Origin of the sequence: Pantoea sp. 9140, from assembly GCF_000745295.1 — a bacterium.
Classification (GTDB): Bacteria; Pseudomonadota; Gammaproteobacteria; order Enterobacterales; family Enterobacteriaceae; genus Pantoea; species Pantoea vagans.
Window position 1 is genome coordinate 1,713,996 of the sequence record NZ_JQNO01000001.1, and the last position, 57,671, is coordinate 1,771,666.

At 54.9% G+C, this 57,671-nt stretch carries 49 protein-coding genes and 1 pseudogene (2 of these 50 cut by a window edge); 24 read left to right on the top strand and 26 right to left on the bottom strand.

All coding sequences use genetic code 11. The features are described from left to right. Both FA92_RS08145 and FA92_RS08150 read left to right on the top strand, forming a co-directional pair. Positions 1-570 carry the 3' portion of a sorbosone dehydrogenase family protein gene (locus tag FA92_RS08145; RefSeq protein ID WP_033783080.1) on the top strand. The gene continues 732 nt to the left of window position 1, outside the view, so 570 of the gene's 1,302 nt are visible here — the last part of the coding sequence; its start codon lies off the left edge, out of view; it ends in the stop codon at positions 568-570. Between the two features lie 632 nt (positions 571-1,202). Then, positions 1,203-1,835, top strand: coding sequence for a DapH/DapD/GlmU-related protein (locus tag FA92_RS08150; protein WP_033783082.1), 633 nt, complete (start codon positions 1,203-1,205; stop codon positions 1,833-1,835). Between the two features lie 44 nt (positions 1,836-1,879). Here the strand turns inward: FA92_RS08150 and FA92_RS08155 are convergent, their stop codons facing one another. Together FA92_RS08155 and FA92_RS08160 are read right to left on the bottom strand one after the other, a co-directional pair. After that, entirely contained in the window at positions 1,880-2,146 is a 267-nt protein-coding gene (locus tag FA92_RS08155; RefSeq protein WP_033783084.1) for a hypothetical protein, read from the bottom strand. Between the two features lie 225 nt (positions 2,147-2,371). Then, positions 2,372-3,519: pseudogene (locus FA92_RS08160) on the bottom strand (MFS transporter). 189 nt (positions 3,520-3,708) lie between these two features. Here FA92_RS08160 and FA92_RS08165 point away from each other — a divergent pair. Beyond that, positions 3,709-4,164 (top strand): helix-turn-helix domain-containing protein, encoded by a 456-nt coding sequence (locus FA92_RS08165; RefSeq protein ID WP_033783086.1) that lies wholly within the window; start codon positions 3,709-3,711, stop codon positions 4,162-4,164. Positions 4,165-4,400: 236 nt separating this feature from the next. Continuing rightward, entirely contained in the window at positions 4,401-5,831 is a 1,431-nt protein-coding gene (locus FA92_RS08170) for a cytosine permease (protein ID WP_033783088.1), read from the top strand. Between the two features lie 111 nt (positions 5,832-5,942). On the opposite strand, the gene FA92_RS08175 is transcribed toward FA92_RS08170, so the two are convergent. Together FA92_RS08175 and FA92_RS08180 are read right to left on the bottom strand one after the other, a co-directional pair. After that, positions 5,943-7,265: an MFS transporter gene (locus tag FA92_RS08175; RefSeq protein ID WP_033783090.1), complete on the bottom strand. Its 1,323-nt coding sequence runs from the start codon at positions 7,263-7,265 to the stop codon at positions 5,943-5,945. 190 nt (positions 7,266-7,455) lie between these two features. Then, the gene (locus FA92_RS08180) at positions 7,456-8,460 is read right to left on the bottom strand and encodes a GT-D fold domain-containing glycosyltransferase (protein WP_033783092.1); all 1,005 of its coding nucleotides are present in this window, start codon (positions 8,458-8,460) and stop codon (positions 7,456-7,458) included. A gap of 665 nt (positions 8,461-9,125) precedes the next feature. Between FA92_RS08180 and FA92_RS08185 the strand changes: the two genes are divergently transcribed. Next, the gene (locus FA92_RS08185; RefSeq protein ID WP_033783093.1) at positions 9,126-11,483 is read left to right on the top strand and encodes a membrane-bound PQQ-dependent dehydrogenase, glucose/quinate/shikimate family; all 2,358 of its coding nucleotides are present in this window, start codon (positions 9,126-9,128) and stop codon (positions 11,481-11,483) included. A gap of 255 nt (positions 11,484-11,738) precedes the next feature. Here the strand turns inward: FA92_RS08185 and FA92_RS08190 are convergent, their stop codons facing one another. Further along, entirely contained in the window at positions 11,739-12,770 is a 1,032-nt protein-coding gene (locus FA92_RS08190) for an NADP-dependent oxidoreductase (RefSeq protein ID WP_033783094.1), read from the bottom strand. Between the two features lie 231 nt (positions 12,771-13,001). On the opposite strand from FA92_RS08190, the gene FA92_RS22550 reads away from it, so the two are divergent. Both FA92_RS22550 and FA92_RS08200 read left to right on the top strand, forming a co-directional pair. Beyond that, positions 13,002-13,400: a VOC family protein gene (locus FA92_RS22550; RefSeq protein WP_072008957.1), complete on the top strand. Its 399-nt coding sequence runs from the start codon at positions 13,002-13,004 to the stop codon at positions 13,398-13,400. After that, a complete protein-coding gene (locus FA92_RS08200) occupies positions 13,382-14,050 on the top strand; it encodes a glutamate racemase (protein ID WP_234366540.1) in 669 nt (222 codons plus the stop codon). Before FA92_RS22550 ends, FA92_RS08200 begins: the two co-directional genes overlap by 19 nt. Here the strand turns inward: FA92_RS08200 and FA92_RS08205 are convergent. Continuing rightward, a complete protein-coding gene (locus tag FA92_RS08205; protein WP_033783096.1) occupies positions 14,043-14,792 on the bottom strand; it encodes a DeoR/GlpR family DNA-binding transcription regulator in 750 nt (249 codons plus the stop codon). The two genes, FA92_RS08200 and FA92_RS08205, sit on opposite strands and share 8 nt — an antisense overlap. An 83-nt stretch (positions 14,793-14,875) precedes the next feature. On the opposite strand from FA92_RS08205, the gene FA92_RS08210 reads away from it, so the two are divergent. Beyond that, positions 14,876-15,460 carry an NUDIX domain-containing protein gene (locus FA92_RS08210; protein ID WP_033783097.1) on the top strand — a complete coding sequence of 195 codons (585 nt, stop codon included), beginning with the start codon at positions 14,876-14,878 and terminating at the stop codon, positions 15,458-15,460. 42 nt (positions 15,461-15,502) lie between these two features. Here FA92_RS08210 and FA92_RS08215 read toward each other — a convergent pair whose 3' ends face one another. Both FA92_RS08215 and FA92_RS08220 read right to left on the bottom strand, forming a co-directional pair. Further along, positions 15,503-16,603, bottom strand: a complete 1,101-nt coding sequence (locus tag FA92_RS08215; RefSeq protein WP_013357863.1) for an NADH:flavin oxidoreductase/NADH oxidase — start codon at positions 16,601-16,603, stop codon at positions 15,503-15,505. Between the two features lie 180 nt (positions 16,604-16,783). Beyond that, the gene (locus FA92_RS08220) at positions 16,784-17,533 is read right to left on the bottom strand and encodes an SDR family oxidoreductase (protein ID WP_033783098.1); all 750 of its coding nucleotides are present in this window, start codon (positions 17,531-17,533) and stop codon (positions 16,784-16,786) included. Positions 17,534-17,685: 152 nt separating this feature from the next. Here FA92_RS08220 and FA92_RS08225 point away from each other — a divergent pair, with 152 nt between their 5' ends. Further along, entirely contained in the window at positions 17,686-18,609 is a 924-nt protein-coding gene (locus FA92_RS08225; RefSeq protein ID WP_033783099.1) for a LysR family transcriptional regulator, read from the top strand. A 14-nt stretch (positions 18,610-18,623) separates the two neighbouring features. On the opposite strand, the gene uraH is transcribed toward FA92_RS08225, so the two are convergent. After that, complete coding sequence (gene uraH, locus FA92_RS08230) at positions 18,624-19,046, bottom strand: hydroxyisourate hydrolase (protein ID WP_033783101.1); 423 nt, start codon at positions 19,044-19,046, stop codon at positions 18,624-18,626. Between the two features lie 369 nt (positions 19,047-19,415). On the opposite strand from uraH, the gene FA92_RS22330 reads away from it, so the two are divergent. The 9 genes from FA92_RS22330 to FA92_RS08280 all read left to right on the top strand — a co-directional run bounded on the left by FA92_RS22330 (position 19,416) and on the right by FA92_RS08280 (position 29,988). After that, positions 19,416-20,579, top strand: a complete 1,164-nt coding sequence (locus FA92_RS22330; RefSeq protein ID WP_081917123.1) for a thioredoxin domain-containing protein — start codon at positions 19,416-19,418, stop codon at positions 20,577-20,579. A 301-nt stretch (positions 20,580-20,880) separates the two neighbouring features. Further along, positions 20,881-21,396, top strand: coding sequence for an O-acetyl-ADP-ribose deacetylase (locus FA92_RS08240; RefSeq protein ID WP_033783102.1), 516 nt, complete (start codon positions 20,881-20,883; stop codon positions 21,394-21,396). Positions 21,397-22,890: 1,494 nt separating this feature from the next. Beyond that, positions 22,891-23,505, top strand: a complete 615-nt coding sequence (locus tag FA92_RS23580; protein WP_013357870.1) for a LuxR family transcriptional regulator — start codon at positions 22,891-22,893, stop codon at positions 23,503-23,505. 20 nt (positions 23,506-23,525) lie between these two features. Beyond that, positions 23,526-24,071, top strand: a complete 546-nt coding sequence (locus FA92_RS08255; RefSeq protein WP_033783104.1) for a fimbrial protein — start codon at positions 23,526-23,528, stop codon at positions 24,069-24,071. 57 nt (positions 24,072-24,128) lie between these two features. After that, positions 24,129-24,875, top strand: a complete 747-nt coding sequence (locus FA92_RS08260; RefSeq protein WP_033783105.1) for a fimbria/pilus periplasmic chaperone — start codon at positions 24,129-24,131, stop codon at positions 24,873-24,875. Next, a complete protein-coding gene (locus tag FA92_RS08265) occupies positions 24,847-27,408 on the top strand; it encodes a fimbrial outer membrane usher protein (RefSeq protein ID WP_033783106.1) in 2,562 nt (853 codons plus the stop codon). Before FA92_RS08260 ends, FA92_RS08265 begins: the two co-directional genes overlap by 29 nt. Before the next feature lie 4 nt (positions 27,409-27,412). Beyond that, positions 27,413-28,738, top strand: coding sequence for a fimbrial usher protein StbD (gene stbD, locus FA92_RS08270; RefSeq protein ID WP_033783108.1), 1,326 nt, complete (start codon positions 27,413-27,415; stop codon positions 28,736-28,738). Continuing rightward, positions 28,674-29,420 (top strand): fimbrial assembly chaperone, encoded by a 747-nt coding sequence (locus FA92_RS08275; protein ID WP_234366542.1) that lies wholly within the window; start codon positions 28,674-28,676, stop codon positions 29,418-29,420. The genes stbD and FA92_RS08275 overlap by 65 nt, the downstream gene beginning before the upstream one ends. A 232-nt stretch (positions 29,421-29,652) precedes the next feature. Further along, entirely contained in the window at positions 29,653-29,988 is a 336-nt protein-coding gene (locus tag FA92_RS08280) for a gamma-glutamylcyclotransferase family protein (RefSeq protein WP_033783112.1), read from the top strand. Between the two features lie 341 nt (positions 29,989-30,329). Here FA92_RS08280 and FA92_RS08285 read toward each other — a convergent pair whose 3' ends face one another. Both FA92_RS08285 and FA92_RS08290 read right to left on the bottom strand, forming a co-directional pair. After that, positions 30,330-32,375: an FUSC family protein gene (locus FA92_RS08285; protein ID WP_033783113.1), complete on the bottom strand. Its 2,046-nt coding sequence runs from the start codon at positions 32,373-32,375 to the stop codon at positions 30,330-30,332. A gap of 114 nt (positions 32,376-32,489) precedes the next feature. Further along, on the bottom strand, positions 32,490-33,872 hold the full coding sequence (locus tag FA92_RS08290) for a M24 family metallopeptidase (protein ID WP_033783115.1): 1,383 nt from the start codon (positions 33,870-33,872) through the stop codon (positions 32,490-32,492). A 433-nt stretch (positions 33,873-34,305) separates the two neighbouring features. Between FA92_RS08290 and FA92_RS08295 the strand changes: the two genes are divergently transcribed. Further along, on the top strand, positions 34,306-35,193 hold the full coding sequence (locus FA92_RS08295; RefSeq protein WP_033783117.1) for a benzoate transporter: 888 nt from the start codon (positions 34,306-34,308) through the stop codon (positions 35,191-35,193). Positions 35,194-35,234: 41 nt separating this feature from the next. Here FA92_RS08295 and FA92_RS08300 read toward each other — a convergent pair whose 3' ends face one another. From FA92_RS08300 to hipB, 3 genes are all read right to left on the bottom strand, one after another. Next, positions 35,235-35,441, bottom strand: coding sequence for a type II toxin-antitoxin system MqsA family antitoxin (locus FA92_RS08300; protein WP_033783119.1), 207 nt, complete (start codon positions 35,439-35,441; stop codon positions 35,235-35,237). 104 nt (positions 35,442-35,545) lie between these two features. Continuing rightward, positions 35,546-36,859 carry a type II toxin-antitoxin system HipA family toxin gene (locus tag FA92_RS08305; protein WP_033783121.1) on the bottom strand — a complete coding sequence of 438 codons (1,314 nt, stop codon included), beginning with the start codon at positions 36,857-36,859 and terminating at the stop codon, positions 35,546-35,548. Further along, a complete protein-coding gene (gene hipB, locus FA92_RS08310) occupies positions 36,859-37,107 on the bottom strand; it encodes a type II toxin-antitoxin system antitoxin HipB (protein WP_013357882.1) in 249 nt (82 codons plus the stop codon). The genes FA92_RS08305 and hipB overlap by 1 nt, the downstream gene beginning before the upstream one ends. Positions 37,108-37,286: 179 nt before the next feature. Between hipB and FA92_RS08315 the strand changes: the two genes are divergently transcribed. Next, on the top strand, positions 37,287-37,724 hold the full coding sequence (locus tag FA92_RS08315; RefSeq protein WP_033783122.1) for a GNAT family N-acetyltransferase: 438 nt from the start codon (positions 37,287-37,289) through the stop codon (positions 37,722-37,724). Positions 37,725-37,757: 33 nt separating this feature from the next. On the opposite strand, the gene FA92_RS08320 is transcribed toward FA92_RS08315, so the two are convergent. The 4 genes from FA92_RS08320 to FA92_RS08335 all read right to left on the bottom strand — a co-directional run bounded on the left by FA92_RS08320 (position 37,758) and on the right by FA92_RS08335 (position 42,967). Beyond that, positions 37,758-38,549, bottom strand: a complete 792-nt coding sequence (locus FA92_RS08320) for an inositol monophosphatase family protein (RefSeq protein ID WP_033783123.1) — start codon at positions 38,547-38,549, stop codon at positions 37,758-37,760. 23 nt (positions 38,550-38,572) lie between these two features. Then, the gene (locus tag FA92_RS08325) at positions 38,573-39,634 is read right to left on the bottom strand and encodes an ABC transporter ATP-binding protein (RefSeq protein WP_033783124.1); all 1,062 of its coding nucleotides are present in this window, start codon (positions 39,632-39,634) and stop codon (positions 38,573-38,575) included. Then, entirely contained in the window at positions 39,631-41,856 is a 2,226-nt protein-coding gene (locus FA92_RS08330) for an iron ABC transporter permease (RefSeq protein WP_033783125.1), read from the bottom strand. Before FA92_RS08330 ends, FA92_RS08325 begins: the two co-directional genes overlap by 4 nt. A gap of 88 nt (positions 41,857-41,944) precedes the next feature. Further along, on the bottom strand, positions 41,945-42,967 hold the full coding sequence (locus FA92_RS08335) for an ABC transporter substrate-binding protein (protein ID WP_033783126.1): 1,023 nt from the start codon (positions 42,965-42,967) through the stop codon (positions 41,945-41,947). Positions 42,968-43,189: 222 nt separating this feature from the next. On the opposite strand from FA92_RS08335, the gene FA92_RS08340 reads away from it, so the two are divergent. The 3 genes from FA92_RS08340 (at position 43,190) to FA92_RS08350 (ending at position 47,290) form a co-directional block, all read left to right on the top strand. After that, a complete protein-coding gene (locus FA92_RS08340; protein ID WP_033783127.1) occupies positions 43,190-44,224 on the top strand; it encodes a LacI family DNA-binding transcriptional regulator in 1,035 nt (344 codons plus the stop codon). Positions 44,225-44,486: 262 nt separating this feature from the next. Beyond that, positions 44,487-45,380: an SDR family oxidoreductase gene (locus tag FA92_RS08345; RefSeq protein ID WP_013357890.1), complete on the top strand. Its 894-nt coding sequence runs from the start codon at positions 44,487-44,489 to the stop codon at positions 45,378-45,380. Between the two features lie 92 nt (positions 45,381-45,472). Continuing rightward, positions 45,473-47,290, top strand: coding sequence for a glycoside hydrolase family 15 protein (locus FA92_RS08350; RefSeq protein WP_033783128.1), 1,818 nt, complete (start codon positions 45,473-45,475; stop codon positions 47,288-47,290). 34 nt (positions 47,291-47,324) lie between these two features. Here FA92_RS08350 and FA92_RS08355 read toward each other — a convergent pair whose 3' ends face one another. The 5 genes from FA92_RS08355 to FA92_RS08375 form a co-directional block, all read right to left on the bottom strand. Further along, a complete protein-coding gene (locus FA92_RS08355) occupies positions 47,325-47,795 on the bottom strand; it encodes an RES family NAD+ phosphorylase (RefSeq protein ID WP_033783130.1) in 471 nt (156 codons plus the stop codon). Continuing rightward, the gene (locus FA92_RS08360; RefSeq protein ID WP_013357893.1) at positions 47,795-48,247 is read right to left on the bottom strand and encodes an antitoxin Xre/MbcA/ParS toxin-binding domain-containing protein; all 453 of its coding nucleotides are present in this window, start codon (positions 48,245-48,247) and stop codon (positions 47,795-47,797) included. The genes FA92_RS08355 and FA92_RS08360 overlap by 1 nt, the downstream gene beginning before the upstream one ends. Positions 48,248-48,335: 88 nt before the next feature. Continuing rightward, the gene (gene ampC, locus FA92_RS08365) at positions 48,336-49,490 is read right to left on the bottom strand and encodes a class C beta-lactamase (RefSeq protein WP_033783132.1); all 1,155 of its coding nucleotides are present in this window, start codon (positions 49,488-49,490) and stop codon (positions 48,336-48,338) included. A gap of 30 nt (positions 49,491-49,520) precedes the next feature. Further along, positions 49,521-49,766, bottom strand: a complete 246-nt coding sequence (locus tag FA92_RS08370; protein WP_033783134.1) for a hypothetical protein — start codon at positions 49,764-49,766, stop codon at positions 49,521-49,523. 67 nt (positions 49,767-49,833) lie between these two features. Beyond that, positions 49,834-51,015, bottom strand: a complete 1,182-nt coding sequence (locus FA92_RS08375; RefSeq protein ID WP_033783136.1) for a glycosyltransferase family 4 protein — start codon at positions 51,013-51,015, stop codon at positions 49,834-49,836. A gap of 628 nt (positions 51,016-51,643) precedes the next feature. Between FA92_RS08375 and hpxO the strand changes: the two genes are divergently transcribed. Continuing rightward, a complete protein-coding gene (gene hpxO, locus FA92_RS08380; RefSeq protein ID WP_033783138.1) occupies positions 51,644-52,801 on the top strand; it encodes an FAD-dependent urate hydroxylase HpxO in 1,158 nt (385 codons plus the stop codon). Between the two features lie 42 nt (positions 52,802-52,843). Here the strand turns inward: hpxO and dcp are convergent, their stop codons facing one another. The 3 genes in view from dcp to xdhB are tightly spaced (at most 60 nt apart) and all read right to left on the bottom strand, a layout consistent with a single transcriptional unit that may run on beyond the window. After that, positions 52,844-54,886: a peptidyl-dipeptidase Dcp gene (gene dcp / locus FA92_RS08385; protein WP_033783140.1), complete on the bottom strand. Its 2,043-nt coding sequence runs from the start codon at positions 54,884-54,886 to the stop codon at positions 52,844-52,846. 60 nt (positions 54,887-54,946) lie between these two features. Next, positions 54,947-55,723, bottom strand: a complete 777-nt coding sequence (gene xdhC / locus FA92_RS08390) for a xanthine dehydrogenase accessory protein XdhC (RefSeq protein ID WP_033783141.1) — start codon at positions 55,721-55,723, stop codon at positions 54,947-54,949. Continuing rightward, positions 55,710-57,671: the 3' portion of a xanthine dehydrogenase molybdopterin binding subunit gene (xdhB, locus tag FA92_RS08395; RefSeq protein WP_033783142.1), read on the bottom strand. 405 nt of this gene lie beyond the right edge of the window; only the last 1,962 of its 2,367 coding nucleotides appear in the window; its start codon lies beyond the right edge, outside the window; the stop codon is at positions 55,710-55,712. The genes xdhC and xdhB overlap by 14 nt, the downstream gene beginning before the upstream one ends.

Consider the following 57,671-nt stretch of genomic DNA (forward strand, 5'->3'; position numbering starts at 1 on the left):
GGTGCCAGCCGTATCTACGCCAGCGGACTGCGCAATCCGACCGGCCTGCAGTGGGAACCGCAGAGCGGCAAGCTGTGGGCTATCGTCAACGAGCGTGATGAAATCGGCTCCGATTTGGTGCCGGACTACCTGACCTCGGTACAGGATAAAGGTTTTTACGGCTGGCCCTATAGCTACTTTGGTCAGCATGTGGATACCCGTGCCGAACCGCAGCGTCCCGACCTGGTTGAGAAGGCGATCAAGCCCGATTACGCCCTGAGTTCGCATGTAGCGCCGCTGGGCCTGCTGTTCTACGGTGGTGATAATATGCCGCAGTACCGTGGCGGTGCGTTTATCAGCGAGCATGGCAGCTGGAACCGGACGCCGCTGAATGGCTACAAAGTGGTGTGGGTGAAATTTGAGAATGGCAAGCCGGTGGGGCAGCCGCAGACGGTGGTTTCGGGCTTCCTGACGGACGATGAAAAGCAGGTGCGTGGTTTGCCGGTCGGTCTCGCCAGCGATAAACAGGGCGGCGTACTGATCGCTGACGATGCAGGGAATACCGTCTGGCGTATCAGCGCCGCGAAGTAAATTCTGCGCGGATTGGGTTATCGCCGTAAAACAGGCATAAAAAAAGGATTTGGCATCGCGCCAAATCCTTTATTTTTTTGTTCGCTACCCGGCTGGTAACCGCGCTGCGAACGAGGTGCTCAGCACTCTCCACAAACAAGATTGTAAAATGTGCGGCTAAGGATTTCAAGTTTCGCCAAAATACTGTATGTTTATACATGTGTTGAGTGTTGAGCATCGCCTCATTGTCGACTGGCCGCTCCCAGGGGCACGGTTTTAAAAATCCCGGCAGGCATCAGGTGGTGCTGGCCTGTGGCTTTAACCATGAGTGCCGCTCAGCCCTCTCCACAAAGATGTGCTCAGGCACCCGGCGGGTAGAGTCAAAGCCCTGGTTGCCGAATAGCGCGCTCCTGAAAAAGGAGAAGGAAAGTGATGGAACTGACTAAGCTGATTCTGGATCTAATCCGGGTCATCTTGCAGATCATCGTTGCCCTTATGCAACTGACCGGTCACGCAGGTTAACCGGAACTTGAAACAAGGCGGAGCTAACCACTCCGCCTTTTTTCTGTGTCAATTCTCTGTCATTAAAGGCGGGTAAGGTGGTGCGGCAAAAGCACGCCGCCGGGGTGCTGCTTATCCTGACAGGGAGTAATATGTCCATTGCCGCCGTTATGCCCGCCCGATTAGCCCATACCTGGATTGATGACAGTGTACGCATGCGGGAAACCACCGTAGGTCAGCAGTGCGAGATTCTGGCGCACAGCGTGCTGGAATACAGCGAGCTGGGTGACTTCTCCTATGTGGGTGAGCACTGCTGTCTGGCCGACACCCAGGTGGGACGTTTCTGCGCCATTGCCAATCAGGTGCGGATTGGTGCGCCGAATCATCCGATGGACCGCGCTTCGCAGCATCGCTTTACCTACTGCCCGGAGTATTACCATCCCGATGCGCGGCGCGATCAGGGCTTCTTTGCTGCCCGTCGTGCCGACCGGGTGGTGATAGGCAATGATGTCTGGATCGGGCACGGCGTGATTGTGCTGCCCGGCGTGACTATTGGCGATGGTGCGGTGCTGGCCGCGGGCGCAGTCGTAACCAAAAACGTTGCGCCCTACAGCGTGGTGGGCGGTGTTCCGGCCCGGCCATTGCGGGTCCGGTTTACGCCTGCGATTGCCGCCCGCCTGCAGCGCATTGCCTGGTGGAACTGGCCACTGGAGAAACTGCTCGCGAATCTGCCCGACTTTCAGCACGGCGATATTGAAGCGTTCTGCCAGCGTCACGAAGGTTAATCATCCTTCTGGGCCATTCTCCCGCTGACTGAGGGCGCACCGGCCTATTTAAAAAAGAGCAAGCCCGCCACGCTAAGCAGTCCCAGGGTTAATACGACAAACACTTCGCCGCGGGCAAAAGCATTCTCCCGGTGCTGCTCGTCATTTCGAATATCATGAAAACGCGCCAGCGCACGCTTTTCATCAGGGGCGGTGACTTCTTCAAACTGTTTCTCGTAGCCGCTCAGTGCCAGCTGAGCCGCGCCCGCGCTGTCGCTTCTCTCCAGCGCAGTAATCTGGTGACCCTTTTTAAAAAAACAATACTCCGGCATGTGCTCCTCCTGGAACTGGGTGGCTGTGAGAAATAACCTATATGAACCGGCAGGGCGTTGTATACCACAGTCTTCAGGCAGCAGGTTCAGACGTCGCCTGGCGGAGGGCGTGCCTGTCCCGCAGGGCAACTATCACGCACTGCGTCGCGCCTCGGCCCGTGGCATCCGGGAGAGCGCCACCGGGCCATCGGTAATGAGGAAAAGGGTCAGCAGACCAGGATCATTTTATGATTGACGCGCTCTGCACCCGCAGAGAAAGGCTGAGGCGCTGACGGCTGCCCCGGCATAACAGACAGCCTGCCATCCCCAGTGAGCGTAAAGCTGAGTCGCCGCGATGGCCCCCAGCGCACTGCCCAGCGAGTAAAAGCACATGTACGCACCGACCAGACGACTGGCCGCTTCGGGGCGGGCAGTGACGAGCAGGCTCTGATTAATCACGTGCACTGTCTGAACAGCGAAATCGAGCAGGATCACCCCGAAAACCAGCAGCAGTAGCGAACTTTGAAGTGCGGCTATCGGCAGCCAGGAGAGGGTCAGCAGCACCAGGGCTAAGCCGGTGGCACGCTGGCCCCATCCCCGGTCAGCCCAGGCGCCTGCTCTGTGGCCGCCAGCGCACCGGCCAGGCCCGCCAGTCCGAACATCCCGGTCTGAGTGTGTGACAGTGACAGGGCGGTCAGCGGCAGCACCATCGACGACCAGAGCATACTGAAGGCCGCGAAAATCAGCAGCGCCAGGATGCCACATTTGCGCAGATGGGGTTCTGAACGGAATAGCCGCAAAACTGACAGTATCAGCAGCGGGTAAGCGGTGCGCTGCGTCTGGCCGGTTGAGGCGGGCAGCACTTTTACGAGTACCAGCGAGATCAGCAGTAACAGGCAGGCGGCTGTCAGAAAAACCGCCCGCCAGCCCGCCAGATCGGCAATCATCCCGGAAACAAAGCGCGCCAGCAGGATGCCGATTACGATGCCGCTGGTCACGCTGCCGACCACCCGCCCGCGCTGCGCGGGCGATGCCAGCATGGCGGCCCAGGCCACCATCAGCTGTGTGACCACCGCCATCAACCCCACCAGCAGCATCGCGCCCAGCAGCGTCATCAGATCGGGCGCGAAAGCCGCGGCGGTTAATGCCAGCACGGAAAGCAGTAGCTGGATAACCACCAGTTTTTTGCGATTCACACAGTCGCCCAGCGGCACCAGAACGATCAGCCCGATGGCGTAACCGACCTGCGTAGCCGTCACCACTGTGCCAATGGTGCCAGGGGAAACATTCAGGCTGGCGGCTATCGATTCCAGCAATGGCTGCGCCGAGTAAACATTGGCGACCGCCAGCGCAGAGATCAGTGAGAACATAAAGATCATCCGGGGCGTAAGCATCAGCGTCGCAGCGGGCGGCAAATCTGATTCAGACGGACAAGTCTTGCCAGTCGTTATGGTCATAACAGCGCCTAAGTGGTTTTTATTTGAAACCGGGTTGCAACATAATTATCAGCAGAGGTTTTTTTTTGCAACTTCTTTTCCGGCTGGCTAAGCTGGCTTCATCAGACAGGCAAAGTGAGAGAAAACATGGCTAAGCAGGAATCCCTGAGAACCAGTGAGTGTCCGGTTGCCAGAACCCTGGAATCAATTGGGGAACGCTGGTGCCTGATGATCGTGCGTGAAGCCTTTGATGACGTCCGCCGGTTCAGTGAGTTTCAGCGCAATCTGGGGCTGGCAAAAAATATCCTGGCGTCGCGCCTGAAGCAGCTGGTGGAGATGGGGGTATTTGAGATTGCGCCAGTCTCCGATGGCAGCGCCTACAACGAATATGTCCTGACTGAGAGAGGCCGTGCGCTGTTTCCGGTGGTAGTGGCTATGCGCCAGTGGGGCGAGCGCTATCTGTTTGAGAAGGGCGAGACGCACTCGGTGTTGCTGGATAATGCAGAAGGCAAGCCGCTGCCGCGCCTGGAGGTCTGTTCCTCAACGGGGCAAAAACTGGGCCCGGCAGACTGTTATCGCCAGCGGGTAGTCGCGGAAGGCTAATTGTCAGAGAATTTACGCCTCTGCACTCTCTGAATCTGGCAGGCCTGACATTCCACGCGATCCCAATCATCATTGTCAGCCTGTCGATATCATCACATTTTCCAATGACAGGCTGCCTTGTAACTTGTCGATGCGCATGACATTCTCGCTGATTGTATAGACATGTATCTTCAACCATGAATCGGGAACTTCACCTTTTCAGTTAACGCGTCTCTCACTGTTTCAGCGAGGAATCTATGTCGGTCAAAACATCTGCAGCAGACTATTCAGGCGCAGAGAAACAGCGCCTGTCAGAAACCCGTTCCATTGATTACATCCCGTTGCGCGAACGCCATGGCCATCCCTTTAGCCAGTTTACACTCTGGTTTGGAGGCAACCTGCAGATCACGGCCATTGTCACGGGTGCGCTGGCCGTGGTGCTGGGTGGCGACGTTGTATGGTCGCTAATCGGCTTACTGGTGGGTCAGATTCTGGGTGCAGCGATCATGTCTTTGCATGCTATCCAGGGACCGCGCCTGGGTTTACCGCAGATGATCACCAGCCGTATGCAGTTTGGCGTCTTTGGTGCCGTTATTCCGCTGGTACTGGTTTGCATGATGTATGTGGGGTTTTCAGCCAGCGGGACAGTGTTAGCGGGACAGGCGCTGGCTAAACTTATCCATGTCAGCAATTCAGCCGGGATGATCCTGTTCAGCATCCTCATCGTGATCATTGCGGTGCTGGGCTATCGCGTCATCCATCAGCTGGGGAAAGTAGCGAGCATTATCGGCGTTTTAGCCTTTGCTTATCTGTTCATCACGCTGTTCTCTGCGCATGACTTATCCGCCGTTTGGCAAAATCAGCACTTCACCGTGGCGAATTTCCTGCTGGCGGTCTCCCTTTCTTCATCATGGCAGATTGCCTTCTGTCCCTACGTCTCGGACTATTCGCGCTATTTGCCAGCTGATGTCTCTGCAAAGAAACTGTTCAGCGCGGTCTTTTTCGGCACCGTGCTTGGTACGCAGGCTTCAATGACGCTGGGGGTGATCGTCGCGGCTATTGCCGGTAGTGCGTTTGCAGGTAATGAGGTGGGTTACATCGTGAGCATGGGCAGCACGGCGACTATGGCGATGGTGATTTATTTCGCAATTTGCTTTGGGAAAATCACCTTTACCACGCTGAATGCGTACGGCAGTTTTATGTCACTGACGACCATCGTGTCTGGCTTTCGGCAGCAAACCACGCTGAGTCGGGGCGCACGCATTCTGTTTGTGGTGCTGATGGTGGCGCTGGCCTGCGTCATTGCTCTGCTCAGTGAACCGGCCTTCCTGAAATCCTTCACCCACTTCCTGCTCTTCCTGCTGGCTTTCTTTGTGCCCTGGAGCGCGATCAGCCTGACCGATTTCTATCTGATCACCAAAGGCAGGGTCGATGTCCCTGCGCTGTCTCAGCCGGATGGACGCTATGGACGCTGGAATCTGGCCGGTATCACCGTCTATTTCCTGGGGGTGGTGGTGCAACTGCCGTTTATTGATAATCCGCTGCACCATGGCTCGCTGACCTGGATTTTTGCCGGCAATGATGTCTCGTGGATCATCGGCTGGTTTGCGACGGCGCTGTTATGGCTATTCGCCAGCCGCTGGGATCGTCGTGGCAGACCTGAACAGTCAATCTATACCGCTATGTGAAAAGGTAAAAGCCGCCATGAAAGGCGGCTTTTGTTCCGGGTTGAATGTGTGATCGGCAGGGTGTCAGGCTAAGCCGCAATCCGTCATGCCAGGGAATCTTCCTGCCTGAGATTACGCCGCCGAAACATCCGCCGCGCCAGTCTGTGCTTCGGCCACCAGTGGCTTTTCTGGCTGCAGCAGCGTCATCGCCAGCATGCTACCGAAGGCGATGACTGCAGTGACGGTAAACATCGCGTTGTAACCGTAATATTCCGCCAGCCAGCCGCAGAGCATCGGAGAGATAATTGCCGCCAGGTTGGCTATAGCCAGCGTTATGCCGCTGTAGGTGCCGACCGACGCTTTCGGGGTGACATCAATCACTACCGACCAGTAGACATTATTCACCAGCGCATTCAGCGCATTGCCCAGCGTCATCAGTGCGATAATCCCGGCAGCCGACTGCACGTAGGGGATCGCCATAAAGCAGCAGGCGGTGCCACACAGCGTAACCGCCGCAAACAGATTGCGCGCCAGCCGCAGGTTGCCGAAGCGGGCCAGCAGGGCATCGGCAATACGGCCGCCCAGCAGCACGGTGATGCAGGCGCCACTCCAGGGGATCATCGCCACGTACCACAGCGAGTGCAGGTCATAATGGAAATTATCCTGCAGATACTTCGGCATCCAGGTCACCAGGGTAAAGGTGATGTAGAGAAATGAGAAGTAGCCCAGCGCGTTGCAGACCAGCGTGCGGCTGGTAAAGAAGCGACACCAGGGCAGGGAGACGCTGTCGCCTGCGCTGCGGCGCTGACCGCGCTGGATCAGTGTGCGTTCAGCGGCATTGGTGTGAGGGCTCTTTTCCGGGCTGTCGCTGAAGGTGCGGGCAAACAGCGCCATCGCCAGCAGGGAGAACACTCCGAGCAGGATAAACATCATGCGCCAGTCTTGGGTCAGCAGCAGCAGGCCAACCGCAATCGGGGCGGTCAGCAGCGCGCCAACCTGGGTTGAGAGCAGGCCAATGCCCAGCGCAAAGCCGCGCTCGTTGTCGGGTGCCCAGTGGGCAATCGCCTTGTTCATCAGCGCATAGGCCGGGCCTTCAGAAAAACCAAACAGGATGCGCAGGGCCGCAAAGCCCATAATGGCGGAGCCGCCAAACAGCGCCATGCCCAGTTCACCTGCCCAGGCGGTGGCGATCTCCAGCAACGACCAGAGCACACCGGCCAGCAGCCAGACTTTCTTCGTGCCGATCCGGTCGGCAAGGAAGCCGCCACACAGCGAACCAAACAGATAACCGAAGCCAAAGTAACCCAGCACCGCGCCGAGCTGGACTTTGCTGAAGTGGTACTCTGCCGCAATGGCGTTGGCCGCAAATGACAGGGCGCCGCGATCGATGTAGTTGATCAGGGCGATCAGGAACAGCAGTGAAAATATAGTGTAACGGTAACGGCTGGATGTCATCTCACGTCTCCTGATTAAGTTTCTCAGGAGAGCCAAAGCAAGATTAATGCCGGAAAAGAGGTTCATCCGGCAAAACCCGGGCTGACAGAGGCTGCGGGCTGCTGAGCCTGCGCTTAACGGGTTAACTGATCCCGCTAATTATTCGCCTGCGCATCAATGCGGTGCAGTCATTGCCTGTCGGTGGTGAACCTCAGGCGGCGTTATGATGCGTGCTGCTGACGTGGGGCAGCGGGATAACCACGACTTCCGTTTCCGCCATGGTTTTATTCTGTGGCGTTTCGCCAACGTGCTGCAAAATCTGCCGCTGATATGTCGCATCAGCGACTGTTGTCTGTTCACTCAGCAGTACGCCCGCTTCATTAACATTTTTTCCTGCCACTTTTACTTTGCTGGTGGCACTGGCCAGCATCCACTCATATTCAATGTCGACATGGCCGCTATCAATACAGCGAATTCCGCGCTGACTTAAATCATACGCCAGCACGGTTGCCGTCGGGCCTAAAGAAATTAAGACCAGGTCAAAGTTGACTGCATTCGCTAATACCGTATCGAAGAGACGATCATAAACGGAAAAAGCATTACGGTTCAGCGTCGTAATGCGTTTAATTTCACTGGCCCCCTCCAGTAAATTATTGCCTAATCCCAGACGTGTGCCACTGCCTTCAACAATTAATACCCGGCGACCCTGGTAGAGCTGTTTAAATTTATCGAATATCGTCCTGGATAATTGTTTGCTTTTATAATCGTGATAAGGGCGGGTAACGGAGGTATTGCCATACTGGTACTGATGATTCAGCAGAGCATCATAATGTTTAAAGTAAAATGATTTATGGAAGAACCAGAACAGGGCCGATCCATTTTTCATATTGCGGGTGGTGCGAAAAGCATCTGGCAGGCAAATCAGACAGTTCGGGTTGTCCTGAGGCGCCTGCTGCAGCAGCGCCTTGAGCCTTGCCGACAGTTTTGGGTCAAATGGCTGAAAGCCAATGTTTTTATACCAGGTCATCTCCAGTTCCCCGTCGCCGTAACGGGCCAGTGATAATTGCGGTTTACGTAATAGCAGATCGATAGTTTCTTCTATCGACATGACGGAATAACGTTTAACCCGTGCCTGAGCGGCAGGATAGCGAATGGCCGCATTAATAAATTTAAACGGGAAACGAAACTTACGATAAATAGCGTTAAGTGCGGACATAGTTAGCCTTGGGTTATTGCTGTCAGTGAAAAAACCGCCTGCTGGCCGGATAAATTTTTATAAGAGTGATGATATATATCACAGATAAAAGTCGGGTCGGGCTACGGAATGTCTTAAAACGTTTTATTCAGCAGGATCCCTTTCATTATTAATCTATTCCTTGCTGAAGGCAGCGCTAAAAAATAATGGCAGAGCAAAGTCAATTGCCCGAGTTAATAATCTGAAAATCATTGAAACCGCATGAGCACTGATAACCGGACGGTTTAAAACAGTAGCGCACTAAGTTTTCTGATTTTAGCATTAAGAGTTGTTGCAGAACCGGGTTAATAAACCATTATGCTTATTTGATACTCGTTATCCCTGTCTGATAACCCTTAAGCTGGCGTTCATGAAGCGCGGCCGGTCTGTTAATTATTCGCCTTTGAACAAAAGGTGCGATAACTCCCGGCCTATCGTTAATTTTTTGTGATGAATATCGCGTATTTGCCCCTTAGGAAAGTAAATAAAGCAGTCTCAGCGCCCCTGAAGTCGACATTTTTAATAAATATTTTTAATGGGTTACGCTTATACACGTTTTTACATATTTCTCACGTAAGTTAAGATCTCGTTGAATTTATGTTTCCAGTTTAACTTTCTGATGACCGCTAATGACCCGAGGATGGATCATGATAAATAAAATAACCAGTGTAATCATGGTGATATTTGCTATCGCCCTGATTTACATGGGAGGACAACTTCTGCTTGCAGGAGGCAGCGCGTTCTATGCGTTGATGGGGGTGGGCGTTCTGCTCAGCGCGATTCTGCTGATGATGAATAAACGCAGTGCACTGACGCTGTATGCGCTGCTGATGTGGATCACGCTGTTCTGGACGATCTGGGAAGTGGGCTTCGATAAGTGGCAGTGGATCCCGCGCGGCGACCTGTTTGGTGTGCTGGGTGTCTGGCTGGCTCTGCCGTGGGTGGTTCGTCCTCTCTATCAGGGACAGCGTCGCTTCCATCCTTTCCTTGGCGGCTCCGTGGTGCTGATGGTGCTGCTGGTGACTGGCCTCTGCTTCTACGATCCGCTGCCGCAACAGGGCACCATCAATACCCAACGTAACAGTTCCGCGACCGGCGGTGCTGCTGAAGAGTGGAACGCCTATGGCGGGACCACAGATGGCCAGCGCTTCTCGGCACTGAAGCAGATCACTAAAGATAACGTCAAAGATCTGGAAGTGGCCTGGACCTATCACACCGGCGATCTGCGTCAGGGTGATGATGCAACCGAGTACACCTTTGAAGCAACGCCGCTGAAAGCCAACGGCATGCTCTACCTCTGTACGCCGCACAACGAGGTTCATGCTCTTGACCCGGAAACCGGTGCGGTGAAGTGGAAAACAGCGCCGGATAAAAACCGCTCTTATCTGCAGCAGCACCAGACCTGCCGTGGCGTGAGCTACTTCGATGCCGGTCAGCAGGCGGAGCAGCAGACAGGCGCATCTCCGGCAATCTGCCGCAAACGTATCTTCAATGCCACCACCGATGCCCGCCTGCTGGCGCTGGATGCCGACACCGGCAAGCCCTGTGCTGAATTTGGTGACAACGGCGTGGTAAACCTGCGCGCCAACATGGGCGAGGTGCGTCCGCATGCGCTGATGCAGACTGCTGCACCACTGGTGGCAGGCAATCTGGTGATTGTTGGCGGTTCTGTGATGGATAACGGCTTCAACAGCGGCAACCCATCGGGTGTCATCCGTGCCTATGATGCCGTTACGGGTCGTCTGGTGTGGAACTTCGATCCGGCTAATCCGGATAACACCGCACCGGTCGCCGCAGGCGCAACCTATCCGCAGGATACCCCGGTCGCCTGGGCTACGCTGAGCGCCGACCTGAAAAACGGCCTGGTCTATGTGCCGTTTGGTAACGCCTCGCCGGATGAAATCGGCATTGAACGCGATCCTGCCAGCAATACCGAAAAATTCCGTGATGCGCTGGTGGCATTGGACTTGAAAACCGGTGCGTTCAAATGGCGTTATCAGAGTTCGAACCACGACCTGTGGGATCGCGATAACCCGTCACAGCCGTCGCTGGTAGACATCAACTATCAGGGCAAACCGCAACCGGCGGTGATCCTGCCGACCAAAACCGGCAACCTGTTTGTGCTGAACCGCCTGACCGGTGAGCCGGTTTACCCGGTAGAGCAGGTTAAGGTCTCTACCGATGGCATTAAGGGAGAGCAGTACGCGGCGACCCAGCCGGTCTCCAGCCTGAACTTCATTCCGCAGCCGCTGACTGAGAAGTCGATGTGGGGCATTACGCCGTTTGACCAGATGGCCTGCCGCACGACCTTCCGTGAACTGCGTTATGACGGTAACCCGTGGACGCCGCCAACCGAGAAAGGCTCGCTGATCTTCCCGGGCAATATCGGAGTGTTTAACTGGGGTTCCGTGGCGGTTGATCCACAGCGCCAGATGCTGATTGCGGCACCGGTGCGCCTGGCCTACAAGTACAACCTGATCAAGCGCACGCCGGAAACCGAAACTCAGCGTACCTTCACCAAAGATGGCACACCGTACTGGAATGAGAACTTCCACGGTGACTACGCTATCCACATCCAGCAGATGGCATCGGGGCTGGGTATTCCCTGCATCGCGCCACCGTGGGGACGGATGGTGGGTGTGGATCTGACCACCGGCAAAACCGAATGGCTGCGTCGCGTTGGCACCACCAAAAACCTCAAGACCAGCTTCCTGCCTGGCCGTTTCCCGCTCGGTTTCCCGATGGGGATGGTGGCGCACGGCGGACCGCTGCTGACAGCGGGTGACCTGGTGTTCCACGGCGCAACGGCAGATAACTTCTTCCGTGCTTACGACAGCACCACCGGTGAGCTGCTGTGGCAGACGGAACTGAGCGCGGGTGCACAGGCCACGCCATCAACCTTTATGGGCAAAGATGGTAAGCAGTATGTGGTGATTGCCGCAGGCGGCCATGGCTCGCTTGGCACCACGGCGGGCGACAGCGTTGTCGCGTTCCGTCTGAAGTAATTATGACCTGCTGAGCGCCGCCCTGGCGCTCAGCGTTATTACGCGCTCACCAGGCAAACTTTCCTGCGATATCACGTCTTCACTTTTTTCCTTCTGAATACATTTACTGCTAAGCGTCGCCAGCGACAGGTGTGCCTGATTTGCGGGAGAGTCTTTGGGTTACGCGCGGGCCTGAGGCCAGAGAGGTCATACTGCGGGGATAGGGATACTGCATTCAATGCAGCGTGCCACGTCAGTGACGTGGCACGCTAACCATTATGCGCCGACGTTCACCACGGTTTTACCGAAGTTTTTACCATTCAGCATATCGATAAACGCCTGTGGTGCGTTCTCTAACCCTTCAATCATGTGCTCGCGATAGTGGATTTTTTTGCTCTCTACCATAGGACGCATCGCCTCCAGGAACTCCGGATAGCGGTCACCGTAATCCTGGAAGATGATAAAGCCCTGCATACGGATACGGCGCTTCAGAATGCCCGCCATGATCAGTGAAGTTCTGTCCGGGCCTTCTGGCAGTTCGCGCTGGCTGTAAGCGGAGACCAGGCCACAGACCGGTACACGCGCGGCAGTGTTAAGCAGCGGGAATACCGCATCAAACACTTTGCCACCCACATTTTCGAAATAGATATCGATGCCATCCGGGCAGGCGTTTTTCAGCTGCTCTTCAAAGTCGGCACTGTGGTGATCGAGGCAGGCATCAAAGCCCAGCGTATCGACCGCGTAACGGCATTTCTCTTCTCCGCCCGCGACACCGACGACACGACAGCCTTTCTGCTTACCTAACTGACCTACTGTTGCGCCTACCGGACCGGTTGCCGCGGCGACGACCAGGGTTTCACCCGCTTTCGGCTGACCGATATCCATCAGGCCCATATAGGCGGTAAAGCCTGGCATGCCGAGAATGCCCAGCGCCCATGACGGATGCGGCAGATCGTTGCCCAGCTTCGCAATTTCTTTGCCATCGGAGACGGCATACTCCTGCCAGCCACTCTGTGCCAGCACCCAGTCACCGGTTTTAAAGTTGCTGTTTTTCGATTCGACGACCTGACAGACAGTGCCACCGACCATTGGCTGATCCAGCTCTGCCGGCGCGGCGTAAGATTTACCGTCGTCCATCCGGCCACGCATGTAGGGATCGAGTGAGAGGTAGATAGTCTTCAGCAGCACTTCGCCTTCTTTGATTTCCGGGATGGGCTGCGCCACATGGCGGAAATTCTCTTTGGTCGGCTCACCGTGAGGGCGTGAAGCCAGTAACCAGGCATGGTTCTGGGTTGCTTGTTCAGTCATATTGTCTTCCTTTTATAGCCGGGCGATGCACTGGGCATTGCCATATGAATACCGGGAAAGTGTAGATGACTGCAGCGGGAATGCATTTAGCGCTGTGAGCGATAAGCGGATTTTGCGTCATTTGCAAATACGGTCGTTTGATGGAACTGCCTGGGCGGTTGTTAGTATCCAGGATCACAGGAAGCGCTGAAGAGTGTGATAAATACCAGTGAACTGAACAGGGAGAGAACCATGACTACTCAGCATTTGCGTATTGCCCGACCTGTGACTGATCTGAAACAAAGCAGTCAGATCTATTGCCACGGGCTGGGGTTGCAGGAAATCGGTGAGTTTACCGATCATCAGGGTTTTAGTGGTGTGATGCTGGGCGCGGAGGGATTGGGCTGGCATCTCGAATTCACGCTCTGTCATACCCATCCCGTCCGGCCATCGCCAACGGAAGACGATCTGCTGGTGCTTTACATTCCCCACCAGCCAGACTGGCTGTTTCGTTGTACCTGTATGGATGACGCAGGCTTCCAAAGGGTGCCATCCTTTAATCCTTACTGGGATCAGCGGGGCGTGACATTTATCGACAAGGATGGTTATCGTGTCGTTATCCAGCATGGCTTGTGGCAACCCACACGCTGACCCTGCACACATCAGAAAAGGAACTCACCCTGAATATTCTTTGCTTCCACACCGCTGCCAGCAATATCGCGATCTTTGATGATGCCGCCAGCGGACTTACGCGTGACAGCTCGCCGCTAAATCACCTGGTGATGCCTTCGCTGCTGGCCGAGGCGGAACGCAGCGGCGGGATGACGGCGGAGTTACGCTGCCGTATCGCGCAACTGATCAAAGCAATGCTGCCGCAGTTTGATGCCGTACTGATTACCTGTTCCACGCTGGGACCGGTTGCCGATGATTTCTCCGTGCAGGATCGGGTCATGCGCACCGACGGCATGTTAGCGGCGGCATTGCGGCGTCATACGGGGCCGAGGGTGGCGCTTTGTGCGGCAGAATCAACGCTGGCGGCGACGCGGGCACTTTTCTGCCAGCCCGGCAGCCAGACAGAGGTTGCGCTAGTGGAGGACGCATGGGCGGCGTTTAAAGCGGGGGAGACAACACGCTATTTTGCCCTGATCGCGGCAGCCGCAGAGCAGGCGTATCAGCAGGGCGCCGTTGCGGTGGCCCTGGCGCAAAGCTCAATGACGCCGGTTGCCCAAAAGTTTCCCGCGCCCCGACGACCACTGACCGGCCCGCATCTGGCTTTGCAGGCCTGCTACGATCTCAGATGATCGTTACGCTATGCTGGCTCAGCGCCTGTTGCAGCGCGTCGTCCGGCTGCGTTTCTACAACCAGCGTGCTGGCCAGCGACAAGTCGCCAATGGCAAACGCTGAGGCAGAATTCAGCTTTTCGGCTGACGCCAGCACCACGGTTTCGGCTGCACGTCCTGCCAGCGCACGCTTCACCGTCGCCTCTTCGAAATTACCGGTAGTCAGTCCGGCAGCCGGATGCACACCGGTAACGCCCATAAAAAAGAGATCGGCATTAATGCGATTGATCGACTCCAGCATCGATGCACCTACGGTCACCACTGAATGCTTATAGAGCTGTCCGCCAATTAGTATGATCTCCACCAGTGGATAATTGGCTAATGCCAGCGCCACGCTGGGACTGTGGGTGACGGCGGTAAAGCTCAGCGTTGCGGGTAACTGTCGCACCAGTTCCGCGCTGGTGGTTCCGCCATCAATCAGTACGATCTGTCCCGGCTGGATCAGCGAAACCGCCTTTTGGGCAATGACCTGCTTTGACGCAGTCTGCACGCTTTTGCGTGTTTCAAAGTTGCCCAGCGCAGCGGAAACCGGCAGCGCACCGCCATGCACCCGCTGCAATAAACCTTCCGCTGCCAGCTCACGCAGGTCACGGCGGATAGAGTCCTCAGAGAGGTTGAAGCGCTGGCTGAGGTCGCGCGACTGCACCTGTTTTTCCTGAGCGAGCAGGGCAAGGATTTTCTGTTTACGCTGGCTGGATAGCATCTCTTTCCTTTGCGTGTTTTTTCTTGAATATGCACGATTTTGCATGATAGCGTGTGGGCTGTCTACTTATCCTGGAGAGCACCATGCAGCAGAACCAATCCCGTGTGCGCATCATCAGTGAGCAGTTGCTGTCAGATAACTGGTATACCCTGAAGAAATATACTTTTTCGCTGCTGCGCCGTGATGGCCAGTGGCAGGAGCAGAGCCGTGAAGCGTATGACCGGGGCAACGGCGCAGTCATCCTGCTCTATAACCGCGACAAACGCACGGTAGTGCTGACCCGGCAGTTTCGCTTTCCGGTTTTCCTCAACGGGCATGATGGATTTCTGATTGAAGCGGCCGCGGGCCTGCTGGATAACGCCTCGCCGGAAGCGCGCATTGTTGCTGAAGCGGAAGAGGAGACGGGTTTTCGCGTCAGCCGCGTTGAGAAGGTGTTTGAAGCCTTTATGAGCCCCGGTTCGGTGACGGAAAAGCTTTACTTCTTTATTGCTGAGTATGACGACCAGCAGCGCAGCGGTGAAGGCGGCGGGATAGCGGAAGAGGGTGAGGATATCGAGGTGCTGGAGATCGGTTTCGACCAGGCGTTGCAGGCGATTGACCAGGGTGAGATTGTGGATGCGAAAACCATCATGCTGCTGCAGCATCTGCGACTCAAAGGCATTTTATAAGAAAGCGGGCAGAGCGCCGTCTATGCGTTCTGCCCGTAAAGCTTACTGATCCTGCGTCAGAATGCCTTTAACATCGTGCGGTTCAGAGCGCAGATACTGCGGCGGAACCTGAACTTTACCTTCCAGCACAGCCGCGGCGTGCCATGGCCAGCGTGGATCGTAGAGAATACCGCGTGCCAGAGCGACCAGATCGGCATCTCCCTGCTGAAGCACACCTTCCGCCTGCTGCGGTTCCGTAATCAGGCCAACCGCAATCACAGGAATCGACACCTGTTCGCGGATATCGCGAGAGAATGGCACCTGATAGTTTGGCCCGACGCTGATTTTCTGATCTTCCGACAGACCCCCACTTGAGACGTGGATATAAGCGCAGTTCAGCGCTTCCAGCTCACGTGAGAAGGCGATCGACTGCTTAATTTCCCAGCCGCCTTCAACCCAGTCCGTAGCGGAAATGCGCACGCCTACCGGCACGGACGCGGGTACGGCTTCACGGACGGCTTTGAACACCTCAAGCGGGAAGCGCATACGGTTTTCCAGCGAACCACCATATTCGTCACTGCGCTGATTCGACAGCGGCGACAGGAACTGATGCAGCAGATAGCCGTGTGCGGCATGGACTTCGATCAGCTCGATGCCCAGGCGTACCGCGCGATGGGCGCTGTCGACAAAGGCTTGTTTTACCCGCTGCAGATCGTCAATGCTCATCGCCAGCGGTTTCACTTCACCCTCGCTGTAGCTCACAGCTGACGGCGCCACGGTCTGCCAGCCGCCGGCATCTGGCGCAATCTGCTTACCGCCTTCCCAGGGCACGGCGCACGACGCTTTGCGGCCCGCATGGCCCAGCTGAATACCCACCGGAATAGAGGAGTAGCGGCGCACATCTTCCAGCACCGTTTTCAGCGCAGCTTCATTGTCATCATTCCATAAGCCCAAATCGCCAGGGGAGATACGACCAATGTCCTCGACGGCAGTGGCTTCGATAATCATCAGACCCGCGCCGGAAAACGAGAGCTGACCAAGATGGATACGGTGCCAGGCAGTGGCATTACCCGCTTCAGCGGAGTACTGGCACATCGGCGCAATCACAATGCGGTTATCCAGCGTAAGTTCGCCCAGTGAGACAGAAGAAAAAAGTTGGCTCATGTTATCTCCATGGTGTTATGACGGACGTGACAGGCAATAACTATAGCGGGGGATTGACCGGGCGGGATGATTGCAACGTGACTTTTTATGACTGCGGCTGGGCTTAGCTGAGTACACCGCTGCGCTTAGCCTGCGGGATGCAGACCCCGCTGCCATCGCAACAGGGTCTGTTATCAGCACTCAGACCTGCGCCATTCCGCCATCGACAAACAGCTCTGTCGCATTAATAAAGCTGGCCGCATCAGACGCGAGAAAAGCAACGGTTCTGGCCACTTCCTGTGGTTCTCCCAGACGGCCAAGCGGTATCTGTGCGGCCAGCGCATCAAACAGGCCCTGACGCTGATCTTCACTGACCAGATCGCCCAGCCCCGGCGTGCGGATAGGGCCGGGACTGACGACATTAACCCGGATGCCGCGATCTTTCAGATCCAGCGCCCACGAACGGGCAAAGTTGCGCACCGCCGCTTTACTGGCACTGTAGACGCTAAAGGCCGCTGTACCCTGCGAAGCAGCGGTTGATCCGGTCAGAATCACGGACGCGCCATCAACCAGCAGAGGCAGGGCTTTCTGCACCGTAAAGAGCACACCGCGCACGTTGGTGCCAAAGATCCGATCAACGTGCTCTTCAGTAATCGCGCCCAGCGGCAGCATGTCGCCGCCTCCGGCGTTGGCAAACAGAATATCCAGCCGTCCGGCCTGCGCCGCAATGCGCGAGTAAACGTCGTCGAGATCGTACGGTTGAGAGGCATCGGCCCGGATGCCGCTGACGGTTCCGCCGATTTCAGCAACCGCAGCATCCAGTTCCGCCTGACGCCGGCCGGTAATAAACACCTGCGCGCCCTGTGCCGCCAGTTCCCGTGCGGTGGCCAGGCCAATGCCGCTGGTTCCGCCTGTTATCAGCGCAATTTTTCCTGCAAGTGATGCGTTCATTAGCGTTTCTCCGAATGGTGGCATTGACAGATTTATCTCTTCCCGGTCAGCGGGGCTGCCGGACTGATGGCTACTGTAAAAGAGCAGGATTGACGGATAAATCCACAAAAATGAAAATGACTATCCACGCTGGTGGATAATAGGGGACATAAATGGATCAGCTGCTGGCGATTAAAGCCTTTTCACGGGTAGTGGAAAGCGGCAGTTTTACCCGCGCGGCGGACTCGCTGAACATGCCGAAAGCCACGCTGAGCAAGCTGGTTCAGGAGCTGGAAGCGCATCTCTCCATCAGACTTCTGCAGCGCACGACCCGACGCGTGACCGTTACCCCGGAGGGGCGGGAATACTATGAGAAGGCACTGCGTATCCTGCACGATCTGGAGGATATCGATGCCTGTTTCAATGCGCTGCGCAGTAAGCCGCGCGGGCATTTACGTGTCGATATCGGCGGATCGACCGCGCGGGATATCCTGATCCCGCTGTTGCCTGACTTCTTTGCCCGCTATCCGGACATTACGCTCGACCTTGGCGTCTCCGATCGCCCGGTTAACCTGATTAGCGATAACGTTGACTGTGTGATCCGTGGCGGTCCCCTGGCTGACTCTTCACTGGTCGCCCGACTGATTGGTCACGCCACGCTGATCACCTGCGCGACACCCGCCTATCTGAAAGCGTCTGGCGTGCCTGCCTATCCTGATGAACTACGTAACGGGCACCGGCTGGTGAGTTACCTTTCGCCGCAAACCGGCAAGCCATTTCCGCTACGGTTCGAACGGCAGGGAGAAAAAGTTGAGATCACCAGTGCGCATCGCATTGGCGTCAATGAGAGTAACGGGCATCTGGCCGCGGGACTGGCAGGGCTGGGGATTATTCAGACGTTCAGCTATTCGCTGTCTGCGATTCTGCGGCGGGGTGAGATGGTGGAGATCCTGCGCGACTGGCGTCCCGCGGGCTATCCGTTTCATCTGGTCTATCCGCAAAACCGGCACGTGACGCAACGGTTACGGGTCTTCATTGACTGGCTGGTGGCCAGTTTTCCGGAACGTGTCGCGGGAGAGGGGGAATCCGGCACCTGAGTGCCGGACGGTCATCAGTTGCCGCGATAGGTGGAGTAACCAAACGGGCTCAGCAGTAACGGAATGTGGTAGTGCTCACCGTTCGCTTCCATGTTGAACTCAACCGGGATCTCCGGGAAGAAGGTCTTCTGGTTGCTCTTTTTATAGAAGTCACCGGTTTTAAATACGACGCGGTAGCTGCCTGCGCTGGCCGTTTTGTCCTGCGGGAACAGGGCGCTGATACGACCGTTGTTATCGGTGACGCCTGACGCCAGCTTCACCCAGTTATCCTGCTGTTTCTGATCCAATTCAACTTCAATACCGGCTGTTGGCTGGCCAGTCTGCAGATTAAGAACGTGCACGCTCAGCGGGTTTTTCGCGGCAGCCGGCTGGGCTGCGACAGCGGATGCGCCAGAGGTCATCAGTAATGTAGCAATCAAAGCATATGAAGTTTTCATCAATGTTTCCTTTATTGACTGTTTGAGGTCGTGTGACAGTGCTGAGAGAGTAATGTGCCGGAGGTCAAAGAGATAATTCGTCGAGGGAAATGTGAAATTTCTGAGAGAGGGATGTGACTTTAGTTACATCATACAGATACTCTTTCAATATATTGTTCAGCATCAATGCAGTTATAGCTCACCACGAAAAAGGGGCTCCAGGTTAAATTTCCCTTACATCCCGCAGAGAAAGCAGGGCGGCAACAGGTTTAAATCGGTTTTATATGACGCGAGTCAAAGAGTTACAGAACCCACTAATGAAAATACCCAGCGCGGCGCTGCCGACATCGCCATCACACGTGAGTAATCCCACCTTCAGGACGACAACCAATGAGAATGAATAAACTGGCGCTGGCCATGATGTTACTGGCTGGTGCTACCAGCGTTTCGACGGCAATGGCGGCAGAATCAACGGCTGCTGGTCCCGCTGTGAATACCCTTATCCAGCCGGATCAGCAGCCAGCCAGTTCTGAAGCGCCAGCCGTTACAGCAACTCATGAGGCATCGCAGCAAGCGGATGATTCTGTGGCGACGACGCCATCCAATCCGGGTTCGGCAGAGCAGCCATCTGTTGCGGCTGTGCCAGAAGCCAGTGCCGCTCCGGTATCGCAGGAAGCTGCGGCTTCTGCGCCGGTTCAGCCACAGCCTGAGATCGATCAGCCTTCACCGGTTATTAATCCGTCTGCTGAGGCCGCTTCCGTGGCAGAAAAGAGTGAGCCACAGCCAGCAGTAACTGATATGGATGCCACACAAAAATTCTCGCAGACGCCAGTTGCTGAACCACCGTTTACGCCAGAACAGGAAGCGCGTATTGGTGAGCTGGCGAAAGCTTATCTGTTGAAGCATCCTGAATTACTGATTGAAGTGGATCAGAAACTGCAAAAAATACAGTATGATGAGCAAATGAAAGCGATGACCACAGCAGCCATACAGCATCAGGACGAACTGCTGAATGATAATACCGTGCCTGCTATCGGGCCGGAGGATGCAAAAGTCGCGGTAATAGAATTTTTCGACTATCAATGCAGCGTCTGCGCGCGTCAGGCACCGCTCATTCAATCGCTGATGAAAAATAATCCTCAGGTACGCTTTATCTTCAAAGAGTGGCCCATTTTTGGTTATCGCTGGAAACCCTCTTTCCAGGCGGCCGAAACCGGATTACGAATCTGGCAGCAAAAGGGCGGCGATGCCTATATGAAGTACCACAATGCGCTTTTTGCCAGTGGTCATGTCGAGGGCGCGCTGACACAGAAAGATATCACCAAGGCAGCGTCTGCAGCCGGTGCCGGTAAGTTAAAAAGCAATGATATGCTCGGCACATTGTCCCGTACGGATATCCTGGCGAAAAATACCGGTTTTCAGGGAACGCCAGCAATGATTGTTATGCCTCTGTCAGGTGCGACTGCAGAGACGGTGACGATTTACCCAGGCGGTGCGATGGAAGAGATGTTGCAGTCGGCGATTAATAAAGCCCTGGGGCAGGCAGGAAAATAAATCGATGTCTACAACAGGGTGCCGGAAGGACGATGATAATCCTTCCAGCTTTTTTTATTTTTTGTCTCATTCTGACTGAGAAAACCTGCGTTTTTTGGCGTCATTGACAGATCGCAGCCAATGCATCCCCTTAATATCTTTGTGCATCCCTGGATTGCTGACACAAGCGTCTGTATTGGCTCAACCTCGCTTCACCAGATGCAGTCTATATTTGAATACGGCGCAAATTTTCAGTTGTGACAATAAAGAAAGGCTAACTCTGCAGGTTCGGGCATAAAACGAAAGCAAAACGTGGGATCAGATGAAAAAAATAACTGTAATTCAGGGTGATATCACTAAGGTCTCCGCAGAGGCGATTGTTAATGCAGCCAATTCTTCGTTGCTGGGTGGCGGTGGTGTAGATGGCGCAATTCATCGCGCAGGCGGACCTGTGATTCTGGCGGAGTGTCAGTTAATCCGTAACCGTCAGGGTGGGTGCAAGGTCGGTGATGCCGTAATAACTGGCGCAGGTAATTTGCCTGCGGATTATGTCATCCATACTGTTGGCCCACGCTGGAGCGATGGACGACATGACGAAGATGAACTGTTGAAACGTGCTTACCAGAGCTGTTTTAAACTTGTCGACTATCACGGTATTAAAACGGTCTCGTTTCCCAATATCAGCACAGGGATTTATGGTTTTCCTAAAGAACGTGCCGCGACGATTGCCTTAGATGTCATTAAACATTGCATCGCTGAGAACCGCACACTCGAGAACGTTTACTTAGTCTGTTTCGATGCAGAGAATTACGATCTCTATCTTAAGCTGCTTAACTGATAATTCGCATGCGAAGGTCAGGGGAGGCGTCTTTTCGTCAGGGCATTTAAATCTGCCAGAAGAGATGCAGGCTGAAAGAAGGAATTAAATACCTTATTTAACATAATATACATTATGCGAATGATCATTACGGCCTGAAGTCTGGCGGTATTTTGTCTGGCCGGCTCTCCATTTCTGTTGATTCTGGCTGTTAGCCACATTGCAGCAAATCTGTCTGAAAGCCACGACACCCGCCTGAGCATTCAGCGCCACGCTCTCTGGTCCGCGACGATCATAAAGTTTACTGGCTTTCCTCGCTGCACAGTTTCTGCAACAACTTCTCGCGCGCTTCTTATCAGTTCTCTCTGCTGCCTGAGATTTGCAGGCCGACAACAAGCTTTACCTTCTGCAACTGACCGAATGCATTGCTCAGGCTCATTCAGAGACTGCTGTCTGTTCGAACGCCTGATGTATCAGACCGTTATCACCGATTTCATCTGATAAATGCATTTTGCCTTTGTACCATGACGTCGCTACGCAAAAGTTATCGCCATTACCCTTGCTGATGGTCACAGAAATGCTGTAGATGCGTCTCCACATACTCTCGCATTGGCAACGTTAAAAAAATGGCCTTAAACACGCCGATGCACATCACGCTCTGTTTACTCCGCAGGTCGCTACGTAAATCCTGAAACAATCGAAAAAGCTGTGTAACCTTGCTGCCAGGAAACGACTTTGTGGTCAGTCGCATGCTGACTGATTCAGCACTATCAATGTCACGCAAACAAGAGGCAAAAAGTCCCTGCTCTGCCTGACTGTCAAGCCGGTGTTCACGCTTCATTTCAGTGTGTCAGTAAATAAAAGCGTAAATGTTCACGCGATACAATCCATTGTTTTATACAAAACCTGAATAATGCCCCGCGATCAGAAAATAACTTTATCTCTCTTTTCTTTTAATGACATAGTTAAAAATAGCGATGTATCCGTATGCTAAATAACTGATTTAGATCAATATTTATGCCAGAGGGCTCAATTAACATAATTTTTACCAGGAGTTTTCTTAATTAAAGTGATTTGTTAGCGATTAAATATCAACATCAAATTTTATCAAGCCAGATTAATGTCGCGTCATCGAAAATTAAATAAGGAGGCAGCACAAGAAAAATTAACCCTGTATTTATTTAACAGCACCTGTTTGCAGGCTGCTAAATACAAAAAATGCACTGATCAAAATTCACGCATATTTAGCTCTGAGTGCGGAATTTTTATTGATCAAAGTGGCCTTATTTGCCAAATATTCCTAATGGACGTAAAAAAATCCTGGTCCCGCAGCGATGCTAAGGGATAGGAATCCTTTTTTGTCCCGAATTTTCAACAAATCTTACGCCCAGACATGGAGGTTACTCTTTAAGAAAAATCCGAATGCACAAAATAGCGGATAATTTTCATCGCCTTGAAATGCGGAGATTTTTATCGATAAAATAATCACAACTCTCGTAACCACACCAGAATATTATGAAAAAGATAACCAGAGAGGAAATTCGCTGCGCCACTTGCAAATATGGCTGTGATCTCACCCATCGCGCATCAGACATTTATAACCGATGTCCGTTGCAAAAAATTACCACCTGGCCCGGAAGAAATCATTTTTTCTCTTCATCCCTGCTGAATATGGTGGCTGGAAAATATGAAAGTATCTTTTGCAGAGGATGCGTCTTTGTTGACTTCTCCAGGGGAAATGTCAGGTATTTTACTAACAGCAACTGGATTGAGTATTTAAAAAACACCGGGTTAATGCTCATTGTCGTCAGCGATCGCTTTATGGAACCGCTTGCGGCGTACTGGCAAAAAGAAGATTTGCGAATACAAACTGTCATTCGTGCAGACCAGTCTCTTGACGAGATAAGTAAACAAATCAATGGCTGTTATTTCGGCCTGAAAGCTGAAATCAGGAAAAGAGTTAATCCACTCAATCAGGATGAAGTTCAGTTTCTTGACCTGGCGGCAAGCGGGCTTTCACTGACGATTATTGCCAGTGAAATGGGTGTTGAAAAGAAGCGCGTTTATAACATCAAAGATGCGATTCGCAGGAAAATGGGCATCAGCCTGAATCAATTGTTTTCCGCATAAAGAAGATAAAGGAGTATTAAATGAAGATGAAAATCAGATCGCGCAGTCTTGCTGTTTTGGTCAGTTCTGCACTGGTGTCGGGAAGCGTATTCGCTGCCTCAGATAACACCATCAATTTTCAGGGCGAAGTCACCGCTGAAACCTGTTCAGTGTCGGTAAACGGTAATAATGCATCCCCTGTCGTTCTGCTACCAACGGTGAGCACGTCGGACCTTGCAACGTCTGGCACGACTGCGGGTGATACCACCTTCACCGTGGGCGTGAGCGGCTGTACCGGTGACAGCACTAAGACGACGAAAATCTCGACGGTATTTGTCGGCAATAATGTCAGTTCTGCCGGTAACTTAACCAATACCGGCACAGCAAAAAATGTTGAAGTACAAATCCTCGATCCAAAGGATGCGGTTATCAATCTGACCAGTGGTTACGCCGGCAGCGGCGATATGACGCTACAGGCGGGTGAAACTTCAGGCTCAGCCACCTACTCTGCCCGCTACTACGCCGCAGGCACACCCACTGCAGGGACGGTAACCGCATCACTGCAATATGCCGTGACTTACCAGTAATATTTTCCGTGCGTATCTGGCAAACCGGATACGCACGCCACGCTTGAAATATTCGATATGGCTTCGCGCATTATGTTGTTTCCATTAAGATTTGTAATTATCATTTTTTTAATCACGTTTATTTCGGATAAAGTCCAGGCGAGCGTCACTATTCTTGGTAGCCGTATAATTTACCCGGGTAACGCGATCTCCGTCGATGTTCAGTTAAAGAACAACGATAGAATTCCTTATGTTATTCAGACCTGGTTTGATAACGGCAATATGGATTCGCAACCAGGCGAAAAAAGTGATGCGCCTTTTATTGTGACACCCCCGGTGTTTCGGATTCAGCCTCTTACCGGTCAGGTTTTAAGAATCAGGTTCATGCCTGAAATCTCATTGCCCCAGGATCGTGAGACAGTCTTCTGGTTTAATTCTTTGCAGATTCCCCCTGCCAATATTCAGGGTGAATCAGGCCGTAATAGCATGGTTTTAATGTTACGTAACCGGATGAAGATTTTTTACCGGCCAAAAGGGATTAGTCAGCCGGATAATATTTTCGAAGGATTAAAGGTGGCAATAAAAAAAGAGGGGGTTGAGATCAATAACATTCGGCCCTGGTATCTTTCGCTTACAGACGTTGCAATAAAAACAGCAGGAAAAGAAATTGTCTGCGATGCTGACATGATTGCCCCTTATTCTAAAAAAACAGTCAGGTGTAAAAGCGCAATTCAGTTTCCATCCAATAACAGCGTGGTTTCTCTTTCAGCGATGAATGACCAGGGAGCAAAAGTCAGTGAAAAGTATCCGATTTCAGCCTGGTAATATTTGCCTCCTTTTTTTACCATTCTGTGCATCATTCACTTTTTCAATGTCTGGACACGCGGAGGAGTACTACTTTGATCCTTCGCTGTTCAAAGGTTCTGCCTTTGGTCAGAATATCGATCAATTTAATCAGCACAATATCACGCCTGGCAATTATTATGTGGATATCTATGTTAATAATAAGCTGATTAAAAGTGGCGTCGCCCTCACCTTTCTTCCGGAAGAAAATGGTCAGCCTGCTGAACCCTGTCTTTCCCCTGCGGTGGCAGAATCGTTGCGTCTCAGGTCACTCAACAAATCCATAGCCAGCGATGGCTGTCAGCCTTTAAATCACTGGTCATCGTCAGCGCGCTGGCAATTCGATCAGGCTTCACTGCGGCTGCAATTAACGATTCCGGACGCTGAATTAATCCATCTTCCTCGCGGGACTATCCCCGTCGCCGAATGGGACAAAGGGATTACAGCCCTCTTCATCCGGCACAATACGAACTACAACTGGACCAAAAATACCGCATCCGGCTACCAGTATCAGTATCTCTGGAGTGGTATGACGGCGGGTACCAATATTGATAACTGGCAACTGCGCCACCAGGGCAATCTCCGGTTTGTCGACAATAACGTGACCGGCAGCGATATTCGTTACACTACCGTCAGAACCTGGCTGCAGCGCCCCATTGAACCGCTGGACAGTCTGCTGACCTTAGGCGACAGCTACACAGAGAGCTCACAGTTTGGCAGTCTGGCTTACAACGGTATCAAACTCACCACCGATGAAAGGATGCGTCCCCAGAGTCGGCGTGGTTATGCGCCCGAGATTCGTGGCATGGCCTCGTCCAGTGCCCGGGTTATCGTCCGGCAATTGAATCGCGTTATCTATGAGACCAGCGTTGCGCCCGGGCCATTTGTTATCAACGACTTGTATAATACCCGCAGCCAGGGCGATCTTGATGTTGAGGTGGCAGAGGCCAATGGAAAAACGTCATCATTTACCGTTCCCTATGCCTCTGTTCCTGACTCGGTCAGGCCGGGAAACTGGCATTACTCTGTGGCATTAGGCCGGGTGCGTCAGTTCTACTCGGTGAATAACACGTTCTTCGAGGGGCTTTTGCAGCGCGGTATCAGTAACCGCCTGACTGCAACAGCGGGTTCGCGACTGGCTCAGGACTATCAGGCCTGGCTGCTTGGCGGTGTCTGGACCTCTTCGGCGGGTGCCGTGGGATTGAACACCATCTTTTCCGATGCCAGGGTCGATCAAAACAGCAACGCCACGGGATGGCGCGCCGAGCTGAGTTACAGTAAAACCTTTGCGACCGGAACCAACCTTGTGCTGGCGGCTTATCGTTATTCAACCAGCGGTTACCGCGACCTGCAGGATGTGCTGGGTGCCCGGCGTCAGCAGGACAATGGCATCAGTTACTACTCAGATACGCTGCATCAGCGTAATAACTTCTCCGTGACCCTGAGTCAGTCAATGGAGAATTATGGCTTACTCAGCCTGAGCGCCAGCACGGCGGATTACTATAATAACCGTTCACGTATTACTCAGCTTCAGCTTGGTTATAACAACAGTTGGAAAAACATAAGTTATGGCCTCAATGTCGCCCGACAGCGCACAACCTGGAACTACGATCGTTATGGGGGCAGGCTGGATGACGGCGATAACACCTGGCGGGAAAAATATACCGAAAATACCATTGCCCTGAATGTCTCGGTTCCGCTTAACTGGGGCAATAACACGGCCTCAGTTGCTTATAATTATAATCAGTCTAAAGAAACGCGTAATTCTACCCTCTCTCTGACTGGTTCGTCTGGCGAGAATAATCAGCTCTCCTGGTCTCTCTATGGGGGTGCCGAACGAACCCAAAATAGCGGTAGTTACCGTGCCTCGTTCGGCGGAAATGTTCAGCAGAACACGCGTATGGGTGGAATCAGAGCGAATTATGGTCAGGGTGACAATTACCGCCAGGCGGGATTAGGGCTCTCTGGTACGTTACTGATCCACCCTGGCGGCGTCACTGCCGGGCCCTATACCAGCGACACCTTTGCACTTATTCATGCGGAAGGCGCTCAGGGAGCCAGCGTGCGCAATGGACAGGGTGCCGTTATTGATCGGTTCGGCTATGCCATCCTGCCTTCACTGACCCCTTATCAGGCCAATACTGTCAGTCTGGACACGCGTTATATGAATGCTGATGCTGAATTAAGCGGCGGCAGCCAGCGCGTTGTGCCTTATGCCGGCTCCGTTACACGTATTAATTTCGCCACCTTGCAGGGTAAAGCGGTATTGATCGCACTCAAGAATGACGATGATGATATTCCGCCAATGGGTACAGAGGTTCGTGATGCTGATAATACCGTAATAGGGATTATCGGTCAGGGTGGTCAGTTATATGCACGTGTTCCGCATGACTCGGGAACCTTAAAAGTCAACTGGCAATACAAAGGCAATAAAACCTGCTTTGTTAATTATCAAATAACCGGTCGGGTGAATGAGGATATTGTTCGCCTGGATGCCGTCTGCCGCAAGGGTTAATTGTGTGAGAATCAAAAAATTACTTCTGCCTGTTTTTTTATTACTGTTTACTATCTCCGCCTGGGCCAATTGCAGTGTTGTCACCGCCACCTCCGCCCTTTCTCAGAGCGCGATTGCGGCAGGCTATACCGCCGCATACTGGACCGGCGCCTGTGATACCTGCTCAGGTAATGTAGGGCTGCCTTCCGTGATAAGTATCAATAGCGGAAAGACTTTTCAGCCCTCCGGCACGTTACTGGCCAGTTCAGTGGGCAGTTTTCTGACATCTGCAAGCAATGTTTCCTACTCGGCTAACCAGATTCTTTATCGCTGCGCCGTGGCAGATGCAGACAGTCTGTATGAAATGTATGCCACTAATGGCGACAGTCCCTATGCCGGGCAATATATTACGTCTGAAGTGGATGGCGCTTATTATGATGTGGCCGCCAACGTTGCCGTAAGGCTGACTAACCTTTCAACCGGTGAGTATTACAGTCGCTACTGGAAAGCCCGGCAGCTGACGGCCAGTGACTGGTATTCCGATGGTACCTATATCTATATTCCGGCCAGTGCATTCAGCAATGTGTTGTATGAGATGTTTAAAATAGATTCTACCCGCTATTACGCCAGCAATAGTAATCGTTATGTGGACACATGGACACAACCTCGCGGTTATATTGCCTTTAAGGGGCCGGGCCTGGATACCAATAATCTGAAGGTGGGTCAGGACAGTCTCTCATACTGGTATGGCTGGTACCGTAACTGGCCTGCTGCATGGAGCACCTACTCGAATGTCACCTATGTACGCGGTGCGCTGTGCGAAGTCCTGGATTATCCGTCGGTGGTGTTGCTGCCTACCGTAAGCGTGAACACGCTCGCCGCTGGCGGAAAAAGTCAGGCCCCGTTTACCGTCACCATCCAGTGTGAATCTGGCGCCCTATCCGGCACCTCGACCTCGACAACCACCTCGGCAAATGTCGCTATGGGCTTTCTCGTTAACCAGTCAAATGCGGTGACGCAGGCCAGGAATCTGGGACTGACGACTGCTGGCGGCGGATTAACCTGGCTACTGGATTCACATTATGGCAGCAGCGCTGCCGCTGCCGGCGTCGGGATAAAGATTTATGACAGCCATAATATGGTGCTGAATTTACTGCCTGACAGAACCCTGACCGGCACAGGTAACGGCCGTGGCTGGTATGCCTATAAAGATCTAACCTCGCAAATCTCTTCAGGCGGCAGCGATATTTACAGTGGCGATTTTACGGCTTCACTTGAAGCAATCAGTGGACAAACGATTACAGCAGGAACAGTCAATGCACAATTACAGGTTGTGGTTAGTTTTCAGTAATCTTATCGTATTATCTGGCCTGCTGCTCTCAACCAGCGTGTGGGCGGTGGTTAATGTAGATAAAACCCGGATCGTTTTTAATCCGTCGGATCTGACCCAATCACTTAATGTTATTAACAGCGGCCAGAATGAAACTTTTTTGCAAATCTGGACAGACGATGGTGACCTTACCCTTTCACCTGATGCCAGCATCACGCCGATTATTGTCATTCCGCCGGTGGTAAAAATGTTTCCCGGAGAAATGCGCTCGCTACGTCTGATGCTCACATCGCGGCAGACGTTACCCGCAAATAAAGAGAGCCTCTTCTGGTTAAATATTTACCAGATTCCGGCATTGAAAAAAGAATTAAGCGTGGCTGAGCGCAAAGTGGTGCTGCCGCTGAGAATCCGGCTGAAAATCTTTGTCCGGCCTGCAGGACTCCATGCCCCGCTGACCATCGATCCGGAAAAGATCCGTTTCGCGGTGTCGGGAGATAAAATCACGATAACGAACCCAACGCCGTGGTTCATGAGCATGAACGTCAATCCCAAAGGTCATCAATCGATAAAAAACCTGATGATTGCTCCACAGTCTGATCTGCAACTGAACAGTGACGCCACGCTGAAATCCGGGGATTCTGTGAGCTATGCGGTGATCAATGACCAGGGTATTCCGGTTAATTACGCGACTGTCTTTAAGTAATGGCACGCGAGTTCCGTCAGCTAACACATTCAGAGCACCCAAAAGTCGCACTTTGCAATTGTCACAGACGTCGCTACGTGAATTCTGCGCATCAGGTGTGTCTGATAGCTGGCAGAATTTAACCAGAGATTGCTACTGGCTGAATCTGTCGGGCAGCATCGCAGTTCTGCAAGACAACCGGCTGACGGCACGCTAAAGTTGCTGGCTTCGACGGATTCCACGATGAGAGAAAATGAAACGCTTATTTGTCTATGGCACGCTCTGCCCGGGCCGTGAGAATGCCCATATCCTGGAAAACATTGGCGGTGAATGGCTGGCCGGTTCGGTGAACGGAACCTTCTACGAGCGTGGCTGGGGTGCGGCGGCCGATTTCCCCGGCATCGTTCTGGATGAGCAAGGCCCCGATGTGCCGGGCTATCTGTTTGTCTCTGACCAGCTGGATGCGCACTGGCCGATGCTGGATGCGTTTGAAGATGGCTATGATCGCGTCGAGGTTCGTGTCTCTGCCGGTAATAATCAGCATTACACCGCCTGGATTTATCAGCTCCAGCCACAGGGAAACAGTTAGCCTGCTCAAAGATGTGTGCGCCCTGCTCTTATTACTGGCTTCAGGCGCGGCGGGATGCGCGTCTGACCTGAATACCCAGGATAATATCTGTATCTTGCAGACAGAAAATAGTATGCAACATACTGATTTTAAATCGGTATAATGCCAGGTTAAATCACCGCTCCGTTATCTCTGCTTACCCCTCAGTCTTGCCTTTTTACTGACAGACCAGACAAACAGGCACTATGCCTGCTCCTTTTTAAAACGCAATCAATTGTATGATGTAACTAAAATGCACTTCCTTTATATCTTCCGGGCGCTGTTCACTTCTCTCTCTCCGCCACCAGCGACTCTTCTGCGCTTTATTCCGGCCAGCGTTGATGCGGAAACAGTGAAACCCGAATATTAAACAGATGGATTAAGGGCACTATGACGGCACTCTCCTGACGGGCAATGGGCTCCAGCCGCAGCAGTAACAGGTCCAGCTCATCCAGCAAATCCTGATGCGGCGTTAGCTGCAGCCTCTTCATTTTACGCTTCAGATAGAGCGCCAGCTCATGAAACATCTGCCCGCTATCAATCCGATGCCCTTCCAGCACCTCTCGATGACGTGCGTAAAAGTCATAGCAGTTCGCACCCAGCCAGGTTTCAGTAATCAGATAGCCCCCCACCACGATATCCGGCACCGGGTCGAGCCGTTTGCGCGGCAGAATCACGTTCACCCTGTCGAGCATCCGCGCAATGAATTGCTGGCGTGACAGCAGCGTGGCGGAATTGCGCTCCACCATTTTGATAAACCCTAACAGATCGCGCAGTCCGCGCTGCACCGCTCTTCTGGCAATCCATGACGGTCGTTTGTTACGGATCAGCGCCGTCAGCACCACCGCAAACATAATCCCCACCATCGATGAGATGGCTGCATTCAGGGTGACGATCAGATTCGGAACATAGTGATGGCTCAGGCCGATAAAGCCAGGGATCTGAATAGCGACACTCAGCCCCACCATGTTAGTCGCCGGATTAGCGATGATCAGACTCAGCAGCATCAGACCCGGCAGCAGACAGATCATCAGCGCCTGCAAAGTATTGGACTGCGGGATCAGGAAAGCGATATAGAACAGACTGACCACCAGCGCAACCATCACCCCTTTCACGAACAGTTTCATGGGTGTTACCGGGGAATCAACACCGGCAAAGAATGAACTGATGATCGCCGCCATCAGAGGCGCATTGGCGCCGTCAGCCCAGCCGCTGCCAATCCAGAACAGACTGGAGAGAAAGGTCGCCAGAAAAGCGGTCAGCGCAGAGAGCCTTAGCAGCCCCTTGTCGATGTGCCGATGTTCCCGGATATTGCGGATCGCCGCCCCATCCCCGTGGCTATAGAGATCCCCGGCGCGGGCACTGACGTTCTCATAAGCATCGGCAATACGGACAAAGTTGGCCAGCCGTTCCAGCAGACCGATCAGCAGCAGGCTCTCTTCGGTGGCCAGCAGCCCTGCCCGCCACTGATTTTCCAGGGTAGCCTGACTGGCGGCAATCGCCTCACGCAGTCCGGCAATATCGTTAATGCGATCGTGATGCAGCCACAGCAGAAAAGCCTGAAAGACATCGGTGACGCACTGCGGAAAACGGATATTCAGTTCGGCCAGCACGCCCAGCCGCGACTCAATCGCGGTCAGGGTCGGCAGCAGATAGGTCAGATGCTGATACTGCACGCTCACCAGACGAATGACATTACGCGCCGCTTCGCCCTCATAGACGCAGTGGGTCAGCAGCGTTTCAACATTCAGCGGATAGCCCGCCATCTGGATCAGGATATCTTCCCGCTCCAGCGATTTGTTCTTTGCCATCCCACTGATCAGTTCATCACAGAGTTTGCGCGCGTTCTGAAACCAGAGATTGACGCTCTGCCCCAGCAGATGGTGCATCGACACCGGAAACACCAGCCGGTGAACCAGCGTGCTGCAGAGAATCCCCAGCGTGATCTCCTCAATACGTGAAATCACGGTGTTGATGATCGCCGACGGCGTATCCACGTCAGGAAAGCCCATAATCGCCGCGCTGTAACCCGCCAGCATAAAGATATAGCTCTTCGGCGTGCGGTCATGCAGAGAAAGATACAGGCAGACCGTCACCCATAGCGATACACAGAGGCTGAACAGCACTGGCGACTGCACGGTTTCAGGATAGATCAGCAAAATAAAGATGCCGCCGAGCAGCGTGCCCATCAGACGAAACAGCGATTTCGAGACGGTCGAGGCGGCATAGAGTTGTGAGGTGACAAAAACGGTGGTCAGCGCCCAGGCCGGTTTTTCGAAGTTAAGTAACAGCGCTACAGAGAGTGCGATAAACGCGGCAAGAGAGGTTTTGCAGGCAAACAAAACCGCGTTTTTGGTAAACCATTTCATCGAATGAGAGCAACCAGGAACTTTCTTAGGCGCGTATCCTGACAGAAGCGCCTGCGTTTTACTCTCAGTTAAATTTTACAAATTATTACCGGCCAGATCAGGCCGGTAAATCCGCTACTGCCGCACCAGCGCATGCTGCTTATCCAGCAAGAAAGGGCGCAGATACCCTACCGTATTCGAGAGCAAAATCACCTCCTCCGGCAACCGGATTTTCAGTACATCGGTCAGGTAGGCTTTGCGGCGGGTCATACGCTGCCAGACCTCTGGAAAACGGCTCGCCAGCTCGTCACGCAATGTCGCGTCTGCCAGTCCGACCGTATCTTCGATACTGCAGCCGCCATAGCCTGGCACCGATGGGATGATATCAATCTGCAACAGCATTCCGCTCTTCAGGGTCACCGCTGAATCGGGATAGATGGGCGAGCTCAGCCACTCTTCGTCAGCCACCAGATGCCCCGGATTGAGATGCCAGCCATACAGCGCTTTGGGCAATACCGTTTCGATAAGCGTATAGAGTTCGCCGCCGGTAATTCCGATTCGCAACTCTTCCAGCCAGCTGACGACCGCATGATAATAGGGGATCGCCAGCCGGGTTAACCAGTCAGAAACGTTACGCCGTAACTCAGAGGCCTCGCTGACGACATACGCAGAGCGGCTGGTCAGGCCGCCTTTGTAGCCGACCGTCAGTGAGAGTTTGTCGCCAGTTAAAATCTGTTTGTCTGACGGATAGAGCCTGCCATGGGCGAAACGATCGCCCGTTGCGGCGATAGTGACGACGCTGTTTGGCTGCCCTTCTGCATTCAGCCGTGCGCCCAACGCCTTCTCTGTGACGCCCGGCTGCACGCTATCCAGCGCAGCCAGCATCGCGGTTGATGCCAGGTTGGCTCCCGCCTCATAAAAGGCGACTTCATCGGCGCAGTTAACGCAACGCGCACCGAGGTCTGGCGAGATAAACAATCCGGTGGCGTTAACCAGATGCACATCGCCACCCGCCGCCTGAGCCGCTGCGGTATAAACGAACTGCGGCAGATCAAATAACTCATGCTGACTGCCGGTAAACAGCTTCCAGCCCACCAGCCCGGTGCGTTCACCCGCTTTAATGCCTGCCTCTGTTAACAGCTGATCCAGTGGTTGCTCCCCATGCATTGGCTGATTGGGCAACGAAAACACCGGCGCATGCAGACAGCGTCCCGGATTGCGGGCAAAAGGCACCAGCTTGAGGTTCTCATTCCCCATGATATAGGTCAGCCCGCCCTGCTGATTCACCACCAGCAGCGCCTCCTCAAAACGCGGAATAAATCCCGCCAGGTACTCAAAATTACTGCCGTGCTCTTTGTCGGCATAGATAATCAGCTGCGTAATCTGCTGCTGCTGCATCCGCTGAATAATGGCAGCCAGACGGCGATGCAGTGTGTCATCAGACATTACCGGACTGGCGGCACCGGGATAAGTCGGCGGTGAAGGGATTATTTTCAGGGCATAGCGATTGGCATCCATAACGCACTCCAGCAGCCAGATTGATGTGATTGTGATTTCCGTTCCCAGGGTAAACCTAATGTTTCTCCTGTACGGTGCCACCATCACACAACTTACCCGTTGCGTGTTATCAAAAGATGGAGATTCCCTTGTAACGATTTTGCCTGCCTTGTGCAGGCTTTTTTATATCTTCCAGTTGTGAGCATGCACTGTGTTTAATATTTAAGCATGACCTATTTGATACCTGTATGAAACTTCTACACAGGCCTGATGAGTGTGGAGTACGTGTTACAGAGATTCTTTATTATTTTGTGATTTTTTGCCCGAGATCATATTTTCTCTTTAACCGCATCAAAAAGTACAGATAACGTAAGTAAAAGGTAAATTTACGCTTAACATGCGGTATAATTGTTTCAAATGATTTAAAAATTATACCAGGAAGGCTCGTTAGCCAATGATTTACGATTGTTTCCTTTACTACGATGAAGACATGCTTCTCGAGCTTCGACTGAATACGCTTTATAAACATGTTGATAAATTCGTCATTGTTGAATCCCTTTATACCTTTACTGGTAAGCGTCGAGAAAGACTCCGTTTTAATATCGAAAAGTTTGCGGCATTTCGCGAGAAAATTATTTACGTCGTTAATGACTCAGTACCGACGATCTATCAGCATGATTTCGTGTCTGGCAGCTCAATGGTGAAGGCCGGTGAATCCGATCCGTGGGAAAATGAGACGATAGCGCGCAACGCCATTATGCGCGGCCTGGACTTCGCTGAGGACGACGATATCATCATGGTATCGGATGTAGATGAAATCCCCCGCCCTGAAGCTCTGAAGCAGTTCAGCCCGCGCCACCTCTGCACGACGCTGTACCATAACTTCTATAATTATAAATTCAACGTTCAGGTTCTTAATGACGATGGCTCTGCCCGCCTCTGCCGCCTGCCAAAAATGACCACTATGAAGAATCTGAAGCATTTTTTCAGAGGCCAGCCAGAGCTGCTACGCAACGTTAAACGCAAGGGTACGCCAATCAGAGACAGCTGGTGGCGCTGGAAGCTGCTGAAGATGCGTACCAGAACAGTTGAAGACGCTGGCTGGCACTTCTCATGGGTAATGACCGACGCCCGTATCAGTGAGAAGATGGAGACCATTTCTCACACAGAAAATAACCTCCCTGAGTTTAACAATCCCGATCATATTCGGCGATGCGTTGAGCAGAATATTGATATCTGGAACCGACCCCGGAAAATGGTGATCCGGCCAGTAACGCAGGAATATTTGCCTGCATGGTTGGTGGATAATCAGGCCCGTTTTGAAGAGTTTCTCAAGCGGTGAATGAGTAAAAACGAAAGCCCGCACTAAGCGGGCTCTTTATATCATTTAACAGGCACGCCTCCATTCTCCAGCGCTTCCGCCTTTTCGGGGTACAATTCCGACGTTCCGGCGTTCATAATCACCGCGCCGCAGCGAATGCAGTGATCCCCCTTCACATCCGGCACGACATCATCGGGATTACCCGTATTAAGACTGACGTCACGCGTGGCGTAAACAAACGCCTCTCCTTCACATCCCGGACACTTCATACCCTTACTCCCTTGATAAGCCTGTCAGATAAGCATAGCTGACAGGCGGTTTGCCAGAGAGTGGTGAAAGGGCTTTTCAGGATAGTGCCAGCTCATATCCGCCATCAATCGTTATGCCGTAACCGCTCCAGCATAATCAGTGAATGGCTGAAGATTGCATCCGCGATGTGCTGCGGGAAATCGGCCGGTAATGCCTCGCGCACTGAGACTACCGCCTTTGGAAACTCACGGACGAAGAAGTCAAAGATCTGCTGCAGGCTGTCACGATCAAAATTCACCTGCTTCGCCGTGGCGATAAAATGGCGCGGAAAGATTTTGTCGATTTCTGTCTTCTTCCCCTTAGTGGCACGCAGCCCCATCGCCAGTTTGAGTGCACGCCTGTTCAGGCCGGTACCGCCCAGCACCGGATAAGCGGAGATCACATCATAAAAAGGTGTCAGTCGATAACTGCCGCCGCGCTCGATAAACAGCGAGAAGTTTTTAGCGTGACCGTCGGTTGCGCCCGTCAGCCACTGAAACACCTGGAACATCATAAAGCGATAGCGATCCTCGATGGCATTGCTCGATCCCATCAATATCTGCATTATTTCTGCGATGCCCGGCCCGCCATCCGACTCATATTTAGTCGAGGATGGCAGCCCCAGCGCCTGACAGAAATCCTCCTGTGGCAGACGAATCAGCCGGGTTCGGTCGCGCGACCAGCGGCGGTCAAAGCGCTCAACGGCCAGAGCGCGCATCTTACCGGCCCGGATAATCGTCGCCTGCGGCACATCAATACCCAGTGCACGTGCCAGCGCCAGACAGAGATACTCATTCTCTACGCTTTCACGCATATCCAGCGTCGCGGCTGGCTGTTTAATCTCACCGATTGGCAGCTTGATAATGTGTGAGGTGGGCGTAGCGCCGGCAGGAATGCTCCAGCCCTCTTCGGTCAGCAGCAGCGCCGTTTTCTCCTGTGCACCCGCCACCGAAATGCGAAAGTCGGTCTCTTCACGCAGCATCCCCAGCGGAATATCGGACTGATAGGCTGACAGCACGCTCTCGAGCCGGGCTTCATTCAGCACCTCATAGCGAGCCTGCAGTGCGGGCAGCGGCATATCGGGCGGCAACAGCATGGTCGCCCCGACGCTGTCACGTCCCACTTCCTGCAACAGGTCAAACGGCTGACGGGATTTAATCTGGTAACGCGCCACGATCCTGTCACGAATCAACGGGCTATCCGGCAGCAGGTTGTCGAAAAAGTTAATTACGGCGTGTGAGGTAATCGCCTTAACCTGCAGCGGCAGTGAGAGTGACAGCGGCCTGGAGAGCGGGTTACTCAGCCAGCCGGTATCATACTGAAACTCATGAGCGCCGTTTCGCTGCCGGGTAAGCACGCCTACCCGCTCACCGTTCATCCACGCAATCAGCCTTTGCATTACCATTCATCCTCATCATGCAACTGAGACGCACTGGCCTCCTCTTTTTCCACTACGTCCAGACTCACTTCCAGCGCCTGTAAAAGCTTAAACAGCGTGGCCAGCGAGGTACTGTCAGGCGCATTTTCAAAGTGAGAGATGGTTGCCTGTTTCAGGCCCACCTTTTTTGCCAGTTCACTCTGGGTCCAGCCGTTGCGCTGGCGGATAAGCTTTAGCCGGTTTGCCAGCTGTAGCGGGCTGTATATCATGGGTGACTCCTTCAGGATCACAGGCTTTAAGCATAGCGCAGAGGGGTTATCCCCGGCAGGGTATAAAGTACATTATATACCCTACAGAGGATAATATACAAATTATACCCTGCAGAGGATAATGCCGAAATCATCCCTTGTAAGGGATAAAGACAATACATGGCTAGCAGAGGAATAGGATGAGCACATTTACCCTTACTCATCAGCAAAACGACGACGACCGGGAAGAGTTACTGGCAGGATTAGGGGCTTACAACCGGCAATTTATCAGTCGGGAGAACTGGGGCCCGCTGTCGGTTTCTCACCGGGATGCAGAAGGTATATTACGGGGTGGATTGATCGCCTCGCGCAAAGGAAACTGGCTCTGCATTGATTATCTCTGGGTGGATGAAACGCTGCGTGGCAGTGGTCTGGGTCGTGCGCTGTTGGAAGCGGCGGAACAGGAAGCAGTTAAACTGGGCTGTCTGTTTGCGCTGGTGGATACCTTCAGTTTTCAGGCGCTGCCGTTTTATCAGAAACAGGGTTATCAGCAGCAGATGTCCCTGCCCGATTTTCCGCAGGACGGAATGCAGCGCCACTATCTGACGAAAACGCTACGACCTGCGGAATCACGCTGACCCTGATGCAGCCAGCGTGACCGGGTCACAGAGCTACAAACCAGCAATACGCCGGAGGTCCGCTTCGGCGCCGGGTGCCGCAGCAAGCACCTGCGCCCCTTTAGTGATGCGGTTGCCTTCAATGTTAAACGGGTGGTACCAGCCGCCCGCCTCTTTCACCAGGCAGTAACCCGCCAGGCAATCCCAGGCGTGCATATAGGGTTCGTAGTAACCCACGACACGACCAGCCGCCACCCAGGCCAGCATCAGCGCGCCGGAGCCAATGCGGATGAAGTTACCGCCCGTCGACAGCAGCGCCGCTACAATCTCGCCCACCTGCTGCGGACTGACATGGCTGTTAGCACCAAAACCGGTGACGTGGTTTTGCAGCGTGCGCGCAGGATCGACCTGCAGACGACGCCCGTTCAGCGTCGCGCCCTGCCCCAGTGCCGCCACATAGCACTCCTCATAGGTGGGCGCAAAAATCACCCCGATGACAGGTATATCGTCACGCAGCACCGCAACAGAAACACACCAGCTCGGCATTCCATTGAGAAACGGGCTGGTGCCATCGATGGGATCGACCACCCAGGTATAATCAGAGGTTCCCGTCTGCAGTCCCGTCTCCTCGCCAAGAAAGCCATCATCAGGAAACGCATCCCGTATGCGGCTGGCGATCAGCTGCTCGACTTCACGGTCGGCAATCGACACCACATCCTGCAAATCGTACTTAGTCTCTACTAACAGCGTGTCGCGGCGGTTGAAGTAAGATAGCGCGGTCGCGCCACCTTCGCGGGCCACAGCTTCCGCTAACGCCAGTCGCACCACTCTTTCCTGCGATTCCATGCGAACTCCTCGGGTTAATCAGATTAACGGGCAATCAGGGCTAAGCCCTGCGGCTTAAAGTTGACGCCAACCGTGGCGGCGAGCGGCAGACGCTGTTCCATTTGTGGATCGATAATGAACAGCGCGCCCAGCTCGGTAGCGACTTCATATTCGATATGATCGCCCAGCCAGGTGCTGTGGATCACTTCACCCTGCAACGCGCCCTGACCGTCGCCGGACAGCGTAATAAACTGCGGTCGCACCGCCAGCTGGGCACTGCCGGTTTTTGCACCGATACCCCGCACCCGGAAGCGCTGATTTCCCAGACGGACCAGCGCGTCATCCGCATCGGCCTGTTCCACTTCACAGGGCAGAATGTTCGCTTCTCCCATGAAGTCCGCGATAAAGACCGAGTTGGGCGAGTGGTAAAGCGTCTCCGGCGCACCCTGCTGAGCAATATCCCCCTCTTTCATGACAATAATCTTATCGGAGACCGCCAGCGCCTCCTCCTGGTCATGGGTCACGTAGACGGCAGTGAACCCGAGCCGCTGCTGCAGATCGCGAATGTCGGTGCGCACCCGACGGCGCAGACGCTCATCAAGGTTCGACAGCGGCTCATCGAGCAGCAGCACCTGCGGTTCCAGCACCAGCGCACGCGCCACTGCAATACGCTGCTGCTGTCCACCAGACAGTTCAGACGGCAGGCGCTGGCCCTGACTCTCCAGCCCCACCAGCTTCAGCCCTTCGCGCGCCCTGTCCTGCGCCTCGCGTTTATTCATACCCCCGGAGAGCAGTCCATACAGAATGTTGTCGAGGGCGTTCATATGCGGAAACAGCGCGTAGGACTGAAACACCATCGCCACGTCGCGCTCGTTGGCGGGCAGATGGGTCACCTCTTTGCCGCCAATCAGAATCCGCCCCGAGGTGGGATGCTCCAGCCCGGCCAGCAGCCGCAGCGTGGTGGTCTTGCCGCAGCCGGATGGCCCGAGCAGCGTGACCAGCGTGCCCGGCTCTACGGTAAGCGACAGATCCGGCACCGCGGTAAAACCGGCAAAACGCTTTGCGACATGTTCAAACACCACCGATCCGGCGTTAATGGTCGTCATACGGCTCTCTCCTGAGTCAGCGTGGATACAGAGGGTGCGGCAACGATCACCGCCGGTTGGGCTGCACGGCGCAGGCGACGTTCGCCCACCAGCAGCTGGAACAGGCCAATGATCAGCAGCATCACCACGATCAGTACCGAGGAGTAGGCAATCGCGACGCCATACTCTCCGTTCTCCACCAGCCCGACAATGTACGAGGTCGCCATGTTGTACTGCGCGCTGACCAGGAAAATCACCGCGCTGATCGAGGTAATCGCCCGCACAAAGGCGTAGACCAGAGCGGCGCTGATCGCCGGTTTGAGTAGCGGCAGCACCACTTTGCGCAGCGTCAGCAAACTGTTGGCGCCCAGCGTCAGAGACGCTTCATCCAGGCTTTTATCCAGCTGACTCATCGCTGCAATTCCGCCCCGCACGCCGACCGGCATATTACGGAAGACAAAACAGGCGATCAGGATCATCGCGGTGCCGGTGATCTCCAGCGGCGGCAGGTTATAGGCCATCACATAGCTCACACCTATCACCGTGCCGGGAATGGCAAAGCTGAGCATCAGCATGAATTCAAAGGTCTGACGGCCGGCAAACTTCTGCCGCACGATAAGCCAGGCGGTCAGCAGCCCTACAATGGCAGTGAGCGGTGCGGCAATCAGGGCGATTTCCAGCGTGGTCCAGAACGAGTTCCAGGCGACGCCACTCCACACCAGCTGCCCCTGATTCACGCTGATGCTGAAGGCGCGGATGTAGTGATCCAGCGTCAGGTTGTTATTCAGACCCCACGACTGCACAAAGCCGCCAATCATGATCATGCCGTAGATCACCAGGGTGAAGAGTCCCCACGGGATCACCATGCCATAAACGCTGTAGCGTACCGGACGCGGCAGCATCACATGACGGCCGCCGTCGCCCTTGCCGGTCACGGTGGCGAAGCTTTTGCCGGAGAGCCAGACGCGCTGCACCAGAAACGCAGTCAGGGTAAAGCCCAGCAGGATCATCGCCAGCACCGCCGCGCGGCTCGGGTCGTTCTGTGCGCCGACCACGGAGAAGAAGATCTCCGTCGAGAGCACGCCGTGACTGCCGCCCAGCACCATCGGGTTACCGAAATCGGCCATGCTTTCGATAAAGCTGATTAAGAACGCGTTGGCCAGACCTGGCGCCATCAGCGGCAGCGAGATGCGGGAGAAGGTGCGCCAGCGGCTGGCGCGCAGAGTCTGCGACGCCTCTTCCAGTGACGGACTGACCCCCTCAACCACGCCAATCAGCACCAGAAACGCAATGGGAGTAAACGACAGCACCTGGGCAATCCAGATGCCGGTCAGTCCATAGAGCCAGCGACCCGGCTCGATGCCGAACAGCGTCGCCAGCGATGCTGTCACCACGCCGGAGCGGCCAAACAGCAGGATCAGCGCCAGACCGATAACAAACGGCGGCGTGATAATTGGCAGAATGGTCAGCATTCGCAGCGCTTTTTTAAATGGCAGCGCCGTGCGCGTGGCCGCCAGCGCAAACGCCAGTCCCAGCAGCGTGGAACCACTGGCGGTCATCAGCGCCAGTCCCAGCGTGCGCCAGGCTGTGCCGCAGGTGTCGCCGGTAAAACAGGCGAGGCTCCAGATGGCGGGGTCCTGCATATTGGCAATCAGTCCATCCGGTTTAAAGCTGCCGTCACTATCCTGCACTGAGGCGACAAACAGGCTCAGCACCGGATAGAGTACAAAGGTCGTCACCAGCGCCACCAGCAGCACAATCGACGCCACCACAAAGGCATCGCCTTTCAGCACGCCGCGCTCTGCCAGGGCAAAAGCGAAGATCAGCAGAAAGACGGTCAGCAGCAGCAGTGCGCCCGCGCCCATCGCCGGTTGCCCCTGTGTCAGCGGACCAAAGAGATTTTCCAGCCACAGCCAGTTCCAGCCACTAAACCCGATGGCATGCCCTTCCAGCACCAGAAAAAGAATCCCGCAGACGCTGAATAGCAGCAGCAGCGTGCTGCGTGTGCGGCCTGGCGGCAGAAAGACACTGGCCGCCGAGAGCAGCCATAGCGCCACGGCGATGCCCAGCCAGCTGTGCAGCGCGAGCTGTCCCAGCGCTGGTGCGTTGTTCTCATCTCCCCAGAAGCTGAACAGCCAGTCACCCGTAAAGAAGCCCTGCTCCAGGCTATACCAGGGCAGCAGCGTCAGCGCGACGGCACCTGCCAGCAGCGCACCGGTTAAGCGACGATTATGCGCATTCATAAATCACCTCCATCAGGAAGCGGACATCAGGCTTACGCCACCGCGGTCTGGCACCAACCCGGCTCAGGCGGCCGGGCTGGTACCCCCGTTATTGCGCGCTGGCACCAATCTCTTTATCCCAGCGGCCCAGCAGCGCCTTGCGTTTTGCCGAGTCGCCATAAGTTTTGAAGTCGTAGTCGAGCAGTTTGATGTTCTCGAAGCGCGGGGCGTATTCAGAGATCTCCGCCTTGCGGTTGGAAGGCAGCTGGAACGACTTCGCCTCTTTCATGTGCGACTGCGCCTCCGCGCTGAGCGCCCAGTCATACCAGCTTTTAGCATTGGCCAGATTGCGCGCCCCTTTAATGATCGACATCGAACCAATCTCATAGCCGGTGCCTTCGCAGGGCGCGACGGGCTTAATCGGGAAGCCATCCACCTCCATCGCCACGGCATCATGCATAAAGACAATGCCGACGGTGGTTTCACCGCGCGCGGCGGCCTTGACCGGTGCTGAGCCGGACTTGGTGTATTGCGAGATGTTGGCGTTGAGCTTCTTCAGGTAGTCAAAGGCCTTGTCTTCACCCATGATCTGCACCAGCGTCGCCAGGGTGTTATAGGCCGTGCCGGAGGAGTTAGGATTGGCGATCTGAATCTCGCCTTTAAAGCCCGGGTCGAGTAAATCCGCCCAGCAGGCCGGGACCTTCAGCTTTTTCTCCGCCAGCAGTTTCGTGTTGTAGCCCCAGCCCAGCGCACCGGCATAGACGCCCACGGTACGATACCCGGCGATCTCCGCCACTTTCTGTGACCAGGGCTGCTGCTGATCGAGCAGAGGAGATTTGTAGGCCTGGGTTAAGCCTTCTTCGGCGGCCTGCATGTGCGGATCACCGGTGCCCGCCCACCAGATATCGGTACGGGGATTGCGCGCTTCACTGCGGATACGGGCATAGGCTTCACCGGCAGAGAGCCGCACCATGCTGAGTTTGATGTCGGGATGACTCTGGCTGAACAGCGTGGTCATCTGTTCGCACACCACTACATCAGCAGAGCAGATCATATTAAGGCCCGCCGCCGGGGCAGCAAACGGCACCACAGGGCAGACGATGACAGCAGCGAGCAGAGAGGGATAACGCATGGTGTTCTCCTGGGCTGGATGACGCAGGTGCGCCAGCTTTTGCACATGCGTGCAAAGGTATGAGCAAAGTAGTACGGTGACCCGGCTGCACTGTCAATTGAGTTGTTGTGCAATTGTCAGGCTCTGTCACAAATTTGAAACATCCGGCGTACAGGCATCCTTTGCACAGCCTTGCAAATTCAGGCAGACTCAGTGCAGGTAACACAGGGGCGAGGAAAAAAGATGCAGCAGCTTAAAGCGGTAGTGAGTGCGCAGGATGTCGCTGACCGGGCGGGCGTCTCCCGGTCAGCGGTCTCACGCACCTTTACAGAAGGGGCCAGCGTGTCAGAGTCCACTCGTCAGCGGGTGATGAAAGCGGCTGAAGAGCTGGGTTATCACGTCAATCATCTGGCTCGCGGCCTCGTACGCAACCGCAGCGGCATTGTCTGCTTAATCGCCTCCGAGGTGGAGACACCCTACCGTGCCAGCCTGGTGCGCTGGATGACCCAGTATCTGCAGGAAGCGGGAAAAGTGGCGATGCTGATCAACACCGACCGCTCGGATGCGCGGGTTTCGGACGCGCTGCAACAGGCGATTAATTTCCGTGCCGACGCCTCTATCATTCTCTCCGGCATGCCGGACAGCGGCATTACCCGGCTCTGCTACAAACATGGTCAGCATCTGGTGCTGATTAACCGCGACGAATCCCTGCCCGGCACGCTCAATATCAACCTCGACTCCCGTCCGGCGGCGGAAATGGCGGTTAACGCTTTTGTCCGGGCGGGCTGCAATCAAATCGCCTTTGTCAATTCGCTGGCGGGCACGCCGAGCCTGCTTAAGCGCGAAGCCGATTTTCTGGTGGCAGCGCAGAACGCGGGCGTTACGGTTCAGGTAGAACGCTTCGGCACCACCTCCTATGAAAGCGGCCAGATTCTGGCCCAGCGTCTGCTGACGCGTAACATTCGCCCGGATGCGGTTTACTGTGCTACCGATCTGCTCGCCTGCGGCTTTATGGATGAGGCGCGTCACCGCTTTGCGCTGCGCATTCCGGAGGATCTCTGCATCATGGGACATGACAACATTCCGCAGTCGGGCTGGTCCTCGTATAACCTCACCACCTTTGCGCAGCCGGTGGAGCAGTTTGCCCGCGATGCCATTGCCTGGCTGGTGGAGACGGAAGCGCACCCGGAAACATTACCACCCAAAAATGAACAGCAGCAGGAGCGGAGAATATATCCGGTCGATGTGGTCTGGCGCGGTTCGGTGCGCGGTGGTTAACCGGCCTTTTTTATTTTCAGCCGGAACATTTCACGTACTGAAATAATCCCCAGCCGGTTTTACGCTTCGCTTTAATTATTCCCTGCCTGCATTGAAAATAATCGGACAGTGCAGCACACAATATCGATTTCCTGACTACGCTTTATCTGCATTATTAAGTTCTTCTGGTTTTATCTGCTGAATGAATCAGCAGTCAGATGTGACAAACATCACATTTGTGCCAGGCTTAATGTCTCAGATAACTCTGTTCAAGGAGCATACAATGGCTACACCAACTAACAAGACGCTCGATCTGGATCACTTTCCTAAGCCTCCGTTTGAGGAGCAGCCACAACAGGCACCAGGCCTGGCCAGCAAGATGATCCCGGTTCCCGACCACGGAGAAACCAGCTACCGCGGTACTGGCCGACTGACCGGCCGCAAGGCGCTGATTACGGGCGGTGACTCTGGTATTGGCCGCGCAGTGGCTATCGCTTATGCCCGTGAAGGCGCAGACGTGGTGATTAACTATCTGCCCGAAGAACAGCCCGATGCTGATGAAGTGATTAAATTAATCGAAGCGGAAGGCCGTAAAGTTTTCGCTATTCCCGGCGACATTCGTTCTGAAGAATTCTGTCAGCAGCTGGTGAAAGACGCTGCGGATAAATTAGGCGGCCTGGATATTCTGGTTAATAACGCCGGTCGTCAGCAATTTAATGAGTCTATTCGTACCCTGAGTACGGAAGATTTTGACGCGACGTTTAAAACCAACGTTTATGCGATGTTCTGGATCACCAAAGCAGCGCTGGAATATCTGCCACGCGGTGCATCGATTATTAATACCTCGTCAGTACAGGCCTTTAAACCCAGCGATATTCTGCTCGACTATGCGCAGACTAAAGCCTCTATTGTTGCCTTCACCAAATCGCTGGCGAAGCAGCTAGGTGGCGACGGTATCCGCGTCAACGCCGTAGCACCTGGCCCATACTGGACGCCACTGCAGTCGAGCGGCGGGCAGCCGATGGAAAAAGTGAAGCAGTTTGGTGCCGATTCACCGATGGGCCGTCCCGGTCAGCCGGTTGAGATCGCCCCGCTGTACGTTACCCTGGCCTCAACCGAGAGCAGCTACTCCTCCGGTCAGGTCTGGTGCTCTGATGGCGGCACCGGCACGCTGTAAATTGTCTCTGATGGCCGCATAGCGCGGCCATTTTTTTGTCCCGCATTTGCCCATAGAAGAATTCCCGTTACCGTGAAATAAGGAAGCAGACCATGGAAAACCCGATCTTTCATTCGCCGGTCAGAGAAGATGGCTTTGCGGGTCTGGGTGATTATGCCGCCATTGGTGAAGGCCGCTCGGTGGCGCTGATCGCGCCGGATGGGGCTATTGACTGGTGGTGCGCGCCTAATCTCGACGCGAAACCGCTGTTTGATCGCCTGCTTGATGCCGGACTCGGTGGCTATTTTCAGATCGTGCCGCGCGCGCCCTATCAGGTTTCGCGCCGCTACCGTGATAACAGCAATGTGCTGGAAACCCGTTTTGAAACGGACAGCGGCAGCGTGCTGCTGACTGAGTCCATCAACAGCACGCTGGCGGGCCGTCTGCCGTGGTGTGAACTGGCGCGCCGCATTGAGGGCGTCAGCGGTGAAGTAGAATTAGCGATCACCCTGCGCTTTGGCACTGCCGCCGAAACCCGTTCGCCCTGGGTGGCTGACAATGAGAAAGGCAGGGTCTTTCACATCGCGGAGATCATGGCCATGTTCCGCACCAGCGACGATATTCAGATAACCGAGCTGGACGATGAGCAGGTCTGCGCCACGCTACGCACGACGGCCGGTTCCCGATCGCTCTGCGCGCTGCTGGTAACCGAAAAAGAGCCGCTGGCGGTGCCGCCGCTGGAGGCTATCGATCAGCGGATTGAAACCAGTCACACCGGCTGGACCAGCTGGGTGGAGAGCCTGAGCTACGCGGGCAGCTATCCGGCACTGGTGAAGCGCTCTGCCCTGTCGCTGAAGTTTCTCTGGTACTCGCCGACCGGCGCGCTGGCCGCCGCCGCAACGACCTCTTTACCGGAAGGGATCGGCGGCGAGAAAAATTATGATTACCGCTACGCCTGGGTGCGCGACGCCTGCCTGATTATTAAAGCGTTTGTCTATATCGGGGCGCTGGAAGATTGTAAGGCGGCCTTTTCCTGGCTGTCGCAGACGATTATGCGTCACGGCGTCAGGCTGCGCGCCTGCTATGCTCTGAACGGCGATGAGGTGCCCGCCGAGCGTTATCCGCCGCTGAGCGGCTATAAAAACTCTCAACCGGTGCGGGTTGGCAACAACGCCCGCGACCAGCTGCAGCTCAGCATGTATGGCGACTTGCTGGTCACCGCACAGCACTTTATTGAAGCGGGACACGTGCTGGATATCAACACCTCGCGCATGCTGGGCGAGCTGGCAAACTGCTGCGCCGATCACTGGCGGCAGAAAGATTGCGGCATCTGGGAACTGCCGGAACTGCAACACTACACCCACTCCAAGATGGCCTGCTGGATGGCGCTGGACCGGGCGGTCGCCCTTGCCGAAAGCCAGCATATCGAACCGACGTGGCTGGGGCGCTGGCAGCGGGAACGTGATCGCATCCGTGACTGGATTGAGTCGCACTGCTGGTCAGAACAGAAGCAGGCTTATCTCTTCTATGCTGGCAGCGACGATCGTCTTGACGCATCGCTGGCGCTGGTTCACAGCTACGGCAATGCGGTCAATCCAGAGCGGATGCTCTCGACCTACCGCGCGATTCAGCAGGCGCTGGGCGACGGCAGCGCCATGCTTTATCGCTACAGCGGCGTCAGGCAGGAAGAGAGTACGTTTCTGGCCTGCGCCTTCTGGCTGGTGGAAGCCTGGGCAGAGATGGGCGAAACAGACCAGGCAGAACAGGCGATGCAGGAGATTCTGACGATGCTGGACGGCCAGGGTAACGTCGATATCTTCAATGAGATGTATGACGTCCGCAGTCAGAGCTGGCGCGGCAATATGCCGCAGGGACTGAGCCATCTGGCGCTGATTTGCGCGGCGCAGGCGTTATCAGAATCGCAGCGGTGAGCTGAGGAGGTGAGGATATCAGCGCCTCACCGCCCTACTGTCGCCGGAAGCGCGGGTCGAAGAAAAACGGTTCTACCACCACTTTACTGATGATGCCTGCCGCCGCCGGATGACGGGGATTAAACAGCGCGTTCCATTCCCCCGTCAGCGTGCTCGGCACCTTCAGCACCAGCCCGTTGTCCGGGCTGGCGAGCCAGTCATCACCAATTTGTCGGGTGGACGATGGCGCCGGATCGGCCTGCCAGTCAGCAGGTAACGCCGCCAGCGAAAGCTCGGTGATCAGGGGTTCCGGTACGTTAATCGCCAGCATTGCGTAGTCATGTGCCAGATCCTGAATGGTGAGGTGCACCAGCGCCTCCAGCACGCAGAGCGCCCGGCTCGATCCCATATAGACACAGACCGTTCCCACAGAATTCCAGCGCCCGCCATAGGTGCGGGCACCGAACCCATCAAAGGCGGTCATCGCATACTCACGCTTTACCAGGCGAAAGAAAGGCACCGCCATCAGGTGATCACGCCATGCTCAAGCTGACCAATCAGGTTAATCACCGCTTCTGCACCGGCCACCGTGGTGGTCATCTCGGCCGGTTTTTTACCGCCCAGCGCTTTGGCGGGCGTTTCCAGCCACTGTACCAGCCGCTCTCTGTCGTCACGAAACAGTTTGCTGGCGGCAGAAAGAACGCGAATCAGCATATAGATCCGTCCGCTCTGATCGGGCGAAAAGGTCTGCTGCGGATCTTTAACTTTGCGGTTGTATGTGGTGCGGTCGATGCCCGCCAGACGGCAGAGCCAGCCCTCGTCAAAGGTGGACAATGACGCGGTGCGCTTCAGCACGCCGCTGCTGAATCCTGTTGCGATACGCTGGTGTGCATCAGGCAGCGTTTCCGGCAGATTCAGGGCGTGCAGGAGCGAACGGTTATGCTGATGCTGAGCGGGTGTGTAAATGGCGATGGACATATCAGCCCTCCTGTTCATTTGATTTTTATTTTAGCGCAAATGAACAGAGGGCGCCAGCCTGCATCGGCCCGAGCAGGCGTAAGGTGCATTATTCAGGTGTACCCTGCTGCAGCGCCTGCAGAATCTGCCACGCTACCCTGATGCGAAGCGGATTGGGGTAATTTTTGTTGGCAAGTAGCACGATGCCGCTGTTCTGCTCAGGAATAAAGGCGATATAGGCACCAAATCCATTGGTGGCACCGGTTTTATGCACCAAGCTGGCGCTCTGCGACGGCCCGACCGGATTAACCTGCGTCGCTGGACGCGGCTTTAGCGCAACAGCATTATCGTTGTCCCTGAGCAGCGTCTCAGCATCGACAGGCCAGTCGTAGATCTCCCAGCCCAGCCCCTGATAGAGACTGCCGACTTTGAAGTAGCGCGACTGCGCAGTTCGGATGGCATTCCGCAGCACCGCGTTGCCCGCCGATAAACGGTTAGGATCGATGTTCGCCTGCATAAAGGTGAGCATGTCCCGCGCGGTGGATTTAATGCCGTATGCTTCCGCATCGAGCATGCCGGGCGAGACCCGCACCGGCTGGCCATTTTTGTAGCCCCACGCATAGTTGAGCATCATCGACGGCGGCACGGTAATGTAAGTGCGCGTCAGGCGCAGCGGCTGAAACACATGTCGCTCCATCGCCTGCTCATAATCGCCCTTCACCATCAGCGAGCCAAACAGACCGATACTGGCGTTGGAGTACTGGCGCTGCAAACCTGGTGCTGCCGTTGGCTGCCAGTTCTGATAAAAGCGGAGCAGCGAAGCCTGATCGGTGACCTCATCAGGCAGCTGTAAAGGCAGGCCGCCTGCGGTATAGGTCGCCAGATGCAGCATACGCACCGGACGCCACTGCTCACCGGTCAGCAGCGGCCAGCGCTTCTGTACCGGATCGTTCAGACGGATTTCGCCATTGCGGATCATGATCCCGGCCAGAGTGCCGGTAAAGGTTTTACTCACCGACCCCAGTTCAAACAGCGTGTTTTCCGTGACCCGGCGGCGTGACTCAAGATCAGCCACGCCAAGGTTCACAAACTGCGCCCGGCCCTTGTAAAGCACCGCCACCGACATACCGGGGATCGCCTGCTGCTCCATCAGCGGTTCGATCGCGGCTTTAACCAGAGAAGTGATCTGCTGTGAGGAGAGATCGGCGGCAACACAGCTGGCAGAGAGAGAAAATAAAGCAAGGCAAAACAGGGACTTTTTCATTGTTAACTAAATGTTCTTCACTGAATCGAATTATTTACACTGGCTGGAACAGGCCTGTACGCACATCTGAGCCTTTGAGCTACAGGCACCACTATCCCGGGTGTTGCAATGGGACTGCTCGACATAGCAGTTGGTCTGACAGGTGGAGAGATCGCAGCGGTCAGCAACGGGTGTCAGCTGCGCCAGCGGCGCGCGGGCCGGAAAAAGTGGTGCAGGCTGAGCGAAGGCGCTGCTGCCCAGTAATCCGGACAGCAGCAGAGTGAGGATAATTTTCATAACATTTCTCCTGAGGTACGCATCACTAAGTATGGCCAGTCTGGCGCGTGCCGTCAGAGAAATCTCATCAAATTGAGACAACAGGAGGGTATTGAGTGACATTCATCACGCCACGGCTATAGATATCGTTGAGCCGGGCGATATAACGCTGGGTGTCATGCTGCTCTTTGATGCGCAGAATGGCCGCTTCCCCTTTCTCCTGCAATATTTCAGGACGTTCAATGATGTCGAGCAGCGTCGATTTCAACCCGTCCACCAGCGACCGGCGCAGCTGCGATTTTTGCTCAGCCGAGGTGATGCTGTATTCGCGATCGGCGTTCAGCGGACTCGCAATCACCCAGCCCGCATTGGCAGGATTGATCTCCGGCAGCGCACGCACGTTGCTGGTGATGACCGGACAGCCATTGGCCTGCATCTCCAGCACGGAGAAACCGTAAGTCTCCTGCCAGGTCGGTAACAGTCCGGCATCGCTCTGACGGAACAGCTGCATCAGCGCACTGTTTTCCATCTGTGAATGATGCGTAATGCAGCGATAGCGCTTGATGCGGTTCTCAATATCGAGACAGAAAGCATCATCATCCTGGAACTGACGATGAGCAACATTGCGACGTTTAGTGAGATCGCCAATCAGCTGCAGGTCCAGCTGCGACTCATCCAGCCGGTGCTCTTCAATCAGCTCACTGATTGCCAGCACCACTTCCGCCCCGCCTTTACGGTAGAACTCATTGCCGGCAAAAATCAGCTTCAGGACACCTGGCTGACGCGGCGTTTTTTGCTGAACGAACAGCTTTTGCGGCGGATGCAGCACCAGGGTTTTACGGCGGATTTGCTGCGCAACATCCGGTTTGAACAGTTTCATCTGGATGTTCAGCGTGGCGTCTGAGATGGCAATCAGCCCCAGACAGTTATCTTTTAACAGATAAGGAATAAGCCGTTTCAGCTCGGGATTGTCCTGCTTGGCAACACCCGCCACCGGCAGCACGCGCGGCAGTTCAGTTTCAAACGAGGCAACCCACTTCTGCTGAGTAATCGCAACTTCGTTGAACAGGTGGAGGATGTCAGCCCGCGATGCCCCGGAAAAAGGCACAGGCTGAAAGACAAAGGTTTTATTCTTTTTAAGTAATCGGGTGCGTAACGGATTAATAAAATAGAACAGATTGCTCTTTTTCAGATTTATATATTCGTTTTCCGGATTAACTAAGATATTACGTTGCTCCGGATACTGGTTATTCGTAATTCCAATTTTCATGATCGTCTTCCAGAGTCCTTTATGTCCAGAGTGATCTATATCACGCGATCGCGGCTGATACGTTTGAGCAATATCCTAAAAGCCTTTTCTGATGCGGCTTGCACAGTTTTACTAATGATTACGACCGGTGATAAAACGGTCACAGTTGTGTCTGATTATGAATCTGCGTTTTTTATTAACAGGTGTGTTTAATTGTGTCACCCTAACTCACTGTTGAATAAAGCGAGAATTTTTCGGGCAATATTCACGCCAGTTGTTATGTCTATGTTTAATTATTTGTCAGTAATGCTATCAAAGCGAAGCGACTTAATAGTTCATAACTTTTAAAGTAATTAACTGCGCGGGATAACAGTAGCCCGGGTCTTACTGGCTGATTAGTGTCCCGGAAACCTGGCAGTAATAATAAAACAAATGATGAAACAAAAGATGCAGCCCGCTCACATTTTCACCCTTATTGGGCCCTGATTTGCGACATTTAAGTGCATCACGTCAGAAAGGCCATGCTCGTCTCACTCCACTGAAATGGTTATAATTCATTGTTTTTATTGAATTTAATAAATAAATCTCGCTTAACTATGTTGCTGGTACAAAAGTTGCAGGAGTCTCTCTATGCAGAAAGGAGAGCATTATGAAAGCAATCGTAATTGGTGGCGGTATTGGCGGAATGAGCAGCGCGATTGCGCTGGAGAAAGCCGGAATCGACGTTGAGGTCTTTGAAGCCGTTCAGGAGATGAAGCCCGTCGGCGCGGCCATTTCCATCTGGCCCAATGGCGTTAAATGCCTGAATGCGCTGGGAATGAAAACCGCGCTGCGTGAGCTGGGCGGCAATATGGCCTATATGGCCTATCACGATGGCGCAACAGGCACACCCCTGACCCGCTTCAGCATGGCACCGCTGGTGCAGCAGGTGGGCGAATATCCCTGTCCTGTGGCGCGGGCAGAACTGCAGGCGATGCTGATTGACACCTTCGGACGTGAACGGGTGCAGTTTGGCAAGCGCGTGATTCAGGTCGAACAGACTGAAAATGGCGTCATCGCAACCTTCTCTGATAACAGTCAGGCGCACGGCGATTTTCTGATTGCCGCCGATGGCACGCATTCCGTCGTTCGCGACTATGTGCTGGAAGAGAAGCTGGAACGACGTTATGCCGGTTACGTTAACTGGAACGGTCTGGTTACCATTGATGAGCGCATTGCGCCCGCCGATCAGTGGACCACTTTTGTCGGTGACGGCAAGCGAGTTTCACTGATGCCGGTCAGCGGCAATCGGTTCTATTTCTTCTTTGATGTGCCGCTGCCGAAGGGACTGCCGCAGGATCGCAGCACCGTGAAAGCGGACTTAACTGGCTACTTCCAGGGCTGGGCGGAGCCGGTACAGCAGTTGATTGCGGCAATTCATCCCGACACCACCAACCGGGTGGAGATCCACGACATCGAACCGTTCAGCCGCTTTGTCAAAGGGCGTGTAGCGCTGCTTGGCGATGCCGCCCACAGCACCACGCCTGATATTGGTCAGGGTGGCTGTGCGGCGATGGAAGATGCCGTGGTGCTGGCCGCGACGCTGGCTTCGCATTCGCTGGGCATCGAAGATGCCCTGCTGCGCTATCAGGCACGACGGGTTGAGCGGGTAAAAGATTTAGTGCTGAAAGCGCGTAAACGCTGTGATGTGACCCATGCGCGCGACCCGGCGGTTACGGCGGAGTGGTATCAGTCATTGAAAAACGAAACCGGTGAGCGGGTGCTGGCCGGAATGTGCGAAACCATTGAAGGCGGCCCGCTGGGCTAATCCAGGAAAACAGGGGCTGTCACCGTGACAGCCCTTTTATTATTAATCCGCCAGACCGCGATTTTTCAGCATCGGCTCCAGCTGAGGCGCTGCGCCCCGCCAGCTTTCATACAGCGCTTTGAGATCGCTGCTGTTGCCACGTGACAGAATCTTCTGCCGGAAGATTTCACCGTTCTCACGCGTCAGTCCGCCATGCTCCGCAAACCACTGATAGCCATCGTCGGCGAGCATCTGCGTCCAGATATAGGCGTAATACCCTGCGGCATAGCCTCCGCCCCAGATGTGCTGAAAATAGCTGGACCGATAGCGCGGTGGCACCGCCGTCAGCGCGATATTGTCGCTCTGCAACGCCTGCTGCTCAAACCCTTCCACGCTTTGCGGCGCGGCATCACGGTTAAGGCTGTGCCAGTGCAGGTCCAGCAGCGCGGCAGCCAGCAGCTCGCTCATCTCATAGCCTTTGTTGAACGTCGCGGCCCGGACGATCTTGTCATGCAGCTCAGCGGGCATTAATGCCTGAGTCTGATAGTGCCGGGCGTAGTTGCGGAACACCGCGGGCTCGCTGGCCCAGTGCTCATTGATCTGCGAAGGAAACTCAACGAAATCGCGCGGGGTTTCCGTGCCCGACAGGCTCGGGTAGCGCTGGCTGGCAAACAGGCCATGCAGCGTGTGGCCGAACTCATGAAACATCGTGATAACGTCGTCCCAGCTCAGCAGCGCAGGTTCCCCGGCGGGCGGTTTGGTGTAGTTACAGACGTTGTAGATCACCGGTTTGCTGTCGAGCAGCGTTGACTGGTTGACGAAGTTACTCATCCAGGCACCGCCGCCTTTACTGTCGCGCTTGAAGAAGTCGGTATAAAACAGCGCCAGCGGCGTGTCGTCGGCATCGAAAATCTCATACACCTGCACGTCGGGATGATAAACCGGCAGATCCTGGCGCGGTGTAAAGCGGATGCCGTAAAGCTGCGTCGCCGCCCAGAAGACGCCATTCCGGAGCACCGAGTTCAGCTCAAAGTAAGGTTTAATCTGGCTCTCATCGAGATCGTAGCGGGCACGCCGTACCTGTTCGGCATAAAAACGCCAGTCCCATGCCTGCAGAGTAAAATCGCCCTGCTGCTGATCGATGGTCTGCTGAATGGCCGCCGCTTCACGTTCCGCACGGGCGCGCGCGGCAGGCACGATGTTGCGCATAAAGGCCAGCGCCGCATCGGGGGTTTTCGCCATCTGATCCTGCAGCTTCCACTCGGCATAGCTGGTAAAACCCAGCAGCCGGGCCTGCTCTGCCCTGACCTGCGCCAGCCGTAATACCAGCTCACGGGTATCGTTCTCATCGCCTTTTTCCGTGCGCGTCACGCCCGCTTTATACAGCGCTTCCCGGGTTGCGCGATCGGCCAGGCTCTGCAGCGCCGGTTGCTGCGTGGTGTTCTGCAACACCAGCAGCCAGCTTTTTTCCAGTCCGCGCGCCTGCGCTTCCGCCTGGGCCACTGCCAGGTCGGCCGGTGACAGTCCCGCCAGCTGTTGCAGATCATTAACGACCAGTCCGCCCGCTTTGGTGGCGGCCAGCAGTTTATTGGTGAAACGGGTACTGAGGCGCGCCGCTTCCTGATTCAGGGCTTTAAGCTGCTGCTTCTGTGCCTCCGGGAGATTGGCGCCCGCCAGCTGGAAGCGCTGCCAGATCACCTCAACCAGCCGTTTTGATTCGGCATCCAGTTTGGCGCGCTGCAGATAAACCGCATCGAGCCGTGAAAACAGCGGGCGGTTCAGCATGATGTCGTCGTTGAGCGCAGTAAGCTGCGGCGCAATCTCCTCATCTACCTGCTGCAGATAAGGGCTGGTATGGGCCGAGGTCATGGCGCTGAAGACCAGATTCACCCGATTGAGGAGCTGTCCGCTCTTCTCCAGCGCCTCAAAGGTGTTGAGAAAGGTGGGTGCTTCGCTGTTCAGGGCGATCGCCTCAACGTCCTGACGCTTCTCTTCAATGCCCGCCTGCAGCGCGGGCAGGAAATCCTGCTCCTCAATCTGGTCAAAGGGAGGCGCCTGGTAAGGCAGTGTGCTGACGCTAAAGAAGGGATTCTGACGGGCGTTCATGGTTCGCTCCTGATGGGCATCGCAAAGTCTTATCCTGACAGGTTGCCGCGAAAGCGCAACTCAGGCGATTTGCTGCTGATACACGCTGATGATTTCACCGGCAATGGCCACCGCAATCTCGGCGGGCAGCTTGCCTTTAACGTCCGGCAGGCCAATCGGACAGCGCAGGCGCGCCAGCGGCTCGCTGGCCACACCCTTGCCCGCCAGCCGGTAGCGGAAACGCTGATTTTTCGTCGCTGAACCGATGACGCCGGCATAGCGAAAGTCGCCGCGTTTCAGCACCGCTTCGCACAGTTCAAAGTCGAGCGGATGATGATGGGTCATAATGATGAAGTAGCTGCCCTCAGGCGCCTGGGCCACACAGTCGAGCGGGTCGTCCGGCTGCAGTGTGACGACGCCAGCCGGAACGTGGCTGAACTGATCCGGACGACTGTCGATCCAGTTTATGTGACAGGGTAACGTCGCCAACAGATTCACCAGGGCCTGCCCGACGTGGCCCGCGCCAAACAGATAAATTTCCGGCTGCGCCTGTAGCAGCGGCTCAAACAGCAGCGTGGTTTTGCCGCCACAGCACTGTCCGAGCCGCGCACCGAGACTGTAATCCTCGATGTGTGGCGCAGTGGCTCCACTTTGCAGCATCGCTCTGGCCTGAGCGATGCACGCAAACTCCAGATGACCGCCCCCGATCGTGAGAAAGCTCTCCTGCTGCGTGACAACCATTTTGCTGCCGCTGTCACGCGGCACTGAACCATGCTCACTGAGCACGGTAATTAATACGCAGCTCTGGCGTTTTTCACGCAGCTGATGCAGCACGCCGATCCAGTCATGATAGATCATCAATGGCTCCCGTCAGGCGCTGTACGCCCCAGAAGATCCGCTCCGGCGTAGCAGGCGCATCCAGCCCCGGGTGCTGATGGTAATCGTTAACGCTGGCGACCGCATCCTGCAGCGCGCACCAGGCGGCTATTCCTAACATAAACGGCGGTTCGCCCACGGCTTTGGAGTGGAACACCGTGTCTTTGGGATTTTTGCGGTTCTCCACCAGCGTCACCCGCAGATCAGCCGGGACATCGCTGATGGCTGGAATTTTATAGCTCGCCGGACCATCGGTCAGCAGTTGTCCTTTGTCGCTCCACACCAGCTCTTCGCAGGTGAGCCAGCCTACGCCCTGGACAAAGCCCCCTTCAACCTGGCCGATGTCGATAGCCGGGTTCAGCGACGCCCCGACGTCATGCAGGATATCGGCACGCAGCAGGCGGGATTCGCCGGTTAAGGTATCGATCACCACCTCGCAGCAGGCAGCCCCAAATGCGTAGTAATAGAACGGCGTGCCGCGCCCGGCCAGCCGGTCATAATGAATGCCCGGCACGCGGTAGTAGCCGGTGGCGGAGAGCGGCACCTGATTGAGCCAGGCCAGCTTCGCTACCTCGGCAAAGGTGTAATGCTTTTCGCCAGCGCGCACCACGCCGTTACGGAAGCTCACCGCCGCCGCATCGCACTGATGCAACTTACAGAGCATGGCGGTCATGCGGTCGCGCAGGATTTCCGCGGCATTCTGCGCCGCTTTACCGTTTAGATCAGCGCCGCTGGAGGCCGCCGTCGGCGAGGTGTTGGGCACTTTGCCGGTGTCGGTGGGGGTGATCTGGATTTTATCGGTCTCAATCTGCAGCACTTCGGCGACAATCTGAATCACCTTGGTGTTGAGGCCCTGACCCATTTCGGTGCCGCCGTGGTTAAGCTGCACCGTGCCATCGGTGTAGATCAGGATCAGCGCGCCCGCCTGATTGAGGAAGCTGGAGGTAAAGGAGATGCCAAATTTCACCGGCGTCAGCGCCAGACCGCGTTTCAGCAGCGGACTGCGGGCGTTAAACGCTGTGATTTCCGCGCGGCGCGCCTGATAGTCGCTGCTCAGCTCCAGCTGTTCAGTGATCTCATCCAGCAGATTGTCCTCTACCTGCTGGTGGTAATGGGTGATGTTGCGATCCTGCTTGCCGTAATAGTTGCGCTTGCGCAGCGCCAGCGGATCCAGTCCACGGTCTCGGGCGATATGATCCATGATCTGTTCAATCGCCACCATGCCCTGCGGCCCGCCAAAACCGCGATAGGCAGTGTTAGAGGCCGTGTTGGTGCGGCACCGGTAGCCGGTTACCCGCGCATCGCCGAGATAATAGGCGTTATCGGCGTGGAACATGGCACGATCGACGATGGATCCGCTCAGATCCAGCGAATAGCCGCAGTTACCGGCCAGATCGATTTTGATGCCGCACAGACGCCCGTCCTCTTCCACGCCCGCGTCGTAGCGCACAAAGAACGGATGGCGTTTTCCGGTGACGCGCATATCGTCCCGGCGTGAGAGCCGCATCTTCGCCGCCCGGCCGGTCTGACGCGCCACGATGGCACAGAGACAGGCGACACCGGCTGCCTGCGTCTCTTTGCCACCAAATCCACCGCCCATCCGGCGCATATCGATGGTCACCTGATTCAGGCTGATGCCCATCACTTCCGCCACCAGCTTCTGCACTTCAGTGGGGTTCTGAGTCGAGGAGAAAACCTGCAACTGCTGATCTTCGCCAGGAACGACCATCGCCGTCTGGGTTTCCAGATAGAAATGCTCCTGCCCGCCGATATGAAACGATCCGCTGACCCGATGCGGCGCACGCGCCAGTGCCGCGTCAACGTCACCGCGCTGATGGATGTGCGGTTCCTGCACAAAGCTGCCCTGCGCCAGCGCCTGCTCCACATCCAGCAGCGGTTCCAGCACCTCATACTCAATCACCGCCGCGGC

Coding starts and splice junctions, on each gene's coding strand:
- FA92_RS08150 (WP_033783082.1), top strand. CDS start 1,203: ATGTCCATTGCCGCCGTTATGCCCGCCCGATTAGCCCATACCTGGATT.
- FA92_RS08155 (WP_033783084.1), bottom strand. CDS start 2,146: ATGCCGGAGTATTGTTTTTTTAAAAAGGGTCACCAGATTACTGCGCTG.
- FA92_RS08165 (WP_033783086.1), top strand. CDS start 3,709: ATGGCTAAGCAGGAATCCCTGAGAACCAGTGAGTGTCCGGTTGCCAGA.
- FA92_RS08170 (WP_033783088.1), top strand. CDS start 4,401: ATGTCGGTCAAAACATCTGCAGCAGACTATTCAGGCGCAGAGAAACAG.
- FA92_RS08175 (WP_033783090.1), bottom strand. CDS start 7,265: ATGACATCCAGCCGTTACCGTTACACTATATTTTCACTGCTGTTCCTG.
- FA92_RS08180 (WP_033783092.1), bottom strand. CDS start 8,460: ATGTCCGCACTTAACGCTATTTATCGTAAGTTTCGTTTCCCGTTTAAA.
- FA92_RS08185 (WP_033783093.1), top strand. CDS start 9,126: ATGATAAATAAAATAACCAGTGTAATCATGGTGATATTTGCTATCGCC.
- FA92_RS08190 (WP_033783094.1), bottom strand. CDS start 12,770: ATGACTGAACAAGCAACCCAGAACCATGCCTGGTTACTGGCTTCACGC.
- FA92_RS22550 (WP_072008957.1), top strand. CDS start 13,002: ATGACTACTCAGCATTTGCGTATTGCCCGACCTGTGACTGATCTGAAA.
- FA92_RS08205 (WP_033783096.1), bottom strand. CDS start 14,792: ATGCTATCCAGCCAGCGTAAACAGAAAATCCTTGCCCTGCTCGCTCAG.
- FA92_RS08210 (WP_033783097.1), top strand. CDS start 14,876: ATGCAGCAGAACCAATCCCGTGTGCGCATCATCAGTGAGCAGTTGCTG.
- FA92_RS08215 (WP_013357863.1), bottom strand. CDS start 16,603: ATGAGCCAACTTTTTTCTTCTGTCTCACTGGGCGAACTTACGCTGGAT.
- FA92_RS08220 (WP_033783098.1), bottom strand. CDS start 17,533: ATGAACGCATCACTTGCAGGAAAAATTGCGCTGATAACAGGCGGAACC.
- FA92_RS08225 (WP_033783099.1), top strand. CDS start 17,686: ATGGATCAGCTGCTGGCGATTAAAGCCTTTTCACGGGTAGTGGAAAGC.
- uraH (WP_033783101.1), bottom strand. CDS start 19,046: ATGAAAACTTCATATGCTTTGATTGCTACATTACTGATGACCTCTGGC.
- FA92_RS22330 (WP_081917123.1), top strand. CDS start 19,416: ATGAGAATGAATAAACTGGCGCTGGCCATGATGTTACTGGCTGGTGCT.
- FA92_RS08240 (WP_033783102.1), top strand. CDS start 20,881: ATGAAAAAAATAACTGTAATTCAGGGTGATATCACTAAGGTCTCCGCA.
- FA92_RS23580 (WP_013357870.1), top strand. CDS start 22,891: ATGAAAAAGATAACCAGAGAGGAAATTCGCTGCGCCACTTGCAAATAT.
- FA92_RS08255 (WP_033783104.1), top strand. CDS start 23,526: ATGAAGATGAAAATCAGATCGCGCAGTCTTGCTGTTTTGGTCAGTTCT.
- FA92_RS08260 (WP_033783105.1), top strand. CDS start 24,129: ATGGCTTCGCGCATTATGTTGTTTCCATTAAGATTTGTAATTATCATT.
- FA92_RS08280 (WP_033783112.1), top strand. CDS start 29,653: ATGAAACGCTTATTTGTCTATGGCACGCTCTGCCCGGGCCGTGAGAAT.
- FA92_RS08285 (WP_033783113.1), bottom strand. CDS start 32,375: ATGAAATGGTTTACCAAAAACGCGGTTTTGTTTGCCTGCAAAACCTCT.
- FA92_RS08290 (WP_033783115.1), bottom strand. CDS start 33,872: ATGGATGCCAATCGCTATGCCCTGAAAATAATCCCTTCACCGCCGACT.
- FA92_RS08295 (WP_033783117.1), top strand. CDS start 34,306: ATGATTTACGATTGTTTCCTTTACTACGATGAAGACATGCTTCTCGAG.
- FA92_RS08300 (WP_033783119.1), bottom strand. CDS start 35,441: ATGAAGTGTCCGGGATGTGAAGGAGAGGCGTTTGTTTACGCCACGCGT.
- FA92_RS08305 (WP_033783121.1), bottom strand. CDS start 36,859: ATGCAAAGGCTGATTGCGTGGATGAACGGTGAGCGGGTAGGCGTGCTT.
- hipB (WP_013357882.1), bottom strand. CDS start 37,107: ATGATATACAGCCCGCTACAGCTGGCAAACCGGCTAAAGCTTATCCGC.
- FA92_RS08315 (WP_033783122.1), top strand. CDS start 37,287: ATGAGCACATTTACCCTTACTCATCAGCAAAACGACGACGACCGGGAA.
- FA92_RS08320 (WP_033783123.1), bottom strand. CDS start 38,549: ATGGAATCGCAGGAAAGAGTGGTGCGACTGGCGTTAGCGGAAGCTGTG.
- FA92_RS08325 (WP_033783124.1), bottom strand. CDS start 39,634: ATGACGACCATTAACGCCGGATCGGTGGTGTTTGAACATGTCGCAAAG.
- FA92_RS08330 (WP_033783125.1), bottom strand. CDS start 41,856: ATGAATGCGCATAATCGTCGCTTAACCGGTGCGCTGCTGGCAGGTGCC.
- FA92_RS08335 (WP_033783126.1), bottom strand. CDS start 42,967: ATGCGTTATCCCTCTCTGCTCGCTGCTGTCATCGTCTGCCCTGTGGTG.
- FA92_RS08340 (WP_033783127.1), top strand. CDS start 43,190: ATGCAGCAGCTTAAAGCGGTAGTGAGTGCGCAGGATGTCGCTGACCGG.
- FA92_RS08345 (WP_013357890.1), top strand. CDS start 44,487: ATGGCTACACCAACTAACAAGACGCTCGATCTGGATCACTTTCCTAAG.
- FA92_RS08350 (WP_033783128.1), top strand. CDS start 45,473: ATGGAAAACCCGATCTTTCATTCGCCGGTCAGAGAAGATGGCTTTGCG.
- FA92_RS08355 (WP_033783130.1), bottom strand. CDS start 47,795: ATGGCGGTGCCTTTCTTTCGCCTGGTAAAGCGTGAGTATGCGATGACC.
- FA92_RS08360 (WP_013357893.1), bottom strand. CDS start 48,247: ATGTCCATCGCCATTTACACACCCGCTCAGCATCAGCATAACCGTTCG.
- ampC (WP_033783132.1), bottom strand. CDS start 49,490: ATGAAAAAGTCCCTGTTTTGCCTTGCTTTATTTTCTCTCTCTGCCAGC.
- FA92_RS08370 (WP_033783134.1), bottom strand. CDS start 49,766: ATGAAAATTATCCTCACTCTGCTGCTGTCCGGATTACTGGGCAGCAGC.
- FA92_RS08375 (WP_033783136.1), bottom strand. CDS start 51,015: ATGAAAATTGGAATTACGAATAACCAGTATCCGGAGCAACGTAATATC.
- hpxO (WP_033783138.1), top strand. CDS start 51,644: ATGAAAGCAATCGTAATTGGTGGCGGTATTGGCGGAATGAGCAGCGCG.
- dcp (WP_033783140.1), bottom strand. CDS start 54,886: ATGAACGCCCGTCAGAATCCCTTCTTTAGCGTCAGCACACTGCCTTAC.
- xdhC (WP_033783141.1), bottom strand. CDS start 55,723: ATGATCTATCATGACTGGATCGGCGTGCTGCATCAGCTGCGTGAAAAA.